This window comes from Neobacillus sp. K501 (genome assembly GCF_053749995.1).
Map to the genome: position 1 here is coordinate 459,494 of NZ_JBSLYA010000003.1, position 57,671 is coordinate 517,164.

The 57,671-nt window shown below is 36.6% G+C and carries 43 protein-coding genes, 1 tRNA gene and 4 pseudogenes (1 of these 48 cut by a window edge); 9 read left to right on the top strand and 39 right to left on the bottom strand.

Annotation, left to right across the window (positions count from 1 at the left end):
* Positions 1 to 61: pseudogene (locus tag ACWM35_RS10205) on the bottom strand (carbon-nitrogen hydrolase family protein); its annotated part reaches 83 nt to the left of the window's first position; the annotation flags it as partial.
* Positions 62 to 305: 244 nt separating this feature from the next.
* Between ACWM35_RS10205 and ACWM35_RS10210 the strand changes: the two are divergent.
* Genes ACWM35_RS10210 through ACWM35_RS10220 form a run of 3 tightly spaced genes read left to right on the top strand, consistent with a single transcriptional unit; the run spans position 306 to position 4,004 of the window.
* Positions 306 to 1,787: a spore germination protein gene (locus ACWM35_RS10210; RefSeq protein ID WP_454817937.1), complete on the top strand. Its 1,482-nt coding sequence runs from the start codon at positions 306 to 308 to the stop codon at positions 1,785 to 1,787.
* Positions 1,788 to 1,794: 7 nt separating this feature from the next.
* The gene (locus tag ACWM35_RS10215; protein ID WP_454817939.1) at positions 1,795 to 2,916 is read left to right on the top strand and encodes a GerAB/ArcD/ProY family transporter; all 1,122 of its coding nucleotides are present in this window, start codon (positions 1,795 to 1,797) and stop codon (positions 2,914 to 2,916) included.
* Entirely contained in the window at positions 2,913 to 4,004 is a 1,092-nt protein-coding gene (locus ACWM35_RS10220; RefSeq protein ID WP_454817941.1) for a Ger(x)C family spore germination protein, read from the top strand. Before ACWM35_RS10215 ends, ACWM35_RS10220 begins: the two co-directional genes overlap by 4 nt.
* A gap of 62 nt (positions 4,005 to 4,066) precedes the next feature.
* On the opposite strand, the gene ACWM35_RS10225 is transcribed toward ACWM35_RS10220, so the two are convergent.
* Positions 4,067 to 4,432, bottom strand: a complete 366-nt coding sequence (locus tag ACWM35_RS10225; RefSeq protein ID WP_108669074.1) for a winged helix-turn-helix transcriptional regulator — start codon at positions 4,430 to 4,432, stop codon at positions 4,067 to 4,069.
* Between the two features lie 118 nt (positions 4,433 to 4,550).
* On the opposite strand from ACWM35_RS10225, the pseudogene ACWM35_RS10230 reads away from it, so the two are divergent.
* Positions 4,551 to 4,696, top strand: a pseudogene (locus tag ACWM35_RS10230) (alcohol dehydrogenase catalytic domain-containing protein); the annotation flags it as partial.
* 159 nt (positions 4,697 to 4,855) lie between these two features.
* Here ACWM35_RS10230 and ACWM35_RS10235 read toward each other — a convergent pair.
* The 9 genes and pseudogenes from ACWM35_RS10235 to ACWM35_RS10275 form a co-directional block, all read right to left on the bottom strand.
* Complete coding sequence (locus tag ACWM35_RS10235; RefSeq protein ID WP_454817943.1) at positions 4,856 to 5,746, bottom strand: aldo/keto reductase; 891 nt, start codon at positions 5,744 to 5,746, stop codon at positions 4,856 to 4,858.
* Positions 5,747 to 5,999: 253 nt separating this feature from the next.
* Positions 6,000 to 6,722: an SDR family oxidoreductase gene (locus ACWM35_RS10240; RefSeq protein ID WP_454817945.1), complete on the bottom strand. Its 723-nt coding sequence runs from the start codon at positions 6,720 to 6,722 to the stop codon at positions 6,000 to 6,002.
* A gap of 94 nt (positions 6,723 to 6,816) precedes the next feature.
* Positions 6,817 to 7,329: a type 1 glutamine amidotransferase domain-containing protein gene (locus tag ACWM35_RS10245; RefSeq protein WP_454817947.1), complete on the bottom strand. Its 513-nt coding sequence runs from the start codon at positions 7,327 to 7,329 to the stop codon at positions 6,817 to 6,819.
* A 66-nt stretch (positions 7,330 to 7,395) separates the two neighbouring features.
* Complete coding sequence (locus ACWM35_RS10250) at positions 7,396 to 7,899, bottom strand: hypothetical protein (protein ID WP_454817949.1); 504 nt, start codon at positions 7,897 to 7,899, stop codon at positions 7,396 to 7,398.
* Between the two features lie 153 nt (positions 7,900 to 8,052).
* Positions 8,053 to 8,178: pseudogene (locus ACWM35_RS10255) on the bottom strand (NAD(P)-binding domain-containing protein); the annotation flags it as partial.
* A gap of 32 nt (positions 8,179 to 8,210) precedes the next feature.
* A complete protein-coding gene (zwf, locus tag ACWM35_RS10260) occupies positions 8,211 to 9,728 on the bottom strand; it encodes a glucose-6-phosphate dehydrogenase (protein ID WP_454817951.1) in 1,518 nt (505 codons plus the stop codon).
* An 823-nt stretch (positions 9,729 to 10,551) separates the two neighbouring features.
* A complete protein-coding gene (locus ACWM35_RS10265; RefSeq protein ID WP_454817953.1) occupies positions 10,552 to 11,532 on the bottom strand; it encodes an LLM class flavin-dependent oxidoreductase in 981 nt (326 codons plus the stop codon).
* A 22-nt stretch (positions 11,533 to 11,554) separates the two neighbouring features.
* Positions 11,555 to 11,836, bottom strand: coding sequence for a DUF3219 family protein (locus tag ACWM35_RS10270; protein WP_454817955.1), 282 nt, complete (start codon positions 11,834 to 11,836; stop codon positions 11,555 to 11,557).
* A gap of 324 nt (positions 11,837 to 12,160) precedes the next feature.
* Complete coding sequence (locus tag ACWM35_RS10275) at positions 12,161 to 12,454, bottom strand: hypothetical protein (protein ID WP_454817957.1); 294 nt, start codon at positions 12,452 to 12,454, stop codon at positions 12,161 to 12,163.
* Between the two features lie 546 nt (positions 12,455 to 13,000).
* On the opposite strand from ACWM35_RS10275, the gene hxlA reads away from it, so the two are divergent.
* The 3 genes from hxlA (at position 13,001) to ACWM35_RS10290 (ending at position 15,034) form a co-directional block, all read left to right on the top strand.
* Positions 13,001 to 13,633: a 3-hexulose-6-phosphate synthase gene (hxlA, locus tag ACWM35_RS10280; protein ID WP_454817959.1), complete on the top strand. Its 633-nt coding sequence runs from the start codon at positions 13,001 to 13,003 to the stop codon at positions 13,631 to 13,633.
* 8 nt (positions 13,634 to 13,641) lie between these two features.
* The gene (hxlB, locus tag ACWM35_RS10285; RefSeq protein ID WP_454817961.1) at positions 13,642 to 14,199 is read left to right on the top strand and encodes a 6-phospho-3-hexuloisomerase; all 558 of its coding nucleotides are present in this window, start codon (positions 13,642 to 13,644) and stop codon (positions 14,197 to 14,199) included.
* A 115-nt stretch (positions 14,200 to 14,314) separates the two neighbouring features.
* Positions 14,315 to 15,034, top strand: a complete 720-nt coding sequence (locus tag ACWM35_RS10290) for a 3-ketoacyl-ACP reductase (RefSeq protein WP_026566628.1) — start codon at positions 14,315 to 14,317, stop codon at positions 15,032 to 15,034.
* 59 nt (positions 15,035 to 15,093) lie between these two features.
* On the opposite strand, the gene ACWM35_RS10295 is transcribed toward ACWM35_RS10290, so the two are convergent.
* From ACWM35_RS10295 to ACWM35_RS10330, 8 genes and pseudogenes are all read right to left on the bottom strand, one after another.
* A complete protein-coding gene (locus ACWM35_RS10295; protein ID WP_026566627.1) occupies positions 15,094 to 15,357 on the bottom strand; it encodes a hypothetical protein in 264 nt (87 codons plus the stop codon).
* 268 nt (positions 15,358 to 15,625) lie between these two features.
* Positions 15,626 to 15,724: transfer RNA gene (locus tag ACWM35_RS10300), tRNA-Sec, on the bottom strand.
* Between the two features lie 297 nt (positions 15,725 to 16,021).
* Positions 16,022 to 16,249, bottom strand: a pseudogene (locus ACWM35_RS10305) (thermonuclease family protein); the annotation flags it as partial.
* Between the two features lie 12 nt (positions 16,250 to 16,261).
* Positions 16,262 to 16,387 (bottom strand): hypothetical protein, encoded by a 126-nt coding sequence (locus ACWM35_RS10310; RefSeq protein WP_454817963.1) that lies wholly within the window; start codon positions 16,385 to 16,387, stop codon positions 16,262 to 16,264.
* Complete coding sequence (locus tag ACWM35_RS10315; protein ID WP_454817965.1) at positions 16,388 to 16,528, bottom strand: hypothetical protein; 141 nt, start codon at positions 16,526 to 16,528, stop codon at positions 16,388 to 16,390.
* 2 nt (positions 16,529 to 16,530) lie between these two features.
* Positions 16,531 to 16,956 (bottom strand): hypothetical protein, encoded by a 426-nt coding sequence (locus tag ACWM35_RS10320; protein WP_454817967.1) that lies wholly within the window; start codon positions 16,954 to 16,956, stop codon positions 16,531 to 16,533.
* 52 nt (positions 16,957 to 17,008) lie between these two features.
* On the bottom strand, positions 17,009 to 18,277 hold the full coding sequence (locus ACWM35_RS10325) for a DnaB-like helicase C-terminal domain-containing protein (protein ID WP_454817969.1): 1,269 nt from the start codon (positions 18,275 to 18,277) through the stop codon (positions 17,009 to 17,011).
* Positions 18,250 to 19,257, bottom strand: a complete 1,008-nt coding sequence (locus tag ACWM35_RS10330) for a DnaD domain protein (protein WP_454817971.1) — start codon at positions 19,255 to 19,257, stop codon at positions 18,250 to 18,252. Before ACWM35_RS10330 ends, ACWM35_RS10325 begins: the two co-directional genes overlap by 28 nt.
* Before the next feature lie 328 nt (positions 19,258 to 19,585).
* On the opposite strand from ACWM35_RS10330, the gene ACWM35_RS10335 reads away from it, so the two are divergent.
* Positions 19,586 to 19,870 (top strand): hypothetical protein, encoded by a 285-nt coding sequence (locus ACWM35_RS10335; RefSeq protein ID WP_454817973.1) that lies wholly within the window; start codon positions 19,586 to 19,588, stop codon positions 19,868 to 19,870.
* Between the two features lie 180 nt (positions 19,871 to 20,050).
* On the opposite strand, the gene ACWM35_RS10340 is transcribed toward ACWM35_RS10335, so the two are convergent.
* From ACWM35_RS10340 to ACWM35_RS10350, 3 genes are all read right to left on the bottom strand, one after another.
* Positions 20,051 to 20,230, bottom strand: a complete 180-nt coding sequence (locus ACWM35_RS10340; RefSeq protein ID WP_454817975.1) for a hypothetical protein — start codon at positions 20,228 to 20,230, stop codon at positions 20,051 to 20,053.
* 114 nt (positions 20,231 to 20,344) lie between these two features.
* Complete coding sequence (locus tag ACWM35_RS10345; protein WP_454817977.1) at positions 20,345 to 21,001, bottom strand: hypothetical protein; 657 nt, start codon at positions 20,999 to 21,001, stop codon at positions 20,345 to 20,347.
* Positions 21,002 to 21,334: 333 nt separating this feature from the next.
* Positions 21,335 to 21,754 (bottom strand): Rrf2 family transcriptional regulator, encoded by a 420-nt coding sequence (locus tag ACWM35_RS10350; protein WP_454817979.1) that lies wholly within the window; start codon positions 21,752 to 21,754, stop codon positions 21,335 to 21,337.
* A gap of 155 nt (positions 21,755 to 21,909) precedes the next feature.
* Here ACWM35_RS10350 and ACWM35_RS10355 point away from each other — a divergent pair, with 155 nt between their 5' ends.
* The gene (locus ACWM35_RS10355) at positions 21,910 to 22,866 is read left to right on the top strand and encodes an alpha/beta hydrolase (protein ID WP_454817981.1); all 957 of its coding nucleotides are present in this window, start codon (positions 21,910 to 21,912) and stop codon (positions 22,864 to 22,866) included.
* Between the two features lie 256 nt (positions 22,867 to 23,122).
* On the opposite strand, the gene ACWM35_RS10360 is transcribed toward ACWM35_RS10355, so the two are convergent.
* The 17 genes from ACWM35_RS10360 to ACWM35_RS10440 form a co-directional block, all read right to left on the bottom strand.
* On the bottom strand, positions 23,123 to 28,204 hold the full coding sequence (locus tag ACWM35_RS10360) for an AAA family ATPase (protein WP_454817983.1): 5,082 nt from the start codon (positions 28,202 to 28,204) through the stop codon (positions 23,123 to 23,125).
* 44 nt (positions 28,205 to 28,248) lie between these two features.
* Positions 28,249 to 33,864, bottom strand: a complete 5,616-nt coding sequence (locus tag ACWM35_RS10365; RefSeq protein WP_454817985.1) for a hypothetical protein — start codon at positions 33,862 to 33,864, stop codon at positions 28,249 to 28,251.
* Between the two features lie 108 nt (positions 33,865 to 33,972).
* On the bottom strand, positions 33,973 to 36,582 hold the full coding sequence (locus ACWM35_RS10370) for a hypothetical protein (RefSeq protein WP_454817987.1): 2,610 nt from the start codon (positions 36,580 to 36,582) through the stop codon (positions 33,973 to 33,975).
* 54 nt (positions 36,583 to 36,636) lie between these two features.
* Positions 36,637 to 37,917, bottom strand: coding sequence for a hypothetical protein (locus ACWM35_RS10375; RefSeq protein ID WP_454817989.1), 1,281 nt, complete (start codon positions 37,915 to 37,917; stop codon positions 36,637 to 36,639).
* The gene (locus tag ACWM35_RS10380; protein ID WP_454817991.1) at positions 37,904 to 39,241 is read right to left on the bottom strand and encodes a hypothetical protein; all 1,338 of its coding nucleotides are present in this window, start codon (positions 39,239 to 39,241) and stop codon (positions 37,904 to 37,906) included. The genes ACWM35_RS10375 and ACWM35_RS10380 overlap by 14 nt, the downstream gene beginning before the upstream one ends.
* 40 nt (positions 39,242 to 39,281) lie before the next feature.
* On the bottom strand, positions 39,282 to 42,692 hold the full coding sequence (locus ACWM35_RS10385) for an NACHT domain-containing protein (RefSeq protein ID WP_454817993.1): 3,411 nt from the start codon (positions 42,690 to 42,692) through the stop codon (positions 39,282 to 39,284).
* Between the two features lie 6 nt (positions 42,693 to 42,698).
* Positions 42,699 to 43,664 carry a hypothetical protein gene (locus ACWM35_RS10390; protein ID WP_454817995.1) on the bottom strand — a complete coding sequence of 322 codons (966 nt, stop codon included), beginning with the start codon at positions 43,662 to 43,664 and terminating at the stop codon, positions 42,699 to 42,701.
* A 393-nt stretch (positions 43,665 to 44,057) separates the two neighbouring features.
* Positions 44,058 to 45,014 carry a tRNA dihydrouridine synthase gene (locus tag ACWM35_RS10395; RefSeq protein ID WP_454817997.1) on the bottom strand — a complete coding sequence of 319 codons (957 nt, stop codon included), beginning with the start codon at positions 45,012 to 45,014 and terminating at the stop codon, positions 44,058 to 44,060.
* Between the two features lie 371 nt (positions 45,015 to 45,385).
* Positions 45,386 to 46,384, bottom strand: a complete 999-nt coding sequence (gene moaA, locus ACWM35_RS10400) for a GTP 3',8-cyclase MoaA (protein WP_454818168.1) — start codon at positions 46,382 to 46,384, stop codon at positions 45,386 to 45,388.
* 53 nt (positions 46,385 to 46,437) lie between these two features.
* Positions 46,438 to 47,259: a formate dehydrogenase accessory sulfurtransferase FdhD gene (gene fdhD, locus ACWM35_RS10405; protein ID WP_454817999.1), complete on the bottom strand. Its 822-nt coding sequence runs from the start codon at positions 47,257 to 47,259 to the stop codon at positions 46,438 to 46,440.
* Positions 47,260 to 47,287: 28 nt separating this feature from the next.
* Positions 47,288 to 49,645: an FdhF/YdeP family oxidoreductase gene (locus ACWM35_RS10410; protein ID WP_454818001.1), complete on the bottom strand. Its 2,358-nt coding sequence runs from the start codon at positions 49,643 to 49,645 to the stop codon at positions 47,288 to 47,290.
* Positions 49,646 to 49,788: 143 nt separating this feature from the next.
* The gene (locus ACWM35_RS10415) at positions 49,789 to 50,148 is read right to left on the bottom strand and encodes a DUF2294 domain-containing protein (protein ID WP_454818170.1); all 360 of its coding nucleotides are present in this window, start codon (positions 50,146 to 50,148) and stop codon (positions 49,789 to 49,791) included.
* A gap of 87 nt (positions 50,149 to 50,235) precedes the next feature.
* A complete protein-coding gene (locus tag ACWM35_RS10420; RefSeq protein ID WP_454818003.1) occupies positions 50,236 to 51,510 on the bottom strand; it encodes an L-lactate MFS transporter in 1,275 nt (424 codons plus the stop codon).
* A gap of 351 nt (positions 51,511 to 51,861) precedes the next feature.
* Complete coding sequence (locus ACWM35_RS10425) at positions 51,862 to 52,503, bottom strand: hypothetical protein (protein ID WP_454818172.1); 642 nt, start codon at positions 52,501 to 52,503, stop codon at positions 51,862 to 51,864.
* A 281-nt stretch (positions 52,504 to 52,784) separates the two neighbouring features.
* Positions 52,785 to 53,105 (bottom strand): hypothetical protein, encoded by a 321-nt coding sequence (locus ACWM35_RS10430; RefSeq protein WP_454818005.1) that lies wholly within the window; start codon positions 53,103 to 53,105, stop codon positions 52,785 to 52,787.
* 285 nt (positions 53,106 to 53,390) lie between these two features.
* Positions 53,391 to 53,648: a hypothetical protein gene (locus ACWM35_RS10435; protein WP_454818007.1), complete on the bottom strand. Its 258-nt coding sequence runs from the start codon at positions 53,646 to 53,648 to the stop codon at positions 53,391 to 53,393.
* 485 nt (positions 53,649 to 54,133) lie between these two features.
* Positions 54,134 to 57,526, bottom strand: coding sequence for a PA14 domain-containing protein (locus tag ACWM35_RS10440; protein WP_454818009.1), 3,393 nt, complete (start codon positions 57,524 to 57,526; stop codon positions 54,134 to 54,136).
* Positions 57,527 to 57,671 lie beyond the last annotated feature (145 nt).

A 57,671-nucleotide genomic window follows, 5' to 3' on the forward strand; every position in this document is an offset into this window, starting at 1 on the left:
ACTCTTTAAAAGAGCTAATGGTATGAAGATAATACTGAACGGCTGATACTCTCATTTGCATACAATCCCCTTCTTTCTATTTGTAATAATTATTTAATCCTATTATTAGCGAAATGATATTTTGAACAAGTACGCACTTTTTCATTACATATTGAACAAAACTATACTGTAAAATTTATATAGTTTCCCCCTACCTTATTTTATTAGTATAAAATAATCTTTTCTTTTTCATACTAAAAGGAAGAATTACCATTACACTTTTTCTAAAGTGAACAAATGGCAGCTTATATCAGTGAGGGATGTTTATGTTTTGGAAAAAGGGTAAAAGCATTGCTAATGATAGTAGTGACACACAACAACCTGTGCCAAGGAAGATATCACTAGACTCTCTAAAACAGGTTTTAGACAATATGGACGATGTAGAGATAATCGAACGCACTACACTTAACGATCAAAAAGTTGTCTTAATCTATTTAAGAACCTTAATTGACCAGGATCGTTTGAATGAATCAATAATAGAACCTGTTATCCAATGTACACATGCCATGATTTACGAAAGCATAGCCACACCAAAAGTAATGAAGATCCAATTACTTGAAGAGGCACAGAAATTACTCCTCACCGGTGCTGTACTTCTGAATGATTGTATCCAAGAACAATGGTTGGCCATTCCTCTTCCTAACGAATTAAGTAGGGGGATTGAAACCTCTGAAACAGAAACAATTTTATACGGTGCAAAAGATAGTTTCACTGAACAATTAGAACCAAATATCACCCTCATACGCAGAAGACTTCCTATTACTGAATTAAAAACAGAGAAATATAAAGTAGGTTCGTTAAGTGAAACAACGGTAATCCTAATGTACATAGACGGGTTAACCAATCCTGAATATATATCAATAGCAAGAAAGAAAATCTCTGAAATTAACTTTGATTTATTTTTTGATTCATCCCAGGTAGCGGCATTTATGGAGGAACATAATCACAGTATTTTTCCACAATTCCAACAAACTGACCGCCCAGATGTTTGTGCTTATTCCTTAGGGCTCGGTAAATTAACTATATTGGTAGAGAACACACCGTTTGTATTAATTGCACCAATCACCTTTTTTCACCTTTTCCAATCACCTGAGGATTATATTAATCGTTGGCCGGTTGCAAGTTTTTTAAGAGTTATTCGATATTTAAGCTTTTTTCTGTCCGTCGCACTGGTACCATTATATGTTGCACTAACAACTCACCAATATCAAATGATTCCCTTACAAATACTATTTGTTTTAGTGGAATCTAGAAGTAAACTACCTTTTACACCATTTTGGGAAGCAATACTGATGTTAACTATTCTTGAAATCATAAAAGAAGCGAGTTTACGGATGCCGACCAAATCAAGTCAAACCTTAGGGGTGATTGGTGGTATAGTTATCGGTCAAGCAGCGGTTCAAGCAGGTTTTGCCAGCAAAGTATTAATTGTATTAGTTTGTATTTCAACCATCGCCTCATTTTTAGTACCAAACTATTTGATGACGAAGGCAAATACACTCATTCAATTTGGTTTTCTTCTCCTTTCATCCATTTTTGGTGTTTTTGGCATTGCCATGGGAGCTGTTGCCATTTTGGCACATCTAAATGGTCTTACTTCCTTAAAACAACCCTATTTTTCACCAGTCGCTCCATTTTACTGGAAGGACTGGATCGATCTCTTTATTAGAGGGCCTTTAATAAAGATGAAATCCCGTCCGGATCATTTACACCCTTTACAGAAATGGAGATACAAACGAAGGTTGTGATTCAAAGTTGACCACATTTTCCTTATTTGATAAATCATCTAAATTTGACGGAATCTATGCCTTTTTCATCGTCAACCGTTTCCAAATGCTTTACCTATTTTTTTTAATGCCTAACTACTTATTACACCCGTATATGATTTGGGGCATTGTTGCAATGGCAATCTTTTCCCAACTCAATATAATGCTGTTATGCAAATGGCTAGAATCAAATTATGCTAAAAAGGGATATCAAGGTTTTGTAGAGCTTTTTGGTGTTCAAATGGTAAGGCTTTTGACTTTTATAGGCCTAATATTGATGCTAATCAAAATAACGGTGATTACACTCGGATACTTAGAAGTTATTCATGATTTTATTTTCCCATCAATGAATTCAAATTGGATTATTTTTTTGATTCTTCTTACGAGCTCCTATGTTGCTTCACTAGGAATGAAAAATACCATACGGTTAGTGGTAATTGTTTTTTTATGTGTTTTTTGGATGATTTTTTTATATTATTCCTTTTTTATTCCACCAATCGCTGCATTACATGATTTGTATCCCTTGATACCAACAAATTGGACAACTGATTCATGGAAAGGACTGTTACTCATTTGGGCTTCATTTTCAGGACCAGAGTATTTAATCTGTTTAATTCCTTGGATCAAACCACAACAAAAAATGAGTAAATATTTAACCTATGCGAATGCTCTTTCTGCTTCAGAGTATTTGCTATTGTTTATTGCGAGTTTATTCTTTTTCGGTTCAAATTATTTAAGTAAAAGTAAATACCCTATTATTCATATGATTCGATACTTACAATCTCCCATGTTTGAACGACTGGATATTATCCTGATTTCACTACATATGTTTGTATTGGTGTTTGCTATATCAATTTTCTTGTTATGTATATATGGGGCTACAAGAATCATCCTAAAAAAAACAAGTACCCAACCTTCACGTATGGGTTTTGCTGTCACTTGTATTATGTTATTTCTCTGCTTTGTAATTGTGAATAATTGGATTTGGTCCATTGAAACGGAACAGAATATTCTCCTGAATATTCAAATTTGGTTAAGTGGAATAACTTACTTAATCGTCCCAACATTCTTGCTCCTATTGACAAAGCTAAAAGGGCGTGTAAAAGCATGAGACGAAAGAAAATGCTTTTTGTTTGGGGAATCTTTGTTTCATTAGTCATGATTCCAGGATGTGCACCATTTGTTGAGAACAACACAATTGAAGATATTGCCCCTGTCACTTTTTGGTCAATTAGTAAAGGCGAAAAAGGAAAAACAAAAATGAGTACATTAGTCCCTCCATTAGTAAATGAGCCAAAAAGCTTATTAACACTAGAAGTTGATCTCCTTAAACAGGGAGGAAAAGATTTTAATTTAAGATATTATCGTGAATTGAAGGTTGGACAACTCCGGTATTTTTTAATTCATGAGGAATTAGCGAAACAAGGGATTATTCAGTTGATTAACACACTATTGACAGACTATGATATTTCGCAAAGAATGTATTTAGTAATCGTTAAAGGTAATTTTGACGAATATATTAACAGACAAGCAAAGAAGCAAGAAAACCTTGATTATTACCTGTATCGGATGCTAAGACACTATGAGAGGAAAAAACAAGGTGAAATGACCATTGTCAATTTGCATGAATATAAAAATATGTTGTTTTCACCATTTTCAGATCCCGTTCTTCCTGTTTTCAAAGTAGCGAAAGATAACTTTACTTATGAGGGGACTGCTTTTTTTAGCAATGATAAATTAATAGAAACGGTCACAAGTATCGAAGATCAAATATTTCAACTTCTTGACAATGATCACTATTTGAAGTTTTTTCCAATACCCAAATTAGATGTGGTTATTGGACGTACACGCTCAAGAGTAAATGTGGATTTAGATAAAAATCTTTCCCTAGTTACAATAAACGTGAAACTAAATGGAAGAATTGAGGAATATCAAGGTAATAAAAATATCCTCAACGGAAATGAACTGATGCAGCTTCAGAAGGAAATTGAAACTGAATTAGAAATGAAAACTACGGACCTCATAAAAAAAATGCAAGAGCTTAAGGTGGATCCTCTTCAAATCGGGACACACACCCTTAGCCCCTTTTCCAAACCCATCAACGAAAAGGTATGGTCGGCCGCTTGGGGAAAAATGAAAATAAAAGTTAATTATCAGCTTTATTTTGAGACATTACAAAATACTAAAAATAATTATTAAATTTTCATGAAAAGAGGTTGACCCCCCTTGGCCGGAGTCAACCTTAGATTACCAGTTAAAATTTACCTAATCGACTCTTGTCTTACTAAAGGATTCAACCCAGCAGTCTCCATATAATCTTTTCCCCAGTTATACATAGCATCGAGAATCGGCATCAAGCTTCTTCCTTGTTCAGTAAGGGAGTATTCTACTTTTGGAGGAACAACGGGATAGACTTCGCGTTTTACAATCAAGTCTTCTTCCAGTTCTCGCAATTGATTAACTAGCATTCTCTGCGTGATCCCTGGCATAAGAGCTTTCAGTTCACCAAATCGCTTCGTTCCCTCTTTTCCTAGATGCCATAGTATAAGCATCTTCCATTTACCACCGATAACGGAAAGAGTTAATTCTTTTTCACAATTAAACATCTTATCCTGCATTCGCGACATTTCACATCACCTCCATATTTATTATAACCCATAGTATACTTTTTTCACTATATGAAATAAAAGCCTGTAATTGTAATATCATTCCATACATTATATATTTGCAGTGAATATATAATTCTATTCTGCGATTAACTATAAAGACGGTTTAGCTAGTATTCCAAATGGAAAAATCGTCACAACCTTACATTTATTCCAGGTATTGATTTAGCAGGTATAGTCGTATCGTCTCAAGATTCACGCTTCCGCGAAGGAGATGAGATCATATAATAAGCTATTTTTCTTCACTTTTTCTATTAAATGTGACAGATGGATATTAAATTTCCCCGATAAAAAAACTGTATGGAATAAATTCTACACAGTTTTTTTGAAATTCCTATTAGATTGTCAGCAACTCCAACAAGAGTCCTTTTTTAAAGTGAATTTTCAAATAATATCCAATGGCATTTTCCTAGTAGGTTTAGGAAATACTTGATCAATTCTACTGAGATCTTCTTCAGTAAACTCAATTGTTGCTGCTTCAGCATTTGCAATAACATGTTCATCTTGAACCGCTTTTGGAATAGCGATGACGTTATTCGAACGGATGGTCCAAGCAAGAGCGATTTGTAATGGTTGGACATTGTATTTGTCAGCAATATCACGAATAACTGGATCGTTTAAAAGCTGTCCTCTTAAAGATCCTCCTTGAGCAAGGGGACTGTAGGCCATGATTGGCATGTTAAGTTCACGCTGCCATGGTAAGAGATCGAAGTCGATTCCTCTTGAACCTAAATGGTATAGCACTTGGTTCGTCACACAATTTTTTCCATTCCTTGTGTTCCATAGCTCTTCCATATCAACCGTGTCAAAATTAGAGACGCCCCATCTTAAAATTTTCCCTTCTTCACGTAGTTTTTCCATTCCTTCAATTGTTTCCTCTAAAGGAACACGTCCTCTCCAGTGGAGAAGATATAAGTCCAAGTGGTCTGTTCCGAGTCGTTTTAAGCTGTTTTCACATGCTTTTGAAATCTTATCTAAACCTGCATGATGGGGATACACTTTTGAGACTAAAAAGACTTCATTTCTGAGTCCTTTAATGGCTTCGCCAACTAAGCGTTCAGAGTCGCCATTTCCGTACATTTCAGCAGTGTCAATAAGTTTCATACCCAATTCTAAGCCGAGCTGCAAGGCTTTTATTTCTTTGTCTCTCACTTGGGGATTTTCCCCCATGTACCATGTTCCTTGTCCTAAACTAGGTAAAGAAGTGCCATCAGGCAGGGTTACAACGTGTTTGGCTAATGCATTTTTAATTTCCGCTCTTTTCTTTTCATCCATTAGGCTCGACCCTTTCTTTTATGTATTTGGGTATCATAGATGTAGAATGTTAACGTGTCTTCGTATAAAGTCGCATTTATTTAGAATTTCCGCAACCAACAAATTCCTTCTTAGTTGCATTATATGACCATTTCTGCTTCCGTCTGTGCAAAAAAACAAAGAAGTGAGGATGGCCTATAAGTGTTACACTTTGAGTCATCCTCACCACTTCTATTCTAAATCAATTTATCAATCGACTTTGATATCAAATGGATTAGATCAGATGAGCTCCTCCATCGATCAGAACCGATGTGCCAGTTGTAAACCCATTTTTCACTAGGTAAACATAGGTTTCTGCAATATCTTTAGGTTGAGCAACACGTCCGACAGGTAATTGCTTAGCAATCCCATGGTACATATCTTGTCTTTGATCTTCTGGCATTCCGCCGTAAAGAGGAGTGTCAACGATACCAGGTGATACCACGTTTACTCTGATAGGTGCCAGGTCTATTGAAAGTCCTCGTACTAATCCATCGATTGCTGAATTAATGGAAGCTAGAGTCGTTGCACCTTGAGGAGGACGCAAACCATATACACCAGAAGTTAATGTAATAGAACTTTCATTATTCAAGTATGGAAGAGCAGCAAGAACCGAAATATACTGCCCCCAGAACTTACTATCAAAAGCCTCTCTTACGGTTGCAACAGGCAGTTCGCTAAAGTGACCCATAGTGCCTTCACCTGCAGTAACCACCAGGTGATCAAATTTCCCAACCTTCTTGAAAAAGTCTGCAACCTTTTCCTCGCTGCGAAAGTCGATTTCATAGCCCTCTACGTTACCACCAAGATTCACTTTTGCGTCAGATAATTTTGAAGCAGAACGGCTAGCAATAATGACTTGAGCGGATTCATCGAGAAACGCCTTAGCAGCGGCTAAACCAATACCAGATGTACCTCCTAAAACAACCACTCTTTTTCCTTTTAATGACAACGTCATAACCTCCTTTATTCATATATTTGTTTAACCAACTTGCGGATTCTGATTAAAGAATCCGCAAGTTAGAAATATTTACGTTTTTACCTCAGCATTATTATTTAGCTAAAAGTTTTAGTGATTCACGATTAAATGCTGGAATATCTTTTGGTTCTCGACTTGTTACAATATTTTTGCTGATGACAACTTCTTCGTCTTTATAATTTGCACCAGCATTTTTCAAATCGTTACGAATGGATTTATAGCCAGTGATGTCGACACCTTTTAAAAGGTCTGTATCAATTAACACTTGTGGTCCATGACAAATGGCAAAAACAGGTTTTCCATCTTGGATAAATGCTTTTGCAAATTCACCAAAACGATCGTCTTCACGCAATAAATCGGGAGAGAATCCACCAGGGATAAGCAACGCATCAAAGTCTGCAGGACGAACTTCATCAATGGATTTATCAATTTTTACGGTTGTGCCTTTTTTACCAGTTACTTGGTTACCTGATTGTTTGTCAATCGTGATAACTTCATGACCAGCTTCTTTAAAGGCTTGTGCCGGTTCAGTGTACTCGACATCTTCAAATAGGTTTGTTATAAGTGTAGCGATTTTTTTACTCATGCTCATTCACCTCCTTTCAATGACAAAACAGAAGTACATAAATGTTTCCCATCACCTTAAAAGTTACTAATGAACATACTCAAGGTCTCTCTCAACATTGGTACTTAAAATGTCTTCTGTTTTGATCTCGAGTAATTTCTCTAGGAATCTTATAGTTCCTAGTACTACTTGAATATCTCCCTCTGTTTTAACGTTTTCCATTTTCTTTTGAACAATCAGTTCATTGATAACTTGTTTGAAAGCATCGGTCTTTATAAACCATTTTCCAACCAGTTCCTTTGTTGTGTCTCTCTCGCCTTCATTTTTGACAGCAAATAAACTTTCCGTTTTTGTTTCTACGAGCGTTACGGAACCGAAATCGGAATCCATACGGATACGAAAATAATTCTTTCTACTGTCATAATATCTTTCTTCCTTTAATATAAAATACTCTATCCCTACTGTGATTTCATAAAAGAGTCGTGTCTCTGTAGGATAATGAAGATCTCTTACATCAACACTTTTTACAACGTCTAAATAGGTCTCCAAACCATATTGGGTACTAATGATTTTTGCATCCATTACATTCATGATTTCACTCCCTTTTTCACTTTGCGGATTGTTTAAATATTTTTAGTAGCTTGTTTACTAAAATCCACTCAATATTAGGCTAATTGCTTTTTTGGACTGCATGTCCACCAAACTCGTTCCGAAGAGCAGCGACCACTTTCCAGGTAAAGTTTCATGATCTGCTGATTCTTCTACAGCATTGACATTTAAATCAAAGGCGGCTACTTTGTAGTTGTGATCAATTAGATTTTTTCCTAAGTTTAACCCCATTTTCCCTAACCCGATTAATCCAACTTGCAGCCTCTTGTCCTCCTGAACGATTCGTGTTGTTATCAAATTATTAATGCGTTTACTGATTGATCTTTTGAAATCATCTCATACTTAGACCCTTGGTATTCCCACCAATAAAACCCGTCCTCTTTTAAAAGTTCATCCGAAGCATCCGGACCCATCGAACCTGAACGATAGAAATGTAAGGGGACTGTGTTTTCCTCAAACGCTTCTAGAACTGGCTGCACCCATTTCCACGATAATTCTACTTCATTCCAGTGAACAAAGAATGTCGAGTCACCGCGTAATGCATCAAAGATTAAGAGTTCATAAGCTTCGGGTATGTCTTTTGCTCCTGTTGAGAAATCAATTAAAATAGGCTCAATTTCTCCGTTTTTTAGCGGATTCTTACTATTCAATTGCAACGATATCCCTTCATTGGGATTGATATTGACAATTAATAGATTTGGTTCCGTTTGTAGATCGGATCCATACAATTCTTTAACTGGATTTTTAAACTCAATGATGATTCGCGTTGACTTTTCCTTCATTCTCTTTCCTGTACGGATATAGAAAGGAACTCCTCGCCAAAAATCATTATCGATCCATAAACGGGCGGCAACAAATGTATCGTTAACAGAGGAAGAATCAACCCCAGGTTCCTCCCTGTATTCAACCACTGGCTCATGATTCGTTTCTCCGGCACCATATTGGCCACGTACCACTTGAGAACCGACATCCTCTTTCTGCAAAGGCCGCAATGATTCCATCACCTTTCTCTTTTCATTCCGGATATCTGCTGCACTTATCGTTTTTGGTAGATGCATGGCCGTCATCATCAACACTTGCAGCAAATGATTCTGGAACATATCCCGGATGGCTCCGGCTTGCTCATAATAGCCCGCTCTGTCTTCTACTCCAACCGTTTCACTCGCCGTTATTTGTACATTGGCTATGTGCTGTTTATTCCATAAGGATTGAAGCACAGGATTGGCAAATGTCAATGCTTCGAGGTTTTGAACCATTAGTTTGCCAAGATAATGGTCTATCCGGTAAATTTCCTCTTCGCTAAAAGATTTACTTAGCCTTTGATTTAATTCTTGTGCGGAAGCCAAATCATGCCCAAACGGCTTTTCAATAATCAGGCGTTTCCATCCCTTGGTCGTTCCCAATCCGCTTTCTTTAATATTGGAGGCAATTACATCGAAAAACTCGGGTGCAACAGATAGATAGAATAATCGATTTTCATGAATGTTTAACTCCCGTTCACGCCTCTGAACCAAAGTAAGCAGTTCTTGATATCCCTCCACATTCGTTACATCTAATTGGCTGTAACGAAACGCTTCGATAAATTCTTTTAATTTAGCTTTATCTTCGATAAAACGTCTAGAAAATGTTCTTAATGAATGTTCTACATTTGTTTGAAATGTACCATCCGATAGTTCTCTCCTGCCTAAACCAATAATCGAAAATGACTGGGGCATCTTTTGATCTAAAAACAAATTAAAAAGGGCGGGATAAATTTTTCTTTTGGCTAAATCGCCCGTTGCTCCAAACAAAACAAAGGTCATAGAATCCATTTTTCATTCCTCCATTCCTCAAAACATTTTCCAATAGATAGAAAAATATAGGTACCTACTCTAATGCTTGATAATTGTTGGTTATTTCAAATTTTTTACGATCTAAATGATTGTAGACTTTCGCTACCCTACATCTGCTCTATTCACCTGATTTTTTTCTCCCAGCTTGCACCATGAAAATGAACTTCCTGAATTGGTCATGACCACATTGAGGACATTGATATTTGTAAGAATCGTTAAACATCTTTCGCAAACTTTTCGATGCTTTGCTTTTGGCCTTAACATAATCGTTTCATTCTCTCTGTGTTCATTAATTGACGATCTATATTGAATAAGGATCTATAACTTCCACCTAAAAACTGTATTATATATTATTACAGTTAAAATAAAAAATTAGATTTATCATAAATTCGATCTTATTTACAAAATACAAAGGAGAATTCTTCATTCTCTCTTAAAATGTCTAATGGTATATGTGTCTTTTCATCTTAACAATCGCCGCTTAAGAAGAATTGGTTGCAGTATTGATGTTAGTATAATATCTACAACAGATAATTAAAAGTACGCACTTTTATGTTATATAGTAAACAAAAAAGTACTTAGTATACTTTTATACACTATTGAGAGTGATGCGATTTTTCATTAGGGGATTTAAAACAGAAAAATCCCCGTTAATGTACGAGGATCTTTCAAAATTGCCTTGGAGTCATGATTTAAATAATAGTTTGATCAACTCATGATAAATAAGGGAGTATCCCTGGATTCAAGACTTGTTGTGATATTTTTTCTTAATGACAATTTCCTCCTTTTAATCTTAACTTTTTCATTTAATAAATTGTTCTGCGATTAATCGATATGATTGATGCTTATCCTTTGATGAATAAGTGATAGTTACAATCATGATTTCATCTGCTAATACATGAGATTGAATTTCTAATATTTTACTTTTCACCTCATCAGGAGTGCCTATAATCATTTTCTTTTTTATTCTTTCAATAGACTTTTGATTACGTAGATTTAATAGAATTTTTTTTGCCTCATCAACAGAAGGAACTCCTTTGTTTCCTTCCATACTCTCATTTTGTAGTTCCCAAACAATTGAACTTAAAGCAATTTCTTCTGCTTTTTGAGTAGTTTCTGCACATATTACTGATAAAGCCATAATGACGTATGGTTTTTGGCCTTTTTTTCTTGGTTGAAATGACTGACGATATTGTTGGACGATTTCTGCTCCGTTTTCATCACTCATAAATTGTCCGAAACTATAGGCTAAACCGTTTTCCGCAGCAAAATTTCCACTTTTTCTACTTGTACCTAACATCCATAGATCAGGACTAATTTGCGGTATCGGAGAAGCCTCTAATACGGTCCCTTCATTATCTATGTACTTAATTAATTCATTTACTAAATCAGGCATTTTATAGACATGTTGCAAATAGTTATCCGATAATGCATTTGTTGCTTCAGCAGGACCACCCGGTGCCCTTCCAATCCCTATATCAATTCGATTAGGAAATAGAGTGGATAACATGTGATAGGTTTCTGCTACTTTATACGGCTTATAGTATGGCAATAAAACTGCTCCAGAGCCAATTCGTATATTTTTTGTATTTGCCCCAATATACCCTAACATTACCTCGGGCGCGGAGCATGCAAGCCCTGGCATTGCATGATGTTCAGCAATCCAATAACGTGAATATCCTAATGTCTCCCCTATGCGTGCGAGATTCATTGATTCCTGTAATGCTTCATTTGCCGTTTGATTAGTTGAAATGGGAGACTGATCTAAAATGCTTAATTTCATAAGATGAAAATCCCCTTTTCTATTATTCCACTTCTTTCAAAGTCAGTTTATATTCACCAATTTGCCCTTTTTCGTATAGATTCGTAATTGATGTTGAATATTCTTGAATCGTTCCGCGGAACTCAAGATGTCTCTCGGGTACGATTACATCAAATGTTCCTTTGTATAATAATGTTGCTATGTCATGGTAGTTGTCACTTGTAACATAAAAAGTTAACGATATCTGAGTTTTACCTTCTATCTTTTTTTCATCATATTGTGTGATATTAATTTTAGTATCATTTAGTTGGATTTCTGTAACCATTTCATCATCTTCCCTTTCTAATAGATAACACATTCCTTATACAATTGACGTACTCTAACTAATAAATGATGCCGTATGATATGATTTTTCTAGAATATCGTGACGAATGTAAACTTTCTACGTTCGTCACAACCATGTAAAAAGTTAATCAACTGTTAATACTTCCTTTAGCTGTATTTCAAAAATGTAACCCTTACTTGTAACCCGCGCTTTTATTGAATTTGGTTTAGCGTAATCGATCAGGCATCATAATACTCAGAAAATCTACAATCCCATTCCCTATCATGAGTTCTTCTCTATCTTGATCAACTAGTACTCTTCTGATCATATCTTCTTTTCCCTCCAGCACTTTACTTGTCCAATGAGGGTCAATGATGAGCGCCCTACTGTCACTATTTCAGCGTTTGTCAATGTATCCTCTGCATCTTGTTTAGTACGAATATCACCAACACCAATTAAAGGTACACGTCCATTTATTTTCTCATGAACATATTGCATAATAGATTTTTCTTTATAATCTTCAGATACAGATACTCGCTTAAAGTCACCCAATGATATATGCAAATAGTCTAACTTTTTATCAGCTAATTTATCAACAAGATAAAGGGTATCTGACATTTTTATTCCAGGTTCTTCCTATTCTTCTGGAGAAAAACGATATCCCACAATAAAATCTTGAACATTTGAATTATCCACGACCTCAGTAACAGAATCGAATTTCTCCACCCTAATGCGCCATATTGCGTCTTGATTTTATACCCCAATCCTCACGATGCATCGTTGAGAAATCTGCCCTCGAATTCCTTGCTGCGAATATGCCAAATGAGCTTTTTGAATTTGTTTAAGCGTCTCACCAGTAGCAATAGAAACACGCTAAATTGGCCATGCGGAATGGTGCATTGTTTCTTTTAAAGTTAATAGTAAGACAATATAAGCGGTTTGTCTTATAGTATACTTTTTAACACTATGTAAAATAAAAGTGCGTACTTTTATTGTTGTTATATACGTTGTATACTTGCAATTGTTCAGCGAGAGGACAGGATATCCCTTATTGCTGGCAGGTACAGATAATGCACTATAAGGATAATATTACTGCAAAAGTATTATTTCCCTTTGGAGATATTATCACTTTACTACAAAAAAAAATTATAGGAGTGAATATAGATGGAATTACAATTAGCATTAGATTTAGTCAATATCCCAGAAGCAATTGAGTTAGTTAAAGAAGTGGAGGAGCACATTGATATCGTTGAAATCGGTACACCGGTTGTAATCAATGAAGGTCTTCATGCTGTAAAAGAAGTTAAAAAAGCATTCCCTAACTTAAAGGTATTAGCAGATTTAAAAATCATGGATGCAGCTGGTTATGAAGTAATGAAAGCTTCTGAAGCAGGTGCCGATATCGTCACAATTCTTGGAACGGCTGAAGATATGTCAATCAAAGGTGCTGTTGAAGAAGCGAAAAAACAAGGTAAAAAAATCCTTGTTGATATGATTGCTGTAAAAGACCTTGCTGGACGTGCAAAAGAAGTGGACGCTATGGGCGTTGATTATATTTGTGTTCATACTGGCTATGATCTTCAAGCAGTTGGAAAGAACTCTTTTGAAGATTTACAAACCATCAAAGGTGTTGTAAAAAATGCTAAAACTGCAATCGCAGGTGGTATTAAGTTAGACACACTTCCAGAAGTCATCAAAGTACAACCAGACCTTGTCATTGTAGGTGGCGGGATTACTGGACAAGCTGATAAAAAAGCTGCGGCTGCCAAAATGCAACAAATGATTAATCAACGGTAATTCAGATCATGAATACAACTCAATACCTAGCAGAAATCATAAAAGAGTTAAATCGCTCCGTAGATTTAATTTCGAATGATGAAGCTGAAAAATTAGTTAATGGGATTCTTGAATTAAAAAAAATCTTTGTTGCTGGCGCAGGTAGATCTGGATTCATGGCCAAATCATTCGCCATGCGAATGATGCACATGGGGATAAATGCCTATGTGATTGGCGAAACAGTAACCCCTAACTTTGAAAAAGATGACATCTTAATCATTGGATCAGGTTCAGGAGAAACGAAAGGTTTAGTTTCCATGGCTGAGAAAGCAAAAAGCATTGGTGGGACGATTGCAGCTGTAACCATTTTCCCTGAGTCCACTATTGGACAATTGGCGGATATCACAATTAAGTTGCCTGGCTCACCTAAAGATCAGTCGGAGAGTGATTTTAAGACGATTCAACCAATGGGCTCATTATTTGAGCAAACACTTTTACTATTTTACGACGCTGTGATTCTTCGGTTCATGGAGAAAAAAGGTTTGAATACCAATAAAATGTACGGTAGACACGCCAACTTAGAATAAATATATTATTCCTCGAGTTATAAATAGGAAAGACCGCAAGCAGTTTCCATGCAAGATTGTGGTCTTTCTGTTAGAATGAACTACTTCAATTTGTAATAATTTTAGGAGTGATAAAATGATTTCTTTAAATGGAAAAACTGCAATAGTTACTGGCGCAGGAAGAGGCATAGGACGTGCTACTGCTATCGCCTTAGCAAAAGAAGGCGTTCATTTAGGCCTAATCGGCTTAAATATGTCTAATCTAGAAAAGGTAGCTGCTGAACTAGCACAATTTGATGTAAAGGTTTCTGCAGCAACAGCAGATGTGACCGATCTTGAATCCGTTACCCATGCTGTTGAACATATCAAATCAGACTTAGGCCCCATTGATATCCTAATCAACAATGCGGGTGTTGCTAAATTTGGCGGGTTCCTTGATCTAACACCAGAAGAATGGGAAAAAATCATCCAAGTCAATTTAATGGGTGTGTATAATGTAACAAGAGCAGTTTTACCAGGAATGATCGAAAGAAAATCAGGAGATATCATCAATATCTCTTCATCTGCTGGCCAAAAAGGTGCTCCTGTTACAAGTGCTTACAGTGCTTCTAAATTCGCTGTTTTAGGACTAACAGAATCACTTATGCTAGAAGTAAGAAAACATAATGTCCGTGTTACTGCTTTAACACCAAGTACGGTCGTTACAGATTTAGCCATTGATACAAATCTTGTTAAAGGCAATGAAGAAAACGTGATGCACCCAGAAGACCTTGCAGAATTAGTCGTGGCTAGTTTAAAATTTAATCCAAGAGTATTCGTTAAAACAGCTGGATTATGGTCAACAAATCCATCATAAAACGAAGCAGATCCAGTGGGGTCTGCTTCTTTAATTCGTACAAAATACTCTTATATGTATCAGTGATACAAGGACATTACTTTCTCTAAATCAACAATTAACTGGTTAACTTCATTCTGTGCTAAGCGTACAAGCATTTGATCGTATAAAGTAATAATTTGTCCATCCTCTTCATGCTGATGTTTTTTTAAATAATGATAAATATTATTTAACTGGTCTTCATTAAGGACCGACTCTGTTTCGAAATTCTTAACTTTCTGTAAGGAAAATTCATTGATAGTCGAATCAAATTCACCTGCAATAATGTTCCCTTTCACGAACATCCTCTCACTCCTCAAAGTCAGTATAGGATAGTTTTCCCACATAATATGTTAAATAAATCTTTACTCCTCAAATTTAAAGAATATGAGGGCTTTTCAAATGTTTGATTTATACCTAACATCAAAGATTAAAGGCTTCTTGCAACTTATAAAATAGAGATTATTTTAATTATAACGTTGTGACCAAAAGGCGGATTTTTTACTTTTTTTAAACTTAAAACCCCTCTTATAACTTCATAGAAATCCCTCAAAGACCCTTATATATCAAGGTTGGCGGGACTGCGTGGGAATCGAACCCACCTGACCTGGCACGCAGGTCACAAGCGGTTTTGAAGACAGCTGAGAACACCAGTACCAATTTGCAGCTCCCACCATAATGGCTTTATATCATCGTTTCAAATATATACTTGCACAGTCTTATGGATGCCGAAGGGTAAGAAGAGGTAGTTAAATCTACTACATATGTCGAATCACTTTGGAACCAATATGAACAAATTCATATAATACCTTTTTCAGTCTTTTCTCAACATAATAAAAACAACAATTTAACTATTTATCTATGTAAACACGCATTAAATCCCCATCTTGTAACAAAATTAGGCACGCTCCAAATGTTACGTTTATTCCTTTTTGCTAGGTTCTCATCTTTCTTAAGTTGATCTAGATATTAATAGGGGGGATCCAAAATATATCCTACTCGAGCGTATCCTTCTTTTAGAAGGGTTTCTTGAATCAATTTTCCATCTACATAAACATAGGCTAACAGCCGTCCAAATGAATCCCTCGTGTTTCCCTGTTCCAATTCCATTGTTAACATACCACGCTTCACAAGCTCGTTATTCCTAAAGAAAGCTTCCTTTGCATAGGGCTGGATACATGTATTTGGGTTCTTAGACTCCGGAGTATCTCATAGTAAATACCGAACTGTTTCAACCTTGCTTTTTACTCTTATTTTTATCGTATCACCATCTATGATATCGATTAAAGTAATCGGTACTTGGTTCGTTGATAGAACAAGCCCTTCTCCTCTCATTTATTCACTTCTTTGATTCTCCGTAACCTTATCGCTTGTCCCCTGTGAAGTTACTTCTTTCTGTGATGGTGGTGAATAGAATGCTAGACAGGCAGCTGCTGCGATCATCACGATTCCACCCTTACCGTATCCACTTCTCACCCTCACCACTCCCGTTTAAAATATCCAGCTATCGCCGGAAAACTTTCGAATCCCTTCTTCATGTCACGAAATGAAAACACTTCTTTGCCTCTAACAAGCTGGAAATCGAGTGGATATTCGTGGCAGTTCCATGGGCTTTGATGTAAAGTTTCTTCAAAGTAATGAATCGCCTCATGCGTACTGCCAGCAAAAATAAACACAAAATCCTTCTCGTTCATTTTCAATGAGTAGATGTTAATCCGATGAAAACCTAGGAAATTGTTATGGATCATTTGCGCTACTTTTTGATGATCTGCTTGTTCTAAGTCAATATGGTCTATGTCATCCTCTAATGAAATTTTCTTCTCTGTTAGTAAATGGTGGAGGTAGTGGGCCAATGCAGATTCTTCATAAACGAGACTATCCTGGTAAACTTCTTTGACAAGCATGTGAATACACCTCTATTTCCCATTTTTTAGCTTACTAGGCTTACTGGCTCATTCAATTTTCTTCCTGGGTAAGACTCTGTTCCTTTTTGTCTTCAATCCTTCCTAATTTCTCGTGGTAATCGACTGCGACGAATCCTACTGGACCATTACGGTTTTTCGAGACGATGATTTCAAGTGAATGGTTGTCCGTTTCCTTGTTATAGTACGCATCACGATATAAGAACATGATGACATCGGCATCCTGTTCCACGCTACCGGATTCCCGAATATCCGACATTAACGGTCGTTTATTCCCTCTAGATTCCACCGACCGATTTAACTGTGCCAAACAAATAACGGGACAATGAAACTCCTTCGCCATCGTTTTGAGAGATTTGGATATTTCCGTTACCTGTAAATGGGTATTCCCACCGTACAATTGACCAGCATTTATTAATGTTAAGTAATCAATGAAAACGATCGGCTTCTTGTCTGGAAATTGATGAATCATTTTTCGTATTTTCGCTCTTATCTCGGCAATCGTTTGACCAGCCCCATCAAAAATTTGGATATGCGTTTTACAAAGATCCTGTATCACATCGGGCCATATATCCTTTTGTTCTTCTGTTAACATTCTTTTTGGATCGCGCATTTTTGACCGGTTAAAACACCCTGTAGAAGCCATTAATCGGTTGGTAATCAGCTTTTCAGGCATTTCTAAGGAAAAGACAAGCGGCAAGTATCCGGCCCACCCCGACGTTTTGGCAAAATGCAGCATGACGTCGGTTTTTCCCATCGATGGTCTTGCTGCTACGATCGTCACTTCCCCATCTTGAAAGCCACCCGTCATTTCATCGAGCTCTTTAATACCGGTTGTGGCACTGATCACTGCTGCTACATCTTGCCAAGGCGCCTCATAAATATCCGACAGTGCTTGGTGTAATGGTGTGTGGTCATCCATCCTCGCTTGGTTAATTTTATCCAATTCTGACATGACCTTGGCAATCTCCCAATCATTTATCGCTGCAATGGTTAAGATGCGCCTCTTTTCCCGCTCTTTCCACTGATCGAGAATGAGTTTTTCAACCCCGTCAAATTTCTCCAGATCTGCATGTGCTAACAGCTCTGAAAGGTAGGACATTCCCCCAAATGACTCGAGATCAGGTAAGGTCGTCAAGGCGATCAAATCAATATTTTTACCCGCTCGGCTAAACTCGATCATTCTCCGCATTAATTCTTGATGCCGCGTACTTTCCAGCTGTTCCGGTTGAATAGTCGTGTCTTTAAGTAAATACTCTGCCTTCATTAAGCTCCCTAAGAACGCTTTTTCCGGTATACACATAAATCTTCACCTGCCGATAAGTCTAGTACAAATTTTCCTGGAATCGCACTTCCGATATGAGAGGACTCCGTTGATTGCCTTTGCTTCGATATCGTCTTTGGGGTTTCCAGATACGAATCTATTTCTTCAATCGTTAGTAAGGATTCATTTTCCCAGTTTTTCAATATCCCTAGTACATAGCTCAGTCTTCGTTTGTTATTCGCACAGGCTATATTCAAGGCTTTTAAGACCACAGCTTTCGGCTGTAAAAAGCTAGAATCATCTAACCAAGCTAACAGCTGCTCCTTCGCATTCATATTTGAAAATCCAAATCCATTGTTGTCCCAAAACTCAATCATTTCTTTCACATCTTCAGCGGTATGATTCGACACTCTGTCTGGATGATTCTCTATATTTGGATAAACAGCTTCTTGTTGTTTTTCTTTTTTATTTTCTTTTTGTTTTTCTTTTTGTCCCCGTATCGTCTCACGAGTCGTGTACGTATCGTCCAAGTTCTTACTTGTAGTTTCAAAATATGTATTCGCTTCAGCTAAGTTAATAGACTCATTCAACTTACTTTGATCACAAAAAGAGTCAAAAAGATCTCGAATTTCTTTTTTTTCTATGGTTTCGGAAACATATTGAATCAGTGTGGAATCCTCCACTTCTTTTAATTCGGATTCAATACAATCCATAACCGGTTTCCCTCCTTTTTGCAGGTTATATTTCCCCCAGTTTTTGATTGCCAGTTCTCTTGTTTCTGTGTTGTACTGAATCATCTTGTGATGCTCGATGAATCGTTCCACCAACGAATGAACGCTCTCAATCGAATAGCCCATATCAAAGGCGATTTGTTTTTTCGTGATTTTATAGATACCAATTTGAGTTGTAGCTGGATTTGTCAGCAAATAGAGGTAAAAATATTTATCCTCCGGGGTCATCTCTTCTGAAACAATCGGATTCTTCCAAAAATCTGTCCGCACCATTCTGTATTTTGCCATCACTAAATCACTGCCCTTTCTTCAAAAAATTCTTTCCGATTTCTATATAGAAGTTAAGGAAGAAAAAGGTCAGGTTTTTTATCAAAAAATGTGAAGGATTTATGACAATAAAGAGTATTTAAATGTTGATACTGTCCACAAATTTTTAAGTGAAGAATCCTTCTGGGCACAGGGACGGCCGCTGGAAATTAAACAATTCCCTGGGTGTTGAAATCTCCAAGGAACTTAAATTGAGTAAATCTATTTTAGCTGGGTAGTATATGTTTAGGATGATGTGTTTCAGCATTCACAAATTCCCTATTCATAGACAAGGAAGTGTAGAGAATACATGAATCAGAATGACGAACGCGATAATTTCCAAGAAAATATAGAAGAAAATAGTAATAACCAAGCTGATAGTCAAGTTAATCAAGGCACCAGTGACTTGGGTGAAGCAGTAGGAGCAGGGACTTTGACTGATGCCATTGCTGGGGCTATGATCGGTTCTCAATTTGGACTAGTTGGTACGGTTGTAGGCGGTGTTTCAGGCGGTGTTATTGGTAATCAGATGGTGGAAGGGGATGAACTAGATAACCATACAGCTTCTAAAAACCGTGAAGAGAGCAAAGATTAATTAAACCCTTAAGCCGTAAAGAAAGGTTTTGAAAGAGCCCTAAAAGTAAATGCTTATACATTTTAATAAAAATAATGTTTCCTTTAAAATTTTTCATAGTATTCTTAAAGAAAAAAGTGCTGAACCTTTGTCGAAACGACTAGTGTTTAGCACTTTTTAAATATTTGTTTGTCCTGGCGATTATTTATAAATAACTAAATAACAGTCTCGATAAACAACCTCATCAATAATAATCATCGATTTATATAGAATGTTTAGTATCTTTGCATCCTTATTCTCATTTAACCTAATGTTCAATTCCTCTGAATCCTCTATTACTTCCACTTGAATGGCTGAAGCATTTGCATTACTAACATTCATCAAATTCCTCCAAATCGTTACTTTACAAACCATTCATAAAAAAACCCCTAATGAAAGAATTTCATCTTGGGGAATAGATCAGCGAGTCATGTATGTGATTTTATTGGAGTTTTATTATCTATTAGAATTAATTACTGCTTTGGTGCTTTTTTCAACGAAATTTAGTAGCATATTTTGATTGTGTTTTACTAGCTTCACATATTCATTCGTCACTTTTTGCAAGCCTTTACGACCTTCGCGTGAGTAGTGAACCAATGTTTCGCTCGATTCTTGGACCTTGTCTTCTACTCGTTCGATAAGGTCAACTGTAAATTTGATTGGAGTTGAAGCCAATTGTTCTAAACGTGCAGAAACTTCGTCCGCTTTGTTTGTAAGATTTTCTGTATTTGGATTCAAAACGTTCATTTCAGCAAAACGGCTGGAAACTCCTTTAATGATTTCCCTATTACTCGTTCTTGCTCCTATATAAAAATCAGCGATTGAATTTCTATATTGTCTATTAAACTTAATCACATCTTTTACAGTCTTAAGATAGACATCTTCACTACGATTGTGGAAGTTTCTTGCTCCATTCAATAGTTGCTCGTATTGGTTCCAAAGTGATTCGACATAGGTAGAAGATTGAACTGCCTCTTCTTGAACTTCGGCATTCAGTGGTGTTTCGGTTTCTTCAACTTGAGTAGATACAATTACTTCCTCATGTTGTTCAGCTTCCTTTTGCACTTTAACTACTTGTCCTTTTTTGTTTTTCTTTGTCGTGGTTGAATTCATTTTTATTCCTCCTCATTTTTACAATCATTTCTCAATGGTATCCTGTTTTTCAATTGAATATGTAGTAAAAACTTAGCTGCATTTTGCCAACTTATATTTTCCTATTAAACATATATGTATTTTACACCTATAGGTCGAATTATGTCAATCACTGATTTTTTTGATAATTTAAACACGACTACTGTTGATAACTATGGAATATTTTTTTTTGCTAGCGATATGGATTTCTTAGGGCCTCACATATTGAAAAAAGCGAATGTTACTCCCAAATAAATGGAGGGTAACATTCGCTTTTAATAATTATATTTTCTTTTTTGGATAAAATTTCTGTTGCTATTTCTTTTCCTTCCTATCTAATAAATCTTGAATGGTAAATTCATTCAATTCCTCTTGAAAACATCTTTCTGCTTTTTCAATAATTTGAGAAATAAAATATTCTACTCCAGTAGAAGGAACTGTATAAAATGGAGTAGGTGATGTATCACCTAGTGCTTGATAAACATCTTTTATTGTTATTTCTTCAGGTAAAGTATTGATACTATATCCCCCGTATCTACCACCATGGGATTTCACATATTCGGATTTTGCAAGTCTTGAAAGGATCTTTCGAATAAAGGTTGGGTCTTCGCCCAATTGTTCTGCTATTATATGACTTTTTAACATGCTCTTTGTGGAGGCAAGTAAAACGAGCGTTCTTAATGCGACATGAAACCACTTAGGTCCTAAATCACCGGCTTGAATGATTAATTGCATGAAACGTCTCCCCTTAAAGAAGGTATAATTTTCAGAATATTATATTGACTATTATACCATATCTCATCTATAATTTAATTGTGATGATTTTATCACAATTAAACTACTTAGAATACACTTCATTCTTGAAAACGATTTACAAAAGGAGTGTTATAATGAAGAACCGTGTCAATCCAGAGCTATTATCCGGATTAGAAATGTTTCAAGATCTCGACTTACGCCCAGAGTATTTACCGGCAATGAGAGAAGGCGCAACACAAATGAGACCACCTTTCGTGGTTGATGAATCTCTGACATTAACGGATGAAATCATCGTTGGACCTGATGCTAATCCATTACCCTTAAGAATTTATCGTCCAAAATTAAGTAATGAATGCTTACCTGTCCTGTTATGGATACATGGTGGTGGTTATATTTTGGGGTCAATTGATGATAATGATGATCTTTGTATGAGATTTGTAAAAGAAGCCAACTGTGTTGTCGTTTCTGTAGATTATCGTTTAGCTCCCGAGCATCCTTATCCAGCGCCAATTGAAGATTGTTATTCAGCTTTAAAATGGATCGCAGACAATGCAGAATCATTAAACATTGATGCAAATCGTATTGGTGTTGCAGGCGCTAGTGCAGGCGGCGGACTAACCGCAGCATTGACTTTATTGGCCCGCGATCGTCAATATCCGTCCCTTTGTTTTCAAATGCCGCTTTATCCCATGATTGATGACCGAAATAATACACCTTCAACGAATGAAATTAAAGAAGGATTTGTTTGGAATCAGAAGACTAATGAAGCTGGCTGGAAAATGTATTTAGGAGAATTATCTGGCACGGATCATATTCCTGCCTACGCAGCCCCTGCTCGCGCAGAGGATTATCGTGATTTACCCTACACCTATACATGTGTGGGACAATTAGACCCCTTTCGCGATGAAACATTAACCTATGTAATGAAACTTGCGCAAGCTGGAGTTGATGTCGAATTTCATTTATATCCAGGCTGTTATCATGGCTTTGAAGGAATTAATCCAAATGCCGACATATCGGTTCGCGCTGTGAACGAATATATACAAGCCGTAAAAAAAGGTTTTGAAAGAGTCGCAAAAGTAAAAGCTTAAACCTTTTTATTACAGATACATTTTAATAAAATATAGCTTCCTTTATAATTTTTCATATTATTGTAAAAGAAAAAAAGTGCTAATCATTTGTCACAGAGACTAGTGATCAGCACTTTTTTAATTATCTGGCAACAGAACTAATTCCTGAAATACCTTTGTTCTCATCGTTTCTGTTTTAGTAATTACTATAGTGGGTAGCTCTCTTGAAAAGTTCTATTTGCTTGAATGAGTTCGGCAGCCACTTCTGGACCGATATCTATATCTCAAACCCATTAACAAACTGTTTAAACTCATGTAACCTCCATTCTCCAGCTTTTAGTTTATCTAATGCTTCGTACAATGGTGTAAAATCCAATATTTTTGATTCTGGCATTAATTCTGTCTCTTGTAAGATTTGTAGAATTTGTAGTGTAAGCACTCTGTGTATTGGCATTTCTAACATAAGTCTTTCAATTAAATGAGGTGTTTTAAAGATATGAAACATCAATGCTTCCACCACTACTTCTTGCATATATATCGGCATTGATGGTAGTGCATCTAAGGCGATTTCATAAAATTGTGGTGACAATAAGGTTAGTTGATTTCTCCAAATATCAACATCTTTAATGACTTCAGGTTCAAAAAAGCTCATCATCCGCCAATGATCCGATGATGTTGCTTGTTTAATAAAAAATTTCAATAATTCCCGTTTTGTGTGTGTACTAAATGGTGGTTGGAGAAACATTTTTACCTTTTCTACATTTCCTTCTATATAATAGAATTCTACCATCTTCATTAAATTCGAAGGATGATTGCGGTCTGGTACTTGTGAAGCTATTTGTTCAATCCTTTCCGGTGTTTGTTCTTTCTCATAATGTCTGATAGAATTCCAATAAAAATCTTTTTTATATTCTTCGGGAATCTCTTCATACAATTCAGAAATGGATTTAGAACAATCGGCATCCTTCCATCGCTTCTTTAAACTTGATTCCATTTGTATCTGCTGAGTCGCAAAGATTAATCGAATATCTTGCCAGTATTTAAAACCCTCTAAACATTTGCGATGTAATCTTTTCGCATCGCTCTCATTACCTATTTTTTTATAATATAAAGCTAATTCTAAGTATTGATCTTTTCTTTGCTTCTGTGTAATTTTCTTTTCAATCGCAATGAGTATATTTTTTTCCTGTTGCAGTAGATGATTCTCCCGACAAAAAGATGCGAATATTAAAGAATTTTCAACCATCACATCAATAGATATATGATAATCTTGGCTTAGAAAATGATTCTTAATCATATTATCTACTTCAGGTTCCCCCGATTGAGCCGCACAACGTAGAATTAGAATCATTAACTCCTCAAAAAAATCATTACTATAGGGTAGAAATTCCCGCGGATCCATCCTTAAAACTAATTGTATGGCCGGATCGAATTGCTTTTTTTCCAGCAAACGCATAATTATTTGACGATATGCATTCCCCTGCAGTCCAAAGTTTATCTCATGAATCCATTCGAAATTGAAATCCATCTTCCCGTTATAAAAATCTACATCCTTCACCTGTAATAAAATTTCATCATTCTCAGCATTAGTAAATAGTTCTGCAACTGTTGATAGCTCTTCAATCATTTCCTCCATTACTGACTGATTATGACCAGCTTGATCAGCGAATTTTTCCAAAAGGACCATTTCTTTATTATCTTGTAATTGTATTCTTAAATAAGCTTGATGAAAGGCTGTTTTATTTCCATTTTTTATTGATTCGATTGCTATTATTTTATATATCTCTTCTCGAATGTACAGCCGCTTACCTTTACATGCGATTTCAAGAGCTAGTTGAACTTGATCTGTCTTGAACAAATGCTGAACAACGCTTGTATAGATAGGAATTTGCTCTTCGTATTGCTTTATTAGTTGTAATAGCGCCTGGGTATTTCCAGATTTTGCATAACCCTCTGCCAACGCCATACATAGTGTAGTAAGGGCGTAATATTCTATATCTTTGGATAATATTAATTTTATTAACTCTTCGTCGCCCTCATCACTGCAAACCCTTAATATTCTTGCTATCTCTGAATCATTATTAAAAATGGTTTTCAAATTTTTGATGGTTTGAATCGCAATTTGCCGAATACGTTTTACCTGTTTTTCATCTTTTGCTTTCCCATAAATATAAGACAAATATTCAATCTTTTTATCGAATTTAGTGGATGGAGATGCTATAAGTTCTAGGGTCCGTTCGAAATCACCGTGCTCTATTTCAGTTAATATAAATTTACTTTCGATGAATAGATTCTTATACTGACCTAATAATTCTTTAAAAAGATCATAATTTAACTGATATATTAAAGGAATTATATCCTTTGATTCAATCAAATCACCATGAAACACTTGTTTTATTTGTTTGATGTTTAATTTTCTTACTTGTTCTTCAACCATTTCTTGATCTATTTTTTTCATATTCACTAAATAATTTAGCTTATGGTAAATACTTTTGGATTGTTCTATTAATGAAGCAGCCTGATCATATTCACCTAATTTTATATAACAGGGTACAAATTGAACATGAGCTTTAAACTGATTGATAAATGTTTTTGCTCGATCCTTAAATCCCAATTCTAATAAACGGTTAAAGATCTTTTCTGAACTGGAAAAATTAATCCCGTTGCAATTGAATAGGTCCACGATAATCAGTTCAACTTCAAATGAGAAATCATAGTATTCAAGCAGGTTTTCTTCAGAGTTCCAGCTTATATGTTTGAAAACAGGAGTAATATCCATTTTACGTGCTTTTAATGTATGACAAATCTGTAATGCGATGATGGTTGGAATTTGAGTATTTAATTTTAGGTGATGGTTATTCTGCTCCAAATGATTCAAAACAGTAAAAATTACTTCCTCATTATCTTCTTTACCATAATGGTCTAGTAAGAATAAGTAGGTAATACATTTTTCAAAATCTGTAAAATGTTTAATCCGATCTAGCCAAACCTCAAGAGAGAACTTATTCAAAGAATTTGAAGAAATAAATTTATTTTTTAAAATTTGCAACTGGACAAATTTATAAGCTTGAAACGCATCGATTGAAAGGGATGCATAACCGGTTTTTTTCGCTAGCATTTGTGCTAATTGACAAAGCTGGACACTCGCATCAAAGCGGTTAGTTTGCTCTATTTGCTTTCTTATAAATGAACGGTCCTTAACAACCGCTTGCATGGTTTCTTTCTCTACTTTTTCAAACAGATGTGTTGCTGTATGCTCAAGCACATAACTTAAAGCCCCATCAGAAAGATTTTCCCATCTTCCGCTAAGTGCTAATAATTTAGTTACTGCTCCTTCAACTTCTCTAGGATAATGGCTATTAAAAAAGTCACGGAAGCTTTCATGGAAAATTTGATATCGCCCATTACCTTCCATTTCTTCCAATAAAACTTCGCCCACTTTATGAAACAATTTTTGTGCTTTTAAAGGAGATATATTAAAGATAGCCGTTATCAGTGATCCATCAACATAATCTTTTGCTGCAACGATGAGTGCAAGTAAATCAAATACTTCATCAACATCATCAAAAGCTGCAAAACGCTTTAACATTTTTTTATATAAGCCATCCAGCTTTTCTGGAATTTGTTCTATTGTTTCTAAGGTTACAGAAGAAGTTTCAAACGCCTCACATAACAAACGTACATATAACGGGTTCCCATCAGATTTTTTTAATATTAGGTTCTCAAAATACTCATCTTTCCCAAATATTTGGTATTTGTCTGTAACATTGTACAGTAGTGCCCGAATTTCATTTGACGATAGTTTCTCTAGTACCACCGGATCCTGCTTACATTCTAATCCTCGTTCTTTTTGTAGGACATCATCATCCGGACGACCAGTATAAATGATTAACACATGATCGTATGCTTGTGTCATGAGATGTTCTAACAAGCCTGTCTCGCGGCCTTCGTCTAATCCATCAACTAAAATAACCAGCTTTTGCTTATTTAAGTTTAAAGAAATTTGTTGTAATGTTTTATGAAGGCATTTTTTCTTTTCCGATAAAGACCCTGCAGGTCTTATTTCTACAAAAGGAAACGCTAAAGCAAGTTTTTCAAGCAATGTATCAAAGAAATAACTAGGGTCAGCAAATATCGTATTGCGTCTTACGAAGTACTCAATGGTTACGACATCACGTTTGTCCTTTTGGTCCTGTTCAAATCGTATTTCATTTAAGAGTTTTGCCATTAAAGCAGATTTTCCAATGCCTGGATGACCATATACAAAGGCATATCCTTTTGATTCGTTTGTAATAAACTTCTTCAACTGTTGTATTTCATCTATACGGCCGTAAAAATACTCCGAAAGTTGTTGGATAAGTGCTTTAAAATCTTCATTCTCTGCCATTTTCCACTCATTGATTCGAATTTTTTCATTAAACTCTTTAAAGGATGAATCATCCGTTAGGTGGTAAGCATGTGGATATTCTAGTAACGAAATTTGTTGTTGATTATATTTTTTTAAATCGTTTAAGAAAAAATATTGAACAGCACTTTGCTTTATTTGCTTATAAAACATGATTGGACTTAAATTGATCTCATCTTTTTGACCTTGAAGATAGACATAATAAGGCGATAAATTACGACCTTCCGTTGTACGTTCTATATTTTCCAAAGAAATATATTGACCCAATTCATCGACAACCACGATTTCATATTGTTGAAATAACGGATGATCTAGTAATCTATGTAATAACGGTGTGTACTGTTTAATATGCTTTTCACATTTTTCAGGAGCCGCAGTAGCACCATGAGCATAGTAATTTCGGAAAGCAACGATATCCATCAATTCCGTTTTTTCCTCATCTTCTTGCTTCTTACTTATTAGATCGTCAAAAATATCGAATAGCTCAATATAGTCATCAACCAAAAACGGTGTACAAAATTGATGTTTGTTTTGTTTGAAGTAGCTTCTTAATTTCGTTACTTGTTTTGAACGTAATTCATTGCGTAAAGCATACTTTGTCCCATCAAAATCATAATAAATTTCTAAGGTTTTCGCTTGATTGTTGTCTAAGGACTTCTTGAATTCTTCCATCTCTTCAATGGTTAGTACTGGAGAAATCACCAACTCTTTCATGATTTCTCTACTGATAAATTGCCACATCCCTAAAGATGGTGTAATTAACCCATGTGCCAACAGTGCTTTAATGCGATCAGTAAATATATTTCGCTTCAAGTATTCTGCAATAATGTAGGCTGCGTGTGTTTTAATAATGGTTTCAAATAAATCGATTAAACGGTGAACTTTTACAAAAGGTGTATTTTCATCTTCAAACCTTTTAAGAACAGCGTTAATCTGAGGGTGTTTTGTTTTCATTAAAAATAATTCCTCCATTGATAGTAAGAAATCACGCGCATATTTTATTTATCTATCACATAAAAGGTTAGTTCAAATAACTTCGGATTATGAATTACCTTTTGTAATATATGATGAACGACTTTCTTTGGTGGATTATCTGCTTGTACCAATGTTAAAATACATTTTTCATACATTTGATCTAGTATTTCTTTCCTATTCATTACTTTTTCTATTAAAAGTAAAATGTTATAAAAATCATCTGTGAGGTTCGTCGAATGCAGGTAAGTTTCAACCGCAGAAACAATCATCTCACCTTGTTTAATTTTTGGAAGTAATGTTTCTAAATGTTTACATTGATTATTTATTATAAGGATGCAAATTAATTGTTCGACATTTCCTAGCTGATCTTCTTGAAAATCCTCAATAACTTTATTGACAATTCTCTCTGCACGGGTCAAATCGTTTATTTTAAATAATGTTTCTATAACCATAACAAGTTGTTGATCATTTATCTCCATAAGAATAAATAAATTGTATATCTCTCTAACAACCTGGGAGTCAGTCGTATGCTCTAAAATAGATTTTGCTGCGTTGACGACTTGGTCACTATTCACTTTATAACCTTTATCAACATTAAATTTGCTTTCAAACTGATTTCTTATTTCCTTTAGCATGTTCAAACCAACTTGTTCGTCTTGTTCCATCATTACCTCTAAAGCATATTCAAATAATACGTTATAGACTGTCGAATCATCTCCAAAATTACGATAAACATCTTCTATAAAGCCTTGTCTCAAAAGATGCCAAATAAATGAGACATTAAATCTGAATTTTGATTGATTACATTCATAAACGGCAAATGCTTTCTCTTTTTCTCCAAAGAGGACTAGATAGTCTAGTACACTATGACCTGATCTGAAATAGAAATAATTCAGATCTAATTGCTCGGGTTCTATTACATTCAATTTTAATTTAAGGGCATTTAACAGATTCGCATTTTGCTCTTTTTTGCCCTTGTTTTTTTTCAGATTCATATTTTTTTCAATCTGATCAAACCAATCTTTTACCAATTCCACCATTCCGTTATCTTGCATTCTGCAAATCTTCAGACAATCCAGTAATAGAAAATAATGAAAGTACTCACCCTCACAATCTAAGGAAAGCAGCGTGTCTCCCTGAACGAAGCAATCTGGTAGTTCTCTATATAATCGGAATACAAATTTCTCTTCCAAATGATAGGATCGATTATTCAATAAGTAAAAATAACCCGCCTTTACATTTTCTTTATTAATGACTTCTAATACAAATTTTTCAAAAAATAATTCATTTGTTGTATTTTCCCCTAGTGCCCAAGCTAACTGATAATTTCCATTTAAGAGATTTTGCATGCCAAATTTCATAACAATTTTGGACTTATCCTCTCCCATTAAATTTCCTTCAGAAAAGAATTCATTCAATTTGATGGATGTTTCAGTCAAATCCTGTCCATTTTGAATAATATCAATAAGCTCTTGCCATTGACTTCTTTTGAATTCATTCTCAATTCCTTCTGTCAATTCTTTTGCCTTGTCAAATTGATCGGAAAACAGATATCCTGTGATTTCGTCCTTGATCTGATCTTGAGCTTTTTCACTATTTTTCTCTGTCAGTTTTACAATCTCGTTTACTCTATTATTTAAGAAATATGCTTCAAGGGTATCAAGTCCCAGACTTAAAGACGTATGACTAGCTAATATATTCGCTAACGAATAAATAGCTTCATAGCTTATCATGCTGTTGGATGTCCTGTTAACAAACTCTTTCACTTTATTCAATAAAACCATCTCATCATTATTTGAAAAGATATAGGAAGTAATCAAATTAAGATCTGAACATCTAACATCAAAGTTGAAACTCATAACCTCGGTTTCACTGTATGCTCTACTGAAGAATTGATTCAAATAGCTTTCCAGTATAAGAGTAAGATCTTTATCCTTATCTAATAAGAATAGCATTTCCATTAAATAGCATACTAAATTATTTTTTTCCAAAATAACAATCAGTTCGTCCCTGTATTGATCATTCCTGATAAAAAATTCCAACTCGGACCAAGCCATTATGACTTGAGCTGATTCCATACCAACCATACTTTGATTTTCAAAAAAATCGGTCAATCTCGAGAATGACTGATCTATATCACCTTTTCTAAAATAGAGCTTCGATATTTTTAAAAAAAGTGTAAATAAATTATCGTCGCCAATGATTGTTCTGATTTTAGAATAGTTTAAATTCGTTTTTTCTAAGTAAAATTCTTTACATAACATAAATTGTTCATCTAGTTTCAATAAATACTCATCGTCATCCGTTTGCAGATACTGTAAATAGGTATCGAGTAATGTAATCGACTCCTGATTTTGAAAATACTCCTCTTCTGTACTATTCATGAAAGCTTCACTTGACTCTTTAATAATACTGTTACATTTATCCTTATTACCTAACACTGAATAACATAAATACAGCATAGACTTTATTTTAAAGGAGTAATTATAAGAAAAGTAGTCTCTTACCTTCTCTTCCAATGCAGAAAATAAAGGTGCAAAATCAATTTCCGCATGGTGGATCACCAATCTATTTCCCACTATTGAATACTCATTTAACATTAGCGCTTTAGAAATGAACAGTAAAATATTATTATCATGAATCTTACCTGTATGAAATAATAAGGAGGCAATTTCCAATTTGTCATCATAAATAAAAAATGTAAAAGCCTCATCTAATCTATATCGATTACTCCCTTTAACCATTGGTAAGATGTCTGTATATCCATGCAGTAATAGTTTTATTACCATCTGATTATAAAAGTGATTAAAACTGGAGCTATAATTTTTTTCTATTTGTTCCAATGTGTACTGGAGAAGAGCTATGTTATTTAATTGGATAGCGTCCTTAATAACCCGTGCAAAAGCAGATAGGGTTGGTTCTTTGAATAATTCTCTATAGATACCTAAATATACATCAATGGACTCCTTCGATGGTTCGATTATAAGCAAATTAAGCTTAAATCGAAACCCAATTAATGACTTCCATGAAATCCGAGTTATCAAAGGCACATATGATATCCCATGCTTATAAAGCTTAAGGCAAGTATTGTAAAAATGTTGAATGGGGATATAGTCCAGTATGTTAATAATATTGGTGTTTTGGACCATTCGTGTATCAATGTCATCCATAACATATACGAGAAATTCCCTTTTTCCCTTGAGATTGGAGGTTAAAATGGAATCAAGAATGCGGAAATAACCTGTTATTCGTTGTTCCATGTTTTGATAATGTAATTGATCTAATAACTTGGTTAATAAAGGTTTTGTGAATGATTCCACTTTGAACTGGTTCATTCGAATTTTGAAATCACCTTCATGATGCAGCTTAAGAATCTTCGTTGAAATGTCTTGAACCTTGTCCTCATCTCCCTGCCTCAATCCTATAGCTAAAGCCTCCCCGTAAAGCTGAAAGCTGTATATAGAGGAATAAGTGACACTCATTTGTTCGGATATATAGTGTTGATTTTTGGCCAATTCCATAATCCTTTGGTCCATCTTTACATCTCGAAGATGATTCACATAATGGATGAAGCAATACTCCTTCACTGACTCGTCAAAGAAAAGAAGCTCTTCCCAATTTGCACAATACTTAATAATCTTCAAATTGGCTTTCATAATTTGGTTTCGATAGTTCTTGTATAAATAATCACGAAAGCTCTCATGAAATAACTGATAAACCCTTGAACCTTCGCCTTGTTCAGGTGTAAATAATACTTCCCATAATCGATTGATAATCTTTTTGATATCACTGGTTCTCATATCTAATATTATTTCGAGCTGGGCATTGCATAAATAATCCTTTGCTGCGGCAATGACAAATAAAACATCTAGAACGTCATTTCCATTTACTTCTCCGCTTACTTTGTCAAGTAAATACTCATAAAAATCATCTATTTTACTTGGTAATTTCGAGCTGTCATTTAGTTGAATCTCGCCACTTTCTAGACTTTCACAAAGCAGCTTAATGTAAAGAGGATTTCCTTCTGACTTCCTCGCAATCACATCCACATATTCCATTTCTAATTCATATTTATTGACAACATCATACAGTAAAGCCAATATATCCTCTTTCCGCAATCCTTTAATTTCATATTTTGTCGTATGTTCAATCGAGAGTTCACTTAGGAGCTTATAGGTACTTTCCGTTAACCGAGACGAAAACACCCAAATAATATTGGATAAGCTTTCCCTCGGAATCAAAGACAGGATCTCTTCCCCTTCATCAAGACCATCTAAGAAAATCACGACTTTCTTGTCTTGTTCATAAAGGTGTTGCAGTCGTTTTAGCAATTCTAGTTGCTTTTCTTCAATCGAAGTACCAAGTGGAAAGGTTGTGGGACTAATTCTTTCACATTCCTTAATCAAGTAATCTAGAAAAAACTGAGGCTGCGAAAATATGGTCCCTCTCCTGATAAAATATTGAATAATATGGAGTTCTTCTCCCTTTATATTCTTCACCACATTCGCAGAGATAGCCGACTTACCGATTCCAGGGCTCCCATAGATAAAGAGATTTCCAGTTTGTTTTTCAAAAATAAAGGACTTTATGTACGCTTGTTCTTTCAGTCTTCCTTTAAAGGTTTCGGTCAGTTCCTCGATTCGTTGGGTAAAGTAATGATGTTTCTTTTGTTTCCATTCTTCTAATTGAAAGATAGAAAAAAATTCATGGAAATAACTTGAGTCTACAATATGATCCGCATAGGGATAATGTAAATAAGAGATTTTTTCCGTATGAACTTTTTTTAAATCGTTAAAGAACAACAAGTTAAAGTCTCTACCATCCTTCGTGTTTGCCACCATAATCGGGAACAACGAAAATCCTTCATATTCATTGTTCACAATATAAGGATTATGAACATTTTTAGATGTAAGAATCGCTGGCTGAATCGATGGTTCTTGTCCTTCCAGAGTATAATCCTGTTCAGACCCTAGCAAAATATGTGTTTTATGTAGCCATGGTGCATTTAACCAGGTACCAAGTATGGGCATTAATTCTTTCACGTCTTCTGAACATATTTCATTTGTTGGTGTAGCTCCATGCGCATACTTATTCCGTTTTTGAACGATGATGTCTACGGATTTATCCCAGTTAATAAAATATTGATAAAAGTCTTTTACCAAAAACCGATTTTGAAACATTGTAGAATCTTGAGACTGCGCCTTTTCCACCAATTGATAGAGAAATTTTCGCCACCCTTTTTTTCTGTTGTTAAAAGGAACAAATTGATAACGTTCGTTAACTTTAACAAATAATGCTTGTAGTCTATCCTTTTGATCCGGCTTCTCGATTTGATTGTCTAATCTATAAAACTCTGCCTCTGTTAAATAATTAAATCCGATTTCATAATAAAGCTCCCGACTAAATAGTTGCCAGGTACCCAGAGATGGGGTTCGGAGCCCTTCTACAAATAATTCCTTTATTTCATCAGATATTTCGTTATGATGAAAATAGTTTCCCACTAAGAAAGCTGTATGGGTCTTAATAAGCGTTTCAAATAAATCAATCATTCTATGTATTTTGCGGAAAGGCTCCGTCTCTTTTTCAAATAGTTCAATGAGTTTATTGATTTGAGGATGATTAGGGATAATTTTTAACATAGATGAACTCCTTTTCTAGATTTACTATTAACAAATAGTACATCCGCCCAATAAAATTGGCCGGATGTTTATTTCTTATAATACTCGTAATAATAATTCGATTTGTTCTTACTTAAGACCCCTTAATTTTTTGAATAACCAGTAGCTCCCTGAAATAATCCCCCAAAACCCAAGTACTCCCATTAATGACCACACGGAAAACCAAATGGCCTCACTGTTTTTATCGAACTTATCAACATACGGAATATTCATCCCAAAGAAACCAGTCACTCCAGTGATGATTAGGAAAACAAAAGAGAGAATCGTAAATTTCAATGAAAAATCTGAGTCCTTCTTTGCACTTTGATAGTCTGCAATCGTAGAGACTTGCTCGAGTACTTCGTCATGAAGGGTCTGTGTTTCAAACACATGGATCCATTTTTTATGGATATCCATACCACTTTCATTATTGGTGATTTGACTAAACCATCCTTGAATAATAAATTCGAATAAAACCTCGCGAAGTTTGGAGACTCTTCTAATCTTATTCTTCACACCGATTTCCGATAATTCTTTCGAAAAATTCATTAATCCATACCTCTGATGAAGGACCATGAGAAAAATATAATAATCCCATTTATGATATTTTGTTCTCTCTTCTTCCATTTTTTTTCGATAATCCCTAACCTGTTCCTCTGACATATGTTCAATATCTTTTTCAAAGATTAGAAGAACGCTTCCCTTCTTGCTAAAGCCCATGACGGTATGTTCATTTATGTCATAATACATACGATCTAATGTGGATGACATATGTTTATTCTCCGTATGGATCGTGGAGTTCCATTCCGTATGGGAGCAAAGTCTATATAATAATTCCTTTTTAGCAGGTTCAAAATAAGAAGCAGTGCTAACAGTCACATCCGAATACATTAACCCTTCCTCAAATTCCTCAATCCACTTAATTGCTTTCTCCCCTAGTAGCTGCTGGTTAAAATCTTGAATGACTTCTGCACTTTTGCCTTCACAAAGCTCTTTATTCATCTCTAATAATAGATCTAGCAGAAGGTCATCCTTATACTTCTGTGACAATATGTCTGTCTCTATCACAATAAAGCCAATTCCATAACGGAACAGATGAATTGTTGTGTTTCCAATCTCAAGAAAGATATCATCTGACTTTTCATTCACAATCCCTTCAAATTTCGTTCCTGAAGTAACTTCTCCATTTTCAACCGAAAGCTGGAGTCGAAGCTTTTTGCTATTTTTATAGGAAAAACTATGGCTATACCCTTGTTTATCCCTTTTGGAATTAAATAAATATTCACGGACATAAGGTCTAAAATAGTGAACTAAATCTTTGTCTAGCATTAAATTAACCGTATCAAAGTTGTTATTCTTTTCTAACGATTTTCGCAGCTTCTTAAAGTCTTTTGTTGGAAAATGGAATGGATATAAGATCCTTGTATGATTTCCTTTTACCCTTGGTTTCGTATAATTAATGACGATCGCTTTTATTTGTTCAAAGCTTAATAGACTCCCAATTTGCGGTGCATCTACAATTTGATACTGATTATTTCTCCCGTCATACCAAGGATCGTTACTATCAAACCATTCTTCCTGAAATCTCCTCTTCTTAGGATCTCTCGTTCGCCATTCTTCTTTCAAAGTATCTCCAAAGATGGCGTCTTCTTGTTTTCGTTCTTCAAGCTCCAAACGTTTTCCTAAGTCTGCTAGTGTTAGATTTGAATTTCCATCCACAGAAATGATCACTTGATTGGTGGTTTGAATGGCTGCTTGTATTTTCTCCGACTTAAACTTATCGATGATCTCATCCGGAGTCTGATGGATCATTTTCGGAACGAAAGTAAATACATATCCTGTCCCTGAAGGAGAGTTTGTATCTCCTCTAGCCCACAGTCGATCCAATGAACATGTTGGTATATGATTCCAAAAGAGACCATCCACCTCCCTTGCCGAACCATCCATAGCCGGTAACCGCATGGTACGCTTTTCACAGATGGTACGTAAGTCCTCCTGGTATTTTTGATAATCTTCTTCGATTAAGGCTTCCTCCTGCCTAAATGGGTGATTATCTTTAAAAAGAACAGGGTTATGGATTGAGCGCTCTTTATCCATTAATTCAGGAAGACGTTTTACAATATAGTCAATTAATTCTAAGCCTCTTTCTAAGTAAGCGGTTTGATAATCATGAAAGCTATTAAATTTGTTACTGCCGACCGAAAAATATAAAACATGAGTCATGGTATACGGTGTAAATACCTGATTTGGATTTAACTTTAATCGACCTGCATCTATTTGTTCTGCATATTCAACAATTTCCTGATAGTTTTCTGGGAATTCCTTGTGTTCTATGTAGTATTTTGCTAGATAAGTAGACGCGAAACAATCAAAATCAGGGTTAGAATGGACAATGATTCGAACCTCTCCTACATCCTGTTGGATATTTTCCATTAAGCTAGGAAAACTAGTTAATAGTTTTGCTGTACTTACAATGCGCTCATTATTCCACTGAAACCCATTCGCAATATGATGAACATCTACAACTCCTCTGGTTAAACAATTCCCTACATCTAAAATGAGGGTTGTTGACCTATCATAGGAGGTCCTTTTCCCTCTTATATCAAAATGAAACTGATTTGTTGCTTCATCGACTGTTACTTTCGTGCCTGGTTTGACGAAGTCGTAGATAAATGTTGTTTTATTTGATACTGCCTGCATGTTTATCTCCTCTTTTGGTCGTCTTTAATAGCCAATTTTCAATATCCTTGACATCTAGATGCGAAGTTCCAACTTTTGAACTTCCTCTTGAAGTAATGCCATAATGGCTTTGTTCAGTAATTCAAATATCGAATAGCATGGTTTTAATTGTAAGCTTTTTAGAATATCATTGAGAATTTGTATAGGTGTACTGCCATTACACCTCTCCTCTAATTCTGTCTTCGTTAAATCTGCAAAACCATGTCCACTGACTCCTTCATGCCGGAAATCAATGCATGATGAGATTCCTTTTTCCGTGAATGCAAGATAAATGTCAGCAAAATACGCTTCACGAGTTGATAGTTTTTCAAAGCCTTGTTTCCTATGACTGATCGTTAGTTGTTTGTTTTTTTCAATGGTTAAGATGTACTGTTGAAGTGCTTGATTATAGCGATGATAATGTTTCGTTAAGCGCCAGTTTGGGAAGTCAAGCTGATAAATGGCGTCGTCTCGATACACAAATTCATTATATTCATTGATATCCCATCCAAGCGCATATAATAACGACTCCTCAACTAACCGATAATAAAGGACGATAAAATCAATGATATCGTTCAGTTCATATAAAAACGAAGCATAGTTGTGTAAAAGCTGGATAAATGTTTCTTGTTTTTTCGTCGATTCTTTTAACGCTTCTAAATACTTTAGCTCCCCCGCTTCCGCAATATTATGCGTAATTAGAATCTCATAGAGCAACTCTAATGGGGTTTGCTCTCTTTGCATATTTTGATTATTAAAATCCAGGAAAAATAATTGATTCCCAAGTTGCAGTAACTGATTGATTCTTGGTGAGTTCCCAGCTTTTTCTTTTAAAAACACTTGTGCCGAATGATAGTTTCCAGAATATATTAATTCTTGAACATGCTGGATTAAGTCCATGGAAATCTCTTCTTGTTGGGTGTAGCCAAAGTTAGTTATTCGGTAATCGTCTTCAGATAGATAATAAATCTGTTTCTGAAAGGTTGCTGCACATAGATGTGTTAATAGGTGATTTACTGGTTTTGTGTGATTTTCCAACAATAAAAACACCTGATCATCTCCATGTATAGATGAATCTAAAAAGTTTTTCAGTTTGCCTGATTGAGAAAGTACATCTTGTTCATGTGAAATAACAAACGTATTTAAAGAAAGAGAATCCATTTTATATTTCTGACACATCCTTTCTTCTTCGAAGGAGGTACAGATTACATAAACCTCTTGTAATTCTCTGCTATCCCTATGAATCTTTATTTCACAATCTCTAATTTTGGAATACACAGTCTCCGACCAGGTAATGAATAGTTTACCCCTTTTCAACGTAACCGCCCCCCGTCTTCATTTCCTCTGCCAATTGTAACAGGAGCTGGTTCATGGAATAATAATTATCGTCAACTTGAATACCTAAGTCTCTTAACAATAAATCTACATCCATTTGAAATCTTCTTTTCGCTTTTACCACCGTTGTTTTCGTTGTTCCGGCAAATTCATACCATAAATCTTTGGGATTAATGGAATTTCTCGAATGCCCAATAAAGCTTTTATTACGGACTTCTAAGATACTTGCGACATTTTTACTTTTAAGAAAAAAATACGCCCCATAATAATCATCGATTTCCCAGCTATCATATAGCTCTTCTAACTTTTCTATCACTTGGTAAATGGAAGATTTTTTTTCTATGGCAATGGATGCCTCTTCATCTGTGCGACCATATTTAAGCAGAAAATATAACACAGCTTCCCTGGCCCGATAAAAGCGCACTAGAAAAGAAGGGATATCGTCTGTTTGAATATAGACATCTATCTGCCTAAATAACTCTGCGATGCGCTCTAGCTCTAACTCCTTTTGATAGGATTCTCCGCTTAAAAGCCTTTTTAAAATCTCATCCGTTTCCATTAGAACCTGATGTGATTTTACTAAATTCATTGCCTTCTCAAGAGATTGCGCAGCTTCATCAAAAGCAAAATTCATCCTTTGTAATTGGGTATGAAGAATGGCTTCTAAAACTTGGTATTCAGAGGTATCACTCTTGATATCGGTTAATAATTCTAAAGCACCTTGATAATCATAATCTTGAATAAACTCTTTAAATAGACTTAGCCATGTTTTTGGACTAATTTCCGAATCATTGTAGATAGAAATCAGTTGTTTGCCATCCCAATATAGGCTTATGTATCGATTCGGAAACTGACGTAATCCCTCTATTAATAATGCTTGAGAAATGACCCCATTTGTCTGACCTACAATTTGGCCGAAAGATTCGGTTGGATATTTTTTTCGCAATGGAAGTAAATGTAGCTCGAGCTTTGATAAACAATGATCTAATGATAAAACTCGACAAATTGGAATAAGCATTACATGGATTTCCTGGCCATTTTGTAATTTATCCTCCAATACCTTTTCCAAATGACCTTCTATTATCCCTATTTGACGTTGCATAATATGTTGATCAACCGTAAACCAACAGTAGATTTCTTTATGTAAATAATCCAAGTTTAAAAGAATGTCGTTTAATTCATTACATTGGTGAATCACTTCGTCTATGTCATATTGAAAAAAAGAATGTCCCCTTTTTTTCATATTCTGATTTAGAGATATATGTGAGTTGAAGATGTAATGAGGAATTAGACTTTCATTACCCATGTCTTTCCTCCTAATAATAGTAAAAAATTCATAAATTTATTTAAGTTTGCTTTAAAGCATTGTGTACAACTTCATTCAAACCCTCCTGAAAAAAGCTATTTCCAAAATTGACAGGGCAGGCCAAACCATTTGCGGCCATCTTTATCGATTTTTCGTGTTGGCCTGCTTCTTTTAATAACCTTGAATATTCTAGATATTCTCTTGCCATGGATTCTTTATCTAGGATTCCTTCATCCAAATAACCTGAGAATACTTGGAGTGCTTTTTCCTTCTCATTTCTTAGAATAAATAATCTCGCTTTATACTTATCCAGGTTTCCCTCATCAAATTTTTGAATCCACTCATTATTCCTCATCTTTTCATAACATTCTTCCGCTAATGAACGATCTCTTATTTCATATGCAGCTAAAAACGAATGTTGATAAATGTTCTTAATCCATCGTTTCGCATTTTCATTTCCATTGCGTGAATGCTTGACAAAGTAAGGCAGAGCTTCTGCTAAGATTTCGATGAATTGTTGATTCGTCATTTTGTTCTTTGAACAGAATGTTCTTGTATGAGCTTGAATACAGTTCGAAATCCAGTAACCTACTTCATGTTGATTTTCAATTGCATGCTGCTTACTTTTTTCAAAATGAAAATAGGCATCCTCTGTATTCCCCTGCAAATATTGAACATACGCTAAATCGTATTCTAGCTTTTCAATTTCCATTAAATTACCTATTTTTCCAAAAACAGCCAAGGCTTTTTCTAAAAATACTTTTGACTCACTTAATTTTCCGTTTCTTCTTAATAAGTTCCCTTTTCGTAAAAGGAAAGATGGGTAGATTTTTTCAAAAATGTTTGGTGACAATTCACCTTTTTCTACTTCGAGCTTTTTGGTTGCAAAGTTTAAAAAGTCTTCATAAAAACGTACGTTTTGTCGATAAACAAATAAGGAGTGAATATCCTCGATAGCAATTTTTTCGGATGGATTCCCCGAATTTTCGAGAATAAAATTCAGAAATGACTCAAGGATCAGCTCTTGTTTATCACTATTTCCAATCGATAAATAACCCTCATTTACATCATCTAACAAATATTCGAGTTGCTGATATTGAAATTTTTCCTGTAAATATTGAGATGAACCCAATAAAGAAGCTAACAATTCGTCTTGGTTTTGATCATCCTCAAGCAAGTGAACGATCCCCCATTTTAGAAGATAAATATCTGACTCAGATTTTAGATGCAGCTCTTTCTTTATTAACTTTATGAGGCTCTTTCTAGCAGTATAGAGCAGAATTTTCGATTCTTCGTCCTGCAGTAAAAAATCTAATAGACTAGTATGATATAAAATAAAGCCTTCGCCTGCTTCATCACTGGAAGACACTTTTTTCAGCATTGGACTTACAAAGCTCAAACACTTATGCAAAATTTCTTTTGCTTTGTCAGTCTGAGGTAAATAATCCTCTTTCATCAAAATGTCCAGCAACGTTCCTTGTGTCAAAGCCTCTTTTGCAATGGCGATATTCGCGATTAATCGTGGTAATATTTGTTGATATAGCCCCACAGAACATCTTTTTACTAACTCTTGATGATAATGAAAAATCGATGGCGGCAATACGTCGGAATGTCCATCGAATTCTTTAATTTTGTTTGACAAAATATCACCGATTACATAGGTGACATAAAGAGGAATTCCTTTTGAATATTTCCATACTTGCTCGACAAATGGATTGATTACGAATGTATCCTGTTCAAATTCACGAATAATCACTTTTTTCCTTAACAATCCGATTTTTTCATAAATCATGCTTTGAATATCGCTTTTCTCCATTCCAGGAACTCCCTCTGGAAAAACACGATACGCTGAAGAATCAAATATGCGATCTAGTTTTGGATTGGTCCGCCCTGAACATATCCATTTCGTTTTTGGTAATGAAAGCTCATTACATATCTCAGTTGCTAATAATTGATCGCGTTCAGGTAATTCATCCAAGCCATCAAGTATAAACAGAACGTTATATCCATCCTTGATCATCATTAGATGCTTTTTTAGATCTTCCATATTAATCATTGCGGGAGCTTTAAGGATTCTCGAAGATACTCCCTCCCAATTATTCAAGCGTTCCACAGAATACTTAATGAATTCATTTCGATAACAGCGATCATCACCGGCTTTAAAACGGTAAGGTAGAATGAGCAGGTAAGGGTTCCGATCCTCATGCAAATCAATCGTTGTGGCGGACATTAAGTAGGACTTCCCGATCCCTGCGTTGCCAGTAATCCAAAAGACACGATGATTGGCAGTTTGTATAGCTGACTTTATGAGAGTTAAATGAGACACCCTTCCAACGAACTTTTTGGAGTCTGACAGAATTTCAGACTCAAAGCCACGAACCTTATATTGCTTTTCCTCTTCATTTTTCCTGCGATCTTCCAGTTGAAACAACTTAATGAACGTATCTAGGGCTTCTTTGTTTGATTGTGACTGACAACGATCAAGGCTGCCCACCGGTGTATACTCCAAAAACAATTCTCCGCGGCGCACGAACATATTTTGTACTGGATTTATATATTCACTTGAATTTTCATAAAAGTAAAGGGGCCAGAGCGAGAAGAAGTCATCACCCACTTTTAATACAACATTGTTCGATTCCGTAAAATAGGTATTCAATCTCATTTCTTGAGTGGAACAACTAGGTTCATAGTATTGAATATCTTCAATATTCCCTTTTAAAAGTTTGAAAACATTTGTGTCCTTGGCAATGATCTGAAAGCTGCTGAACCATTTTAACTGCGCAATTAATCTTTCAAATTTCGGCTCCCAAATGGATATTAATTGATGAGCAAGTAATTGAGAAATACTACCTCCATGTGCTAAAAAATTACGCAGGGTTAGAAGCGAGCTTTTTTCATCTCTATAACCTGAGCCCTGAAGTTCTTTTTGAAGGATAAATACGGTTTCTTTTAATGACGCCGATACACTTTTATCTTTTGAAATCGCCATGGCCATCCCTAACCATTTTCCAAGTGTCGGATGCTCAATTTTAGTTCTAATTTCGTTCACGATATAATCGGGAAGTCTGTCATTATCGTTCCGTATTTGTGCTAAACCCGTTACAACAATTAACCGTAAGGACAGTTCGACAAAATCACAAATATCCCATAATCGCAACTTTGCATTTGGTTCTTTTATGTAATCAAATAATGGAGCAGAAATGAGCGAAGGGAAATCTTCCGCTTGTTTGATGACTGCTGAAACAGGATAGGTACTCTTTCTCTCCTTTTGAAGAGAATCCAAACTCCGCAGAAGTTTTTTTATATGTCCTAATTTCATTCCTAAAGATTTCAAATCAGCCTCTGTTAACTCAAACAGTACCTCTAAATCGATCGCTTCTTCTTCAAATGCTTCTATATATTGTTGAAGTCCTAGTGTTTTTAGGTATTCTGAAATATTTATTTTGAACACTTCCTTTTAATTCAAAACAGCAAGTTCTTCTTCTTTTCGTTTTGCTACCTTCACCCATGCTTCCATGTAGCTAAAAAACATCATAAATTCTCGGCTGTTCTCATCTAAATGAGAAAATTCCAATACAGGATAGGAATTCCATTGACGGTCAAAAATACCGTCACTATAGATCTCCTTTTCACATAGGACGAATATTTCTTTACCAAGGGCATTAGCAATTCCAGCTTCAAGGTGTAACCAGCCAGAAGTATATTTTCGATGAGTGTCAATGGATTCATTTAAAGAACCCTCTTTATCTTTTATATAATAGGCATTACTTCTTTCCAGGCCAATAACAATCATTGCTTTGCAACGGGAAACCTCATCTCTCACAACCTTAAGTGGATCCTTACCATCGTAGAAATTAAATTCACATCTTACAGGTAAAATCCCAATAGATTTTAACCTCTCCATAAAACCTGTTAAAAAGAATCTTTGCCGTTCATTGTTCGGATTTAACGTACTTATAAAAACTGGTATGAGGTCATTTTCCATTTCCGCTTCTATTATTTCTTTTTCTTTTTCTTCAAATGGTACGTTTTTACAATACCAATCTAGTACAAAATCTAAATGGGAATAGATTCTTTTTGCATCATCTTCTATGTCAGTTTTTCTTAATCCCATATCATGGACGAGACGGTTCCGCATGATTCGTATTTCATCAAATCGGTTAGGAATATCGTCAGGTATTTTGTCAATATCACTTCTAATTCTTTGAATTCTAGAGTTTAGGTCATCTTTTTTTGATGGTGAGATATTAAACTTTTTCATGATTTCCAAAGCAAATGCTTCTAGGAATACACTTCCCCATACAGCAGCTGAGAAGTACTGACCATGCTGAAGGGCATCATATCCATCTGAGTAATGTTGCAAAACTTCTTTTCTAATATACTTTTGGTATAAGTTGTTCTGATTTACTGTAAAAATTGTCATATCCATTCTCCCTGGTAGAAAATTATCCGATTACATATGTGATTCATTTCAATAAATTAATTATCTCTTTTTTGGTTATTAATGTAGATTAAGTTGGGATGAAGAAGCTATAGGTAATTAGACTTTCTTCACAAAGTGTACTCTCTTATAAATAGGAAAAAAATCATAGATTCATTATAATATAAAGTCAGAATTCAAAGAACTATAATATAAAATTATCAATTTCTCCTGCGATGCGATAAAACTCTATCCTTTTAAGATAAAAATTGATTTCTCAAGGTTTTTTAGATTTTGAATACAAAAAAAACACTCACAAACATTGATCAAACAACATTGTGAGTGCTTTATGGGGGTCATAATATTCAACTGTAACTGCGTCTTACCAACATTTATTCATTCAAAGGTATCAAGCATTACCCGCACTTCATCCGTCGACTTTGTGCTCATCAATTGGTTCCTTAATTCACCAGCCCCGCGAAATCCTTTCACATAGATCTTAAAAAAGCGATGAAGAGCTGTGAATGGGCGTGTTTCTAATTCTTTGGAATATTGATCATAAAGATCGAGATGTAATCTTAAGAGATCCAATAATTCCTTGCTGCTATGTTCTCTCGGCTCTTTTTCAAAAGCAAATGGGTTTTTGAAGATGCCGCGGCCAATCATCACCCCGTCAACACCATATTGTTCCACGAGCTTCATTCCCATTTGACGGTCAAGAATATCGCCATTGATCGTTAAAAGGGTATCCGGTGCGATCTCATCACGAAGTTTCTTGATCTCCGGAATTAACTCCCAGTGAGCATCGACTAGACTCATTTCCTTTCTAGTACGCAGATGAATAGAAAGATTCGCGATGTCTTGTTTCAAGATATGGGTTAACCATTCCTTCCACTCGTCCACTTCCGTGTAACCGAGTCTTGTCTTCACACTGACAGGTAAGCCTCCTGCTTTTGCGGCTTGAATGAGTTCGGCAGCCACTTCGGGACGGAGGATCAGGCCGCTTCCCTTCCCTCTCTGTGCCACATTCGGGACCGGACAGCCCATGTTGAGATCGATACCGCGAAAGCCTAGCTCCGCCATACCGATACTCATTTTCCGAAAGTTGTCAGGATTATCTCCCCATATATGGGCCACAATTGGTTGTTCATCTTCTGTAAAAGTCAAACGACCACGCACACTTTGCTTTCCCTCTGGATGACAATAACTCTCCGAATTGGTGAACTCTGTGAAAAATACATCCGGTCTCGCTGCTTTACTTACGACATGTCGAAAAACAACATCTGTTACTTCTTCCATTGGTGCGAGTATAAAAAATGGCCGTGGTAAATCACGCCAAAAATTTTCTTTCATATATATATTCAATCCTCTCATTATGATGCCAAGGTCAAATTCTCCTAATACGGTTGCTATAATGTTTATAGCATGCACATTGAAACATGCGATAATTAATTTTGACCATTATACACTTTACTATGAACGAATAAAAAGTGCAAAGAAAATGTGCATGAAAAAGCTGTTAGGGACATGGTGTTAGGTACAATAGCCGTTATCAAAATTCTCATCAATAGATGGGGATCACATCACGTACTTTTTCCGTGTAGGATCTTCTAAGTCAATATTTCTTTTGTTTATAAACCTGAAGATTATTTCACTTTGTGATTCCCCAATCTAAAGAGGTGTACCATGTATATGTATGGCACACCTCTTTAAAAATTTTATCATTACCCGCCAATATGCGACATTTCAATCTTCTTGTTTGGAAGCTTCGTATGACTTAAGCGCACTTCAGAGTACCGGTCTTCCCGATTCAACCAAACATTCTGAATGATGGCTTTTATTTCTTCATCCGATAATCCTTTACGTAAAGGTGTGCGAAGATCCGTCCCCTCGGTGGCAAAGAGACAGGTATATAAACTCCCCTCCGCAGACATTCTTGCTCTAGTACAGGTTGAACAAAAGGCCTGTGTGACCGAGGAAATAAATCCGATTTCAGCCTCAGAGTCGAGGTATTGATACCGCTTTGCGACCTCACCGTAGTAATTTTGTGATACTGCTTTTAGCGGCATTACATCATGAATTAACTTGAGAATCTCAGCGTTCTGGAGGACGTGGTCTAATTTCCATCCATTCGAATTGCCGACGTCCATAAATTCAATAAACCGTAATGTATAATTTCTGTCTTTAAAAAACTTAGCCATCGGAAGGATATCCTGGTCATTCACTCCCTTTTGAACCACCATGTTTACCTTCACATTAAGCCCTGCTTCTGCTGCTGCATCCATACCCTCAATAATCGGCTGAACCTTCACTCCTCTACCATTTAAATAGCCAAACCTTTCATCATCAAGGCTATCCAACGAGACCGTAACGCGATCAAGACCAGCATCTTTCAGTTCTCTTGCATATTTTTTCAATAGTATACCGTTCGTGGTGATGGCGATATCTTCTATTTCATTTATATCCTTAATTCGCTCAATAAAGGAAGCTAAATTTTTTCTAAGAAGAGGCTCTCCGCCTGTAATTCTCAGTTTCTTTACACCAAAAGTAGTAAAGATTTTGACTAACCGTTCCATTTCATCAAAACTCAAGAGCTTATCCTGAGCAAGGAATGGATAGTTTGGTCCGAAAATTTCAGCAGGCATGCAGTACCGACAGCGGAAATTACAGCGGTCGGTAACGGAGAGTCTTAAATCTCGAAGCGGGCGACCCAAACGATCCATTATAGGTGTATGCTCATTCTTCAAGTTATCCCCCCTCTCACATCTCTCCGTCTTTAAATACATGTTGTTGTTACGGGCTTATAATCTAGTCCTTGGATTCGGTCCTGATGTGTATAAACATTAAACCCTTTTCCACGGATAAATCCTACGGCTGTGATTCCAAGCTCATCCGCTAGATCAATGGCTAGATTCGTTGGTGCCGATTTTGAAAGGATAATCCCCACACCGATCTTGGCTGCTTTGAGTAAAACCTCAGAAGAAATCCGGCCGCTAAAGGCAATGATCTTATCCTTTAATGGAATACGATGGATCAAGCAGTACCCGAATAATTTATCAAGGGCATTGTGTCTGCCAATATCTGTCCGAGCAAAAACGACACCGTCATTTGAACATAATGCTGCATTATGAACACCACCCGTTTGTTGAAAATAGGCGGAACCATCCTGCATTTGCTTCATTAGGTTGTGGCATTGCTCAGGTGTAATCGAAAATTTTGTCATAATCGTTTTCGCAGTCTTGACATCATTTTGAAAGTAGAATTGTCTTCCTTTGCCACAACATGAACCAATAAATCGTTTCGAATGGAAATTCTTTTCGACGTTGAACTTCGTTACTAGATCGACATAGGCAAATCCTACTTCCTCATCAATGTGAAGAGATTTAATATCTTTATAGGCACGAATCACACCCTCCGAAGCCAGAAAGCCAACGACTAATTCTTCTAACTCAGAAGGGGTGCATACCATCGTGGCAAATTCCTCCCCATCTAACATGATGGTTAAGGCTGATTCGACTGCAATATCATCCTCTTCCTCGATGAAGCTTTGCCCATTAAATCTGACAATATTTTGTGAGGTGGTGATTTCCTTTGACACAGGCGCTGCCGCTCCTTTCTTTTGAAAATTAACTGACTTCTGTTTCTAGATCCGGAATCGGTCTTTCTACATATTGAGTATCTTTTCGGGCATTATAACGTTCTGCTTTTTCCACATTCACGGTGATATTGTAATCAGGTATACCCGCAAATTTCTCATAACGTCCACGTGGTAACAAGAAGTTTCCTTCTGGGAAATGGACTTCAATATTCCCTGGTGCAATATCAACAAACTTGGCACGTCCTTGGAAGACACCAAAGCCGTTGTATACAACAATTCCTTCTCCTTCAGCAATACTTAATTTCTGACCATCTACTGCGCTCATTAATACGTCATATCTACCAGCACCGTTTAACGGGTCGACTTCCTTATATATCATTGAGTTAAACTGTTTGCCTCGGCGTGAGGTTACAATAAACTGCTCTGGTTTTTTATTTAAATCAGGAATGTCTACAGGTATTAAGCTTCCTCTTCCATCAGATGTTGGACAAATTCCATCTTCACATAACCAAGCGCCGCCCCACTGGAAGACGTCTCCCTGATTTTTCAAGTGTTGAATCCCGTCATAATCCGGATTCCCTTTCGCGATTTCATCACGAATGGCTTGGCCATCAGTAAAATCTACTAAATGAGCAGTTTCGGGTTTCACACGTTTAGCAAGATCAATATAAATCTTCCACTCGGCACGGGCTTCGGCGATGGCATTTTTGTTCCCTGGAATTTCTGGGGAGAAATACACCATCCGCTCTGTAGAAGTACTTGTACCGCCGCCTTCTTGCTCATAGCGAGTTTTTGCCGGTAATAAAATGACTGCTTCCTTGGCATCGACTAACGTTGAAGTGTTTAAAATAATATCTTGGTGTACACGAATATCTAACTCAGATAATGCTTTTTCCACAAAATCAGGATCCGGCATTGTTTCCAAGAAGTTTCCGCCCGATAAATAGTACAATTTCACATTTCGTTCATGGTCTTCAGGAAGGACTATGTTTTCGAGTGTAACCCCGACAATATCACCCTGCCAGTTTGGAAGGTTGAAGCCCCATAGCTTTTCAATCCGTTCCACATTTTTTGCATCCCAGCCGCCTCCAGGTAACACGAACGGGTCAGCACCCATTTCTCCGCTGCCCTGTACACTTGAGTGTCCACGGAATGGCATTAGGCCGGCATATTTACGACCTAAATGGCCACGTAGAAGGGCTAGATTGGCAACCTGAGATATATTGTCTGTTGCAAATGAGTGCATGGTTAGACCTAGTGCCCAGGCATAAACCGCATTTTTGCTGTTTGCCAACAGCTCCGCCAGCTCAATGATTCGTTCCTTTGTAACACCAGAAGATTCAACGATCTCCTTCCAAGATTGCTCTTGGACTTTTTTCTTAAGCTCGACATACCCATTCACATGGGCATGCACGAACTCATGATTAATCGCAGAACCGAATTCCTTTTCTTCCATATCGAACCAATGCTTCATGATTCCGTGCATAAAGGCAATGTCTCCACCAATATTTACTTGATAGAAATCATCTGCAAGTTTTGTTCCAAACAGAGCTGACTCCGGATTAGATGGAATCCAATACTTATCCATTGCTGGTTCACGGTATGGATTGACCACGATGATCTTGGTCCCTTTTTTCTTTGCTTCCAACATGTATTTTGACGATACAGGTGATGCATTTGAGGCTACGCTTCCCCAGAACAATAATACGTCTGTTCCGATCCAGTCGAGATAGTTAGCGGTAGATGCACCGACACCAATCGAACGCTTCAAAGCAGTTTTACTAGGTGCGTGACAAATACGGGATGCATTATCGATGTTATTGGTACCTAAGAAACGTGCCACTTTTCCTGCTACATAGTAGCTTTCATTTGTAATCCCTCGAGCCGTTAAATAAAAAGCATATTGCTTCGGATCTAAGGTTTTCATCTTTGCTACAATCATATCCATCGCTTCATCCCATGTGATGCGGGAGAATTTCCGCTCTCCTTTTCGGCGAATCATTGGGTATGGGATGCGCCCTAGCTTACGAAGCTCAGTGCTGTCATACTTTCTCAATTCATCAATGTCTGCGTGAAGAATTTCTGGCTTAACTGCAGGCATGGTATTTAGTCTTAAAACATTCAAACGTGTGGTACATAAATGAGGCCCGTCAAGTGTTTGGTCATGTAATCCCGATACCCCAAGGGCACAGCCGTCACAAACTCCCTTTGTAATGATATTAGTGGCATATCCGATATTATCTTTATTGTCCCACGCGATTTTCATCGTATCGCGGATGTGTTTAGGCTTAATTTTTCCTAGGCCAAATGGAATTGGACTTACCCAATGTTTTGGGGATGGTATCTTGGATTTCTTCTGTGGACCTGGATGTAATGTTTTTCCCATTCTGATTTCCTCCTCTAATCCTAAAAAGCAAATAAAAAACCACCAAGGAGCACCTAGTCATCTAACAAGGTTGTGTTCTCCATGGTGGTTAGTCTTTAACAGGTTCGCTGTCAAGTGCCAACGAGGTATAGGTAGTTATATGTTTACACGTTAAACTTTTCCTCAAGATCTTGGTCAAATATAAAGATGGACATTCCTTTGTCGTCTTCAATATCGATATCCACAAAGACACGAAGGAACTTTGCACCAAGCAATTCTTCCATTTCTTGCGGATGATTTTTCTTATAAATGTCTTTGACCATTTCCGTACGAGCGGAGCGTAGCATTTGCTTGCCATCTTCTGCTGTAGCGATAAATTTCTCGATAGGAGATAAATTCCCCTCTAGTTCACAAATCGCCCAGTTCTTGCAGAATGTTGTCCTCACTTGACTAGGACCTTTACCCATATGGCGTTTCCGAAAGGCGCGAACAATATTACTAAATTCTGCTTCATATTTATTCACTAACGTCATCTCACTTGCATACATAAGGTTTTCACTATGTTAATAGTGTTAATTCTATAAGGTTAATCTTTAAATTGCAAGAAGAAGTTAACTAACCTTATTCTGCACTCCCACTTGATTTTGCTTTTGGTTTTTCTTCAGATTGTTAATGTCTACGCGGATCAGCATCGAGATGATAAACGCCAAAACAAACAATCCAGAGAAAAATGTTAAGCTGCCGGAATAGCTGCCAGTTGTGTCTTTAATCCATGCAGCAAATAATGGTCCAACCAGACCTGCCGCTGCCCAGGCCGTTAAGATGTATCCGTGGATCGCTCCTAATTGCTTCGTTCCGAATAAGTCTCCGATATAAGCTGGAATCGATGAGAAACCTCCGCCATAGCAGGTATATACAACAATCAATAAACCAATAAATAACCATTTAACCGATATGTCTGGCAGAACGAAGAAGATGACCATCTGTAGAACAAAAAAGGTTGTATAAGTAGCTGGTCGTCCGATAACATCTGAAAAACTAGCCCATCCAATTCTTCCTAATCCGTTAAAGATTCCAATGGCTCCAACCAGTGCTGCTGCTTGCGCCATATCTATGCCGATACTTTCCATTGCAAGTGGCTTGGCTACCGCCAAAATCGCAATTCCACAGGTAATATTAATAAATAACATTATCCATAAGTACCAGAAACGCTTTGTTTTGACCGCTTCATTCGCCATTAATTGTGATAAATCCATGTTAGGTTTTGCTTTTCCGCTATTGATTTTGTCTTTATATCCTTCTGGAAGCCACCCTTCCTCAGGCTTTTCAAGATATAGTGAGGATAGAAGCATGATAATAAAGTAGGAAATCCCTAACATATAAAAGGTATTGGCTACCCCCACTGATTCAATCAGCATATTCATAACTGGACTTGCAACTGCCGCTGCAAAGCCAAAGCCCATAATTGCCAGGCCAGTAGCTAGTCCTCTTCGGTCAGGGAACCATTTTACTAGTGTTGAAACCGGAGCAATATAGCCTACTCCTAGACCAATGCCTCCAAGTGCTCCGTAGAAAAAGTATAATAAGTATCTGGATTCTAAAGCTACAGCTAAACCTGAACCTGTGATTCCGATCCCAAAGAAGGTCGCCGCCAGTAACCCTGCTTTCCTGGGTCCGTATTTTTCCACGAAATGACCTAGAAATGCTGCTGATAAACCTAAGAAAAGAATCGCAATACTAAAAGTCATGGCAACTTGTGAGTCAGACCAGCCAAACATGTCTTTAAGTGGTGCAGTAAAATTACTCCATGCATAAACGGACCCTATGGAAATATGAATTCCAACAGCTGATAAAGCAATTAACCATCGATTTTTTGTCGTTTTCATTCTCTCTCTTCTCTCCCCTTTGGTATTGATATGTAATGATGTTTTGTGAACAAAAATAAAAAACCGTTGTAAGATTTTATGTAGTTTCTGAAAGGATCAGAAAACAGAAAATCATTACAACGGTTCGCCTTAAACAGGAACGCTGTTAAGTACCAACAGTTCTAAAAAATATAGATTACTAGATTTAACCGATAACAGGTTCGCTGTTTCGGATTAAATCTCCAACCATATTTTGTAATTAATATTATCTTTCACATTTTGTTCACAATTTCTATTTTTTAATATACCATGGAAGCGAATTCAGTACAACCCTTTAATAAGCCATTTGCTCTTTGCTGTTGTGGGTTGTCACTAAAACATATTAGGATACAATTTGATCATTGCTTTAGAAATGGTGTCCGCCATGTCCCTGGCTTGTTCTTCTATTTCATCATAGATGGCAATATCCTTCTGATATTCCTTGTTTATCATCGATACTGCTTCCTGCTTGGTTAAATCCAAATGGTGATAGAACATTTTTCTAACTTCTTCCTCTGGCAAGAAGCGATTAATCTTACTTAGAAACGCTGCAATCTCATCGGCGTTGGCGTACCATTTTTTCTCTGCCGTCATCGCTGCTTGCTGGTCACCGGCTATCGCTGCTTTTACTAAGTCGGCCGCGAATAGAAGATGTTCTTTGATTAACGTAGAATATCTGGCAGCTGCAGCCTCCCCATAAATCGGCTTAATCATTTCACCCATATCCGTTGCATTTTGCAAAAGACGTGCGATAACAAAATCAACATCCGGTAATTTAAAGACTAAGCTGATGATCGCCATTCTCGTCCAAGCAACATGCTCTTCCCAAAGGCTCCGATTATCACTTAAAAGATCAACTGCTGCTTGGCTATAGCTTTGATTTTGGCGGGCATAATCGTAAGCAGGTTGTGCATTAGGTATCGTAATATACTGGCCAACATGAAGATAATAGGGATTCACGCCAGGATTCGCCATCATCAATTTCCCGACTGTCGTATGAAACCGCTGTGCTAATAGCGAATAATGATCTCCTGACTGTACTCTATAGGTAAATCCCCCATCTGGAAATGTGTTCATGTTTATTTTTCTCTCCCTTATATACGTGAATCAATGAATCCATTGTCAGTTTATTCAATTTGATTTGGCTGAGTGAGAAAAATAATACCGCTGACCAACGTCCCCTTTAAAGAAAAAAACTCAGCCTTATTAAGACTGAGCAAAGCTTTGTTATATAGATAATAGAAGAACAATACCTTTTATTTTATAAAACCACAGAGATATTGATACAGTTCTTCCAACTCCTGCTCTTTTGCCACAATACAATTGGGATACTGTTTAATTTCTCCAATATTCGTTAGTTTAAAATCATTCGGTGTGGGCAACCCCGAAGCACAAATGACTATATAATCCGCAAAGAAAATCACACCGGTCAATGCGGACATTTTTATCTTCATATGCCCCATGGCTCTGCCAGCAAACAACCCTTTCATTGCACTCTTCCCGCCTGATCTTTCAATCACGATTTGATGCTCGTCCACCATTACTTTTGTTCCAGATTTGAAATCGAATGTTTTCAACTTGATCTCCTCCCACTTTACTATAGTGGTTAGATTTTCCATTATCAATGAAAATAATCATAGTGAGAACAATCGATCATTTGGAAAGCTACTTTCACTGGCTTAACTAGGAATCGTCACTATCTACCATAGATCAGCTATCTGGAACATTGTTTTATTGAGTATTTGATTGATGATATTCCATTTCTAGTTTGGATGAATGGAGAACGGCAAGAAGCCAGTATTTTTCTCCTGTATTAAAAACCCATTTACTTAGAGGATTCTCACTTCCCTTCCATTTTTCTACTATGCAACTAGTTTCTTATCACTTGTAGCAAACGGAAGCTCTTCCTGAAATTCAATAAACTCCAGTACTTGAGAATAGTTCAAAACAATCTCTTTCCAGTCAATATCAAGTCCAGAAATCACTATCTGTTCTCCATCACTTTTTGCAATCCATTGTTCACCATGTTCATTTTCAAAATAGTGTGTTGCTTCACTGGACCATTTTGGTTGAGTACTTCCTTGTGATGTAACTAACTCTTGTTCAAATTTCACTGTCATGATGAGTACCTCCTGTTTTTTTGCCAACTTAATGGTTCCGCTATTTCGTTACAGTATTTATTGCCTTAATATTTCCACAAGCAAAAAGAATATAATCCTTTTCTTTATTTGGGTCCAGAACGACTTACTCATCTTTTGCAAGTATTAACCAAAAGGCACTGTTTTCTTTCATTGTTGATTATGGTGTTGATAGGAAAAATTATAAGGGGAGAATTTACGGCTAATGTTGCTTGAGGAAGCTTAAGAAGCAGATATAAGCGGAGAAATTCCGCTAAACTGCTTTAAACAAGTCAAAATCCATAGATTTGGATAAGATAAGCGGAAAAACTTCCTTTATTTTAAAGGAAATATTGGTATTTCCAAATTTAAACGGAATTTCTCCGCTTAATTTTCAAACAATGTGAAATCAACAATCGGGTATAACAAAGCTAATCCAAAAAAGACAACGGAGAAATTCCGTTGCCTAATTTGAACCATATCCAACTCTATTGAAGACCTTGAACTGTAAAATAATCAAACGTCATTGGGACGAGTTTACTGCTAACCGTACTGGTTCCAAAAACCCCAACTTTGCTTACAGTTATCTCTGTTGTAATTGCGTCGGCTGCTTGTTGCCATGCCCCATTGGCCCAGAAGAAGGTGGAAATGACATTCCCGGTTTTCTTGATTTTTAAATAAACCGTATCTCCACCAGGATGTGCTGCCATGTTTTGGGCTTTGCTGTATTTGGCATTTTCCTCCTTCGCTGTTTCAAGCTTTAAGCCATTGTCCCAGACGTGTCCAAGGCGGACATAATTATCGACATCCTGCCATAGATATAAACCAGCTTGCTCATGGTTATTTTTAATAGAGGCGTTCACTTTGGTTGTGATTTCAAAGTCACCAGATGGGGCGTCCTGAAGGAAGACATTCTTAATGGCATTGCTGCCTTCATGGGAATCGCCTTGCTGGGATGTGATCAATAGTTTTCCTGGATTCTCCGTTAAGCTCCATTTGGAAGCATCTTCTTGGAAAATCGACCAAGCGGGTGACAATGGAGCGGTGTCAAATTGATCCACCGTCGCTCCTGCTTCTATTGGAGGGTTCATCTTATCCTTAAATTCTGTCAGCTGTTGGCTTAAGGTGTGGACAGCCGCAAATTGTTCTTCCGTAGTTGAGCGCGGGCTGTGGTATACCTTGTTCGCCGCTTGGATGGCATCCTTCAAAAATTTCATGGCGTCCTTCGAATATTCCCCAGGTCCATCCCCTTGCTTTGAACTCTTCTGTGTTTCTTTAGCTTCGTCAATCTTTCCACCTAAGACCACTTTTGCGGAGGATAAATCGATTAAGGACTGGTTGGCTGCACGAACTCGTTTTTCGTCCATCTTCACAATCTTCCGGTCATAGGTTAAAAGCCCATTTAACTCACCTTCAACATCAGTTGTCTGCGTGTAGACGGCTGCGCTTAGACCATTCTCATGCATATAGCGTTTTAACGATTCAATATAGTCGACATACGTCTTGGTGACTTCTTCTTTATCCTTCATCATCACATAATTCCAACCGGTTGTGCCCCACTCATGTCCTGGAGTGGCTAATCCAAGTCCACCATATTCCCCAATGACGGCAATCCGATTTTCTTCCACTTGTGGGGATCTTGGCGCCGTATAGGTATGCCAGTCTAAAACATCGCCCACTCCGGCATCGGTCCAACCGCTGGCATTGGAGACTAATCGCGTTGGGTCAAGGCTCTCTACCCATTTTGTCACTCTGACGGTATCATATTGACCCCAGCCTTCATTAAAGACTGTCCATAGGAAGATCGATGGATGATTGTATTTTTCATCAACCATTTCCTTATATTCCAGTTCGTATTGTTTCCGATCGGCATCGGTCGCTCGCGGCCCGGCACCTGAACCCTCCATGCTTGGCATATCCTGCCAGACAATCATCCCTAATTTGTCGGCCCAATAATACCAGCGTTCCGGCTCCACCTTGATATGCTTACGAATCATGTTAAAGCCAAGGTCTTTTGTTTTTTCAATATCAAATTTTAACGCTTCCTCTGTTGGCGCCGTTAAACCACTCTCAGGCCAGTAGCCCTGATCTAATGGTCCCATTTGGAAAATAAATTCTCCGTTTAATAATGGACGCAGTTGGCCATTGATTTTTCCAAGAGAGATTTCCCTCATGCCAACATAACTCTTCACGGTATCTAGAACTCTATTATTCTCTTTTATCTGGATTTGTACGTCATATAAAAACGGATCCTTTGTTGTCCATAGATGTGGGTTGGGTACAGGTACAGCAAAGCTTTCCCCTGCTTTTCCTGTCGCCACTCCTACTTTCTTTCCTTTTTGATAGACGACCGCTTCAATGATTTTGTTCTCCAGATTCTGACCCGAAACGGTGACATTTACCTTCTCTTCATGTATATCAGCTTCTGTTTTAACCGATTCAATATGTGACTGGGCAACGGGTTCTAACCATACCGTTTGCCAAATTCCTGAAGTCGATTCGTACCAAATACCTTCTGGGTTCGTGGTTTGCTTTCCTCTGGCTTGCCCGCCGGATGTCTCGTCATAGACTTCTACAATCAATTCATTGTTACCCTTTACTAAATGATCGCTAACGTCAAAGCTGAAGAAGTCATATCCCCCCTTATGCTCACCTACTTTTGTTCCGTTCACATAGACAATGGCCTTATAGTCAACGGCATCAAAATTCAATTTAACGCGGTCGCCATTCCAATCGGATGGTACGGTAAAGCTTCGCTTATACCACATATGCTTTTCCTGCCGATCGATTCCGGATAGCTCAGATTCGACCGCAAATGGGACAAGAATCGATTCATTTAGTTTTTTACCAGTAGGAACGGCCTCACCCTTTGTTGCCCGTTGAAACTCCCACTTGCCATTCAGGTTCAACCATTTCTCCCGGGCTAGTTGCGGACGTGGGTATTCTGGTAATACATTATTAGGATCGACTTGATCTGCGAACGGTGATTCAATGTTAAATTGCGAGAGGTTATGAGCTCTGTTTGTAAAAGCAGCTACCTCCTTCCCCTCTTTGGTTAGGATTTTTCCCTTGCCATCATAGCTTACGAGCACATTGTTCGCGGATCTTTCATAAATTGGGGCCTTCGTTTCTAGAATGATGGTTGACGGGTCATCCTTCTTTAAGGAAATATTGGTAAGTTCCCATTCCCGACCACTTAACTTCACCTTAAAATATTGTTCAAGACCTTTCGGTAATGTTTCAAGCTCATGGTTAAAAGCTAATTCCACATGCTTCCCGTCTTCTAAAACAGTTATCGTTTTAATATCGTTGCTAACACTATAGCCATCTGGCAGGAAAAAGGCACTGCTAGGGACAATTTGTTTTTCGGTACTCGGACTAGACCAATAGAGTCTGAGATTGGAGCCGCCATAATTTTCAAAGTATTCCACTTTGATGTCATATTCTTTTCCCGCTTCTAACGTAATCGGTGCACTTTTTTGCTCAAGATCCCATTTATCCTCCCAAAAATCGATCGCCAATTTGCCGTCAATCCAAACTCTGAATCCATTATCCCCAATCATATAGAAGGTATAATCCTCTGATTTCTCGGGAACAATTTTTCCCGTCCAGCGAACCGTTACATCATCCTGTTGCCCGGTAAAAGCATTTAATGTTGGCTCTAAATCTGGGAAATTAATATCGTAATCTACAATGGTCGTTTTCAGTTCATTAAAATCAAATTTTCCTGGTCCTGATGAGGTGTAGTACTCTGCTTTTAGTCCATGTGCTTTCTTCAAATCGGCCGCTTTCACAGATGAGGGCGAAATGGCACTAAGCCCCACTCCTTGTGAAAAAACAATCGTCAAAATTGATGAAAAGACTATTAACTTTTTCTTCATTATTCTTTCTCTGCCTCCCAACCTTTAATCATAAAAATGTACCCGCTTTCATACTTGAGCGAGAAAAGCCAGCTACCCAATCTCCTCCTTTTCCTATCTACACTCCCTACTCTACCAAGCTTTTGAATAAAAATATTTACAATAA

Excerpts from the sequence above, each read along its gene's own strand:
- ACWM35_RS10210 (WP_454817937.1), top strand. The coding sequence starts at position 306 with ATGTTTTGGAAAAAGGGTAAAAGCATTGCTAATGATAGTAGTGACACA.
- ACWM35_RS10220 (WP_454817941.1), top strand. The coding sequence starts at position 2,913 with ATGAGACGAAAGAAAATGCTTTTTGTTTGGGGAATCTTTGTTTCATTA.
- ACWM35_RS10225 (WP_108669074.1), bottom strand. The coding sequence starts at position 4,432 with ATGTCGCGAATGCAGGATAAGATGTTTAATTGTGAAAAAGAATTAACT.
- ACWM35_RS10235 (WP_454817943.1), bottom strand. The coding sequence starts at position 5,746 with ATGGATGAAAAGAAAAGAGCGGAAATTAAAAATGCATTAGCCAAACAC.
- ACWM35_RS10240 (WP_454817945.1), bottom strand. The coding sequence starts at position 6,722 with ATGACGTTGTCATTAAAAGGAAAAAGAGTGGTTGTTTTAGGAGGTACA.
- ACWM35_RS10245 (WP_454817947.1), bottom strand. The coding sequence starts at position 7,329 with ATGAGTAAAAAAATCGCTACACTTATAACAAACCTATTTGAAGATGTC.
- ACWM35_RS10250 (WP_454817949.1), bottom strand. The coding sequence starts at position 7,899 with ATGAATGTAATGGATGCAAAAATCATTAGTACCCAATATGGTTTGGAG.
- zwf (WP_454817951.1), bottom strand. The coding sequence starts at position 9,728 with ATGGATTCTATGACCTTTGTTTTGTTTGGAGCAACGGGCGATTTAGCC.
- ACWM35_RS10265 (WP_454817953.1), bottom strand. The coding sequence starts at position 11,532 with ATGAAATTAAGCATTTTAGATCAGTCTCCCATTTCAACTAATCAAACG.
- ACWM35_RS10270 (WP_454817955.1), bottom strand. The coding sequence starts at position 11,836 with ATGGTTACAGAAATCCAACTAAATGATACTAAAATTAATATCACACAA.
- ACWM35_RS10275 (WP_454817957.1), bottom strand. The coding sequence starts at position 12,454 with ATGTCAGATACCCTTTATCTTGTTGATAAATTAGCTGATAAAAAGTTA.
- hxlA (WP_454817959.1), top strand. The coding sequence starts at position 13,001 with ATGGAATTACAATTAGCATTAGATTTAGTCAATATCCCAGAAGCAATT.
- hxlB (WP_454817961.1), top strand. The coding sequence starts at position 13,642 with ATGAATACAACTCAATACCTAGCAGAAATCATAAAAGAGTTAAATCGC.
- ACWM35_RS10290 (WP_026566628.1), top strand. The coding sequence starts at position 14,315 with ATGATTTCTTTAAATGGAAAAACTGCAATAGTTACTGGCGCAGGAAGA.
- ACWM35_RS10295 (WP_026566627.1), bottom strand. The coding sequence starts at position 15,357 with ATGTTCGTGAAAGGGAACATTATTGCAGGTGAATTTGATTCGACTATC.
- ACWM35_RS10310 (WP_454817963.1), bottom strand. The coding sequence starts at position 16,387 with ATGAGAGGAGAAGGGCTTGTTCTATCAACGAACCAAGTACCGATTACT.
- ACWM35_RS10320 (WP_454817967.1), bottom strand. The coding sequence starts at position 16,956 with ATGCTTGTCAAAGAAGTTTACCAGGATAGTCTCGTTTATGAAGAATCT.
- ACWM35_RS10325 (WP_454817969.1), bottom strand. The coding sequence starts at position 18,277 with ATGTGTATACCGGAAAAAGCGTTCTTAGGGAGCTTAATGAAGGCAGAG.
- ACWM35_RS10330 (WP_454817971.1), bottom strand. The coding sequence starts at position 19,257 with ATGGCAAAATACAGAATGGTGCGGACAGATTTTTGGAAGAATCCGATT.
- ACWM35_RS10335 (WP_454817973.1), top strand. The coding sequence starts at position 19,586 with ATGAATCAGAATGACGAACGCGATAATTTCCAAGAAAATATAGAAGAA.
- ACWM35_RS10340 (WP_454817975.1), bottom strand. The coding sequence starts at position 20,230 with ATGAATGTTAGTAATGCAAATGCTTCAGCCATTCAAGTGGAAGTAATA.
- ACWM35_RS10345 (WP_454817977.1), bottom strand. The coding sequence starts at position 21,001 with ATGAATTCAACCACGACAAAGAAAAACAAAAAAGGACAAGTAGTTAAA.
- ACWM35_RS10350 (WP_454817979.1), bottom strand. The coding sequence starts at position 21,754 with ATGCAATTAATCATTCAAGCCGGTGATTTAGGACCTAAGTGGTTTCAT.
- ACWM35_RS10355 (WP_454817981.1), top strand. The coding sequence starts at position 21,910 with ATGAAGAACCGTGTCAATCCAGAGCTATTATCCGGATTAGAAATGTTT.
- ACWM35_RS10360 (WP_454817983.1), bottom strand. The coding sequence starts at position 28,204 with ATGAAAACAAAACACCCTCAGATTAACGCTGTTCTTAAAAGGTTTGAA.
- ACWM35_RS10365 (WP_454817985.1), bottom strand. The coding sequence starts at position 33,864 with ATGTTAAAAATTATCCCTAATCATCCTCAAATCAATAAACTCATTGAA.
- ACWM35_RS10370 (WP_454817987.1), bottom strand. The coding sequence starts at position 36,582 with ATGCAGGCAGTATCAAATAAAACAACATTTATCTACGACTTCGTCAAA.
- ACWM35_RS10380 (WP_454817991.1), bottom strand. The coding sequence starts at position 39,241 with ATGGGTAATGAAAGTCTAATTCCTCATTACATCTTCAACTCACATATA.
- ACWM35_RS10390 (WP_454817995.1), bottom strand. The coding sequence starts at position 43,664 with ATGACAATTTTTACAGTAAATCAGAACAACTTATACCAAAAGTATATT.
- ACWM35_RS10395 (WP_454817997.1), bottom strand. The coding sequence starts at position 45,014 with ATGAAAGAAAATTTTTGGCGTGATTTACCACGGCCATTTTTTATACTC.
- moaA (WP_454818168.1), bottom strand. The coding sequence starts at position 46,384 with ATGGATCGTTTGGGTCGCCCGCTTCGAGATTTAAGACTCTCCGTTACC.
- ACWM35_RS10410 (WP_454818001.1), bottom strand. The coding sequence starts at position 49,645 with ATGGGAAAAACATTACATCCAGGTCCACAGAAGAAATCCAAGATACCA.
- ACWM35_RS10420 (WP_454818003.1), bottom strand. The coding sequence starts at position 51,510 with ATGAAAACGACAAAAAATCGATGGTTAATTGCTTTATCAGCTGTTGGA.
- ACWM35_RS10425 (WP_454818172.1), bottom strand. The coding sequence starts at position 52,503 with ATGGCGAATCCTGGCGTGAATCCCTATTATCTTCATGTTGGCCAGTAT.
- ACWM35_RS10435 (WP_454818007.1), bottom strand. The coding sequence starts at position 53,648 with ATGACAGTGAAATTTGAACAAGAGTTAGTTACATCACAAGGAAGTACT.
- ACWM35_RS10440 (WP_454818009.1), bottom strand. The coding sequence starts at position 57,526 with ATGAAGAAAAAGTTAATAGTCTTTTCATCAATTTTGACGATTGTTTTT.